The organism is Vibrio sp. M250220 (assembly GCF_036533795.1).
GTDB lineage: Bacteria > Pseudomonadota > Gammaproteobacteria > Enterobacterales > Vibrionaceae > Vibrio.
Map to the genome: position 1 here is coordinate 1 of NZ_JATABI010000042.1, position 57,144 is coordinate 57,144.

The 57,144-nt window shown below is 43.5% G+C and carries 59 protein-coding genes, 1 tRNA gene and 2 pseudogenes (1 of these 62 only partly in view); 18 read left to right on the forward strand and 44 right to left on the reverse strand.

Annotated elements, in window-relative coordinates:
• Window positions 1-145 precede the first annotated feature (145 nt).
• From QTN94_RS14300 to QTN94_RS14370, 15 genes are all read right to left on the reverse strand, one after another.
• Window positions 146-352 carry a hypothetical protein gene (locus QTN94_RS14300; protein ID WP_331428006.1) on the reverse strand — a complete coding sequence of 69 codons (207 nt, stop codon included), beginning with the start codon at window positions 350-352 and terminating at the stop codon, window positions 146-148.
• Window position 353: 1 nt separating this feature from the next.
• On the reverse strand, window positions 354-638 hold the full coding sequence (locus QTN94_RS14305; RefSeq protein ID WP_331428007.1) for a hypothetical protein: 285 nt from the start codon (window positions 636-638) through the stop codon (window positions 354-356).
• A 27-nt stretch (window positions 639-665) separates the two neighbouring features.
• Window positions 666-1,361: a hypothetical protein gene (locus QTN94_RS14310; protein WP_331428008.1), complete on the reverse strand. Its 696-nt coding sequence runs from the start codon at window positions 1,359-1,361 to the stop codon at window positions 666-668.
• 16 nt (window positions 1,362-1,377) lie between these two features.
• Window positions 1,378-1,872 (reverse strand): hypothetical protein, encoded by a 495-nt coding sequence (locus QTN94_RS14315; protein ID WP_331428009.1) that lies wholly within the window; start codon window positions 1,870-1,872, stop codon window positions 1,378-1,380.
• 61 nt (window positions 1,873-1,933) lie between these two features.
• The gene (locus QTN94_RS14320) at window positions 1,934-2,164 is read right to left on the reverse strand and encodes a hypothetical protein (protein WP_331428011.1); all 231 of its coding nucleotides are present in this window, start codon (window positions 2,162-2,164) and stop codon (window positions 1,934-1,936) included.
• A gap of 210 nt (window positions 2,165-2,374) precedes the next feature.
• Window positions 2,375-2,770, reverse strand: a complete 396-nt coding sequence (locus tag QTN94_RS14325; RefSeq protein ID WP_331428012.1) for a hypothetical protein — start codon at window positions 2,768-2,770, stop codon at window positions 2,375-2,377.
• Window positions 2,771-2,793: 23 nt separating this feature from the next.
• Window positions 2,794-2,943, reverse strand: coding sequence for a hypothetical protein (locus tag QTN94_RS14330; RefSeq protein WP_331428013.1), 150 nt, complete (start codon window positions 2,941-2,943; stop codon window positions 2,794-2,796).
• Window positions 2,944-3,064: 121 nt separating this feature from the next.
• Window positions 3,065-3,691, reverse strand: a complete 627-nt coding sequence (locus QTN94_RS14335; protein ID WP_331428014.1) for a hypothetical protein — start codon at window positions 3,689-3,691, stop codon at window positions 3,065-3,067.
• Between the two features lie 336 nt (window positions 3,692-4,027).
• Window positions 4,028-4,106: transfer RNA gene (locus QTN94_RS14340), tRNA-Ile, on the reverse strand.
• Window positions 4,107-4,152: 46 nt separating this feature from the next.
• Entirely contained in the window at window positions 4,153-4,314 is a 162-nt protein-coding gene (locus tag QTN94_RS14345; protein WP_331428015.1) for a hypothetical protein, read from the reverse strand.
• Window positions 4,315-4,646: 332 nt separating this feature from the next.
• Window positions 4,647-5,171, reverse strand: coding sequence for a hypothetical protein (locus tag QTN94_RS14350; protein WP_331428016.1), 525 nt, complete (start codon window positions 5,169-5,171; stop codon window positions 4,647-4,649).
• Window positions 5,172-5,631: 460 nt separating this feature from the next.
• Entirely contained in the window at window positions 5,632-5,784 is a 153-nt protein-coding gene (locus QTN94_RS14355) for a hypothetical protein (protein WP_331428017.1), read from the reverse strand.
• A gap of 45 nt (window positions 5,785-5,829) precedes the next feature.
• Window positions 5,830-6,489, reverse strand: coding sequence for a hypothetical protein (locus QTN94_RS14360; protein WP_331428018.1), 660 nt, complete (start codon window positions 6,487-6,489; stop codon window positions 5,830-5,832).
• Between the two features lie 14 nt (window positions 6,490-6,503).
• Window positions 6,504-7,970 carry a hypothetical protein gene (locus QTN94_RS14365; protein ID WP_331428020.1) on the reverse strand — a complete coding sequence of 489 codons (1,467 nt, stop codon included), beginning with the start codon at window positions 7,968-7,970 and terminating at the stop codon, window positions 6,504-6,506.
• Window positions 7,971-8,114: 144 nt separating this feature from the next.
• Window positions 8,115-8,438: a hypothetical protein gene (locus QTN94_RS14370; RefSeq protein WP_331428021.1), complete on the reverse strand. Its 324-nt coding sequence runs from the start codon at window positions 8,436-8,438 to the stop codon at window positions 8,115-8,117.
• Between the two features lie 2,054 nt (window positions 8,439-10,492).
• On the opposite strand from QTN94_RS14370, the gene QTN94_RS14375 reads away from it, so the two are divergent.
• Both QTN94_RS14375 and QTN94_RS14380 read left to right on the forward strand, forming a co-directional pair.
• A complete protein-coding gene (locus tag QTN94_RS14375) occupies window positions 10,493-10,807 on the forward strand; it encodes a hypothetical protein (RefSeq protein ID WP_331428023.1) in 315 nt (104 codons plus the stop codon).
• Window positions 10,808-10,809: 2 nt separating this feature from the next.
• Window positions 10,810-11,868 carry a hypothetical protein gene (locus QTN94_RS14380; RefSeq protein ID WP_331428024.1) on the forward strand — a complete coding sequence of 353 codons (1,059 nt, stop codon included), beginning with the start codon at window positions 10,810-10,812 and terminating at the stop codon, window positions 11,866-11,868.
• 352 nt (window positions 11,869-12,220) lie between these two features.
• Here the strand turns inward: QTN94_RS14380 and QTN94_RS14385 are convergent, their stop codons facing one another.
• The 7 genes and pseudogenes from QTN94_RS14385 to QTN94_RS14415 all read right to left on the reverse strand — a co-directional run.
• Entirely contained in the window at window positions 12,221-13,936 is a 1,716-nt protein-coding gene (locus QTN94_RS14385) for a recombinase family protein (protein ID WP_331428026.1), read from the reverse strand.
• A gap of 52 nt (window positions 13,937-13,988) precedes the next feature.
• Window positions 13,989-14,690, reverse strand: a complete 702-nt coding sequence (locus QTN94_RS14390) for a hypothetical protein (RefSeq protein WP_331428027.1) — start codon at window positions 14,688-14,690, stop codon at window positions 13,989-13,991.
• A gap of 13 nt (window positions 14,691-14,703) precedes the next feature.
• Window positions 14,704-14,979, reverse strand: a complete 276-nt coding sequence (locus QTN94_RS14395; RefSeq protein WP_331428028.1) for a hypothetical protein — start codon at window positions 14,977-14,979, stop codon at window positions 14,704-14,706.
• Between the two features lie 232 nt (window positions 14,980-15,211).
• Window positions 15,212-16,489 carry a cytosine deaminase gene (locus QTN94_RS14400; protein WP_331417477.1) on the reverse strand — a complete coding sequence of 426 codons (1,278 nt, stop codon included), beginning with the start codon at window positions 16,487-16,489 and terminating at the stop codon, window positions 15,212-15,214.
• A 9-nt stretch (window positions 16,490-16,498) separates the two neighbouring features.
• On the reverse strand, window positions 16,499-17,737 hold the full coding sequence (codB, locus tag QTN94_RS14405; protein ID WP_331417476.1) for a cytosine permease: 1,239 nt from the start codon (window positions 17,735-17,737) through the stop codon (window positions 16,499-16,501).
• A 728-nt stretch (window positions 17,738-18,465) separates the two neighbouring features.
• Complete coding sequence (locus tag QTN94_RS14410; protein ID WP_331428029.1) at window positions 18,466-19,812, reverse strand: magnesium transporter; 1,347 nt, start codon at window positions 19,810-19,812, stop codon at window positions 18,466-18,468.
• Between the two features lie 196 nt (window positions 19,813-20,008).
• Window positions 20,009-20,890 (reverse strand): annotated as a pseudogene (locus QTN94_RS14415) (HlyD family secretion protein); the annotation flags it as partial.
• On the opposite strand from QTN94_RS14415, the pseudogene QTN94_RS14420 reads away from it, so the two are divergent.
• A pseudogene (locus tag QTN94_RS14420) lies at window positions 20,891-21,163 on the forward strand (helix-turn-helix domain-containing protein); the annotation flags it as partial. It abuts the pseudogene before it with no gap.
• Here the strand turns inward: QTN94_RS14420 and QTN94_RS14425 are convergent.
• Entirely contained in the window at window positions 21,160-21,819 is a 660-nt protein-coding gene (locus tag QTN94_RS14425; RefSeq protein ID WP_331417471.1) for a pyridoxamine 5'-phosphate oxidase family protein, read from the reverse strand. The pseudogene QTN94_RS14420 and the gene QTN94_RS14425 sit on opposite strands and share 4 nt — an antisense overlap.
• A gap of 96 nt (window positions 21,820-21,915) precedes the next feature.
• Here QTN94_RS14425 and pdxR point away from each other — a divergent pair, with 96 nt between their 5' ends.
• Both pdxR and QTN94_RS14435 read left to right on the forward strand, forming a co-directional pair.
• Window positions 21,916-23,337, forward strand: a complete 1,422-nt coding sequence (gene pdxR / locus QTN94_RS14430) for a MocR-like pyridoxine biosynthesis transcription factor PdxR (protein WP_331428030.1) — start codon at window positions 21,916-21,918, stop codon at window positions 23,335-23,337.
• A gap of 38 nt (window positions 23,338-23,375) precedes the next feature.
• Complete coding sequence (locus QTN94_RS14435) at window positions 23,376-24,134, forward strand: class II glutamine amidotransferase (protein WP_331428032.1); 759 nt, start codon at window positions 23,376-23,378, stop codon at window positions 24,132-24,134.
• Here QTN94_RS14435 and yjeH read toward each other — a convergent pair.
• A complete protein-coding gene (gene yjeH / locus QTN94_RS14440; protein ID WP_331428034.1) occupies window positions 24,127-25,386 on the reverse strand; it encodes an L-methionine/branched-chain amino acid transporter in 1,260 nt (419 codons plus the stop codon). The genes QTN94_RS14435 and yjeH overlap by 8 nt on opposite strands.
• A 204-nt stretch (window positions 25,387-25,590) precedes the next feature.
• Between yjeH and QTN94_RS14445 the strand changes: the two genes are divergently transcribed.
• From QTN94_RS14445 to yddG, 6 genes are all read left to right on the forward strand, one after another.
• Window positions 25,591-26,043 carry an Lrp/AsnC family transcriptional regulator gene (locus tag QTN94_RS14445; protein ID WP_331428036.1) on the forward strand — a complete coding sequence of 151 codons (453 nt, stop codon included), beginning with the start codon at window positions 25,591-25,593 and terminating at the stop codon, window positions 26,041-26,043.
• Window positions 26,033-26,953: a LysR family transcriptional regulator gene (locus QTN94_RS14450; protein WP_331428037.1), complete on the forward strand. Its 921-nt coding sequence runs from the start codon at window positions 26,033-26,035 to the stop codon at window positions 26,951-26,953. The genes QTN94_RS14445 and QTN94_RS14450 overlap by 11 nt, the downstream gene beginning before the upstream one ends.
• Window positions 26,954-27,063: 110 nt before the next feature.
• Window positions 27,064-27,678: a LysE family translocator gene (locus QTN94_RS14455; protein WP_331417466.1), complete on the forward strand. Its 615-nt coding sequence runs from the start codon at window positions 27,064-27,066 to the stop codon at window positions 27,676-27,678.
• A gap of 35 nt (window positions 27,679-27,713) precedes the next feature.
• Window positions 27,714-28,712 (forward strand): Gfo/Idh/MocA family protein, encoded by a 999-nt coding sequence (locus QTN94_RS14460; RefSeq protein WP_331428038.1) that lies wholly within the window; start codon window positions 27,714-27,716, stop codon window positions 28,710-28,712.
• 11 nt (window positions 28,713-28,723) lie between these two features.
• Window positions 28,724-29,122: an OsmC family protein gene (locus QTN94_RS14465; protein ID WP_138973210.1), complete on the forward strand. Its 399-nt coding sequence runs from the start codon at window positions 28,724-28,726 to the stop codon at window positions 29,120-29,122.
• A gap of 58 nt (window positions 29,123-29,180) precedes the next feature.
• On the forward strand, window positions 29,181-30,068 hold the full coding sequence (gene yddG, locus QTN94_RS14470) for an aromatic amino acid DMT transporter YddG (RefSeq protein WP_331428039.1): 888 nt from the start codon (window positions 29,181-29,183) through the stop codon (window positions 30,066-30,068).
• Window positions 30,069-30,075: 7 nt separating this feature from the next.
• Here yddG and QTN94_RS14475 read toward each other — a convergent pair whose 3' ends face one another.
• From QTN94_RS14475 to QTN94_RS14505, 7 genes are all read right to left on the reverse strand, one after another.
• Window positions 30,076-30,552 (reverse strand): L,D-transpeptidase family protein, encoded by a 477-nt coding sequence (locus tag QTN94_RS14475; protein WP_138973212.1) that lies wholly within the window; start codon window positions 30,550-30,552, stop codon window positions 30,076-30,078.
• Between the two features lie 161 nt (window positions 30,553-30,713).
• Complete coding sequence (locus QTN94_RS14480; RefSeq protein WP_331428041.1) at window positions 30,714-32,348, reverse strand: BatD family protein; 1,635 nt, start codon at window positions 32,346-32,348, stop codon at window positions 30,714-30,716.
• A gap of 112 nt (window positions 32,349-32,460) precedes the next feature.
• On the reverse strand, window positions 32,461-34,065 hold the full coding sequence (locus QTN94_RS14485; RefSeq protein ID WP_331428043.1) for a VWA domain-containing protein: 1,605 nt from the start codon (window positions 34,063-34,065) through the stop codon (window positions 32,461-32,463).
• Window positions 34,058-35,026: a vWA domain-containing protein gene (locus tag QTN94_RS14490; RefSeq protein WP_331417461.1), complete on the reverse strand. Its 969-nt coding sequence runs from the start codon at window positions 35,024-35,026 to the stop codon at window positions 34,058-34,060. The genes QTN94_RS14485 and QTN94_RS14490 overlap by 8 nt, the downstream gene beginning before the upstream one ends.
• The gene (locus QTN94_RS14495; protein WP_331428044.1) at window positions 35,019-35,492 is read right to left on the reverse strand and encodes a DUF4381 domain-containing protein; all 474 of its coding nucleotides are present in this window, start codon (window positions 35,490-35,492) and stop codon (window positions 35,019-35,021) included. Before QTN94_RS14495 ends, QTN94_RS14490 begins: the two co-directional genes overlap by 8 nt.
• Entirely contained in the window at window positions 35,489-36,412 is a 924-nt protein-coding gene (locus QTN94_RS14500; RefSeq protein ID WP_331417459.1) for a DUF58 domain-containing protein, read from the reverse strand. Before QTN94_RS14500 ends, QTN94_RS14495 begins: the two co-directional genes overlap by 4 nt.
• 11 nt (window positions 36,413-36,423) lie before the next feature.
• Entirely contained in the window at window positions 36,424-37,380 is a 957-nt protein-coding gene (locus tag QTN94_RS14505; protein WP_331417458.1) for an AAA family ATPase, read from the reverse strand.
• A 503-nt stretch (window positions 37,381-37,883) separates the two neighbouring features.
• Here QTN94_RS14505 and QTN94_RS14510 point away from each other — a divergent pair.
• A complete protein-coding gene (locus QTN94_RS14510) occupies window positions 37,884-38,084 on the forward strand; it encodes a restriction endonuclease subunit S (RefSeq protein ID WP_138973218.1) in 201 nt (66 codons plus the stop codon).
• 280 nt (window positions 38,085-38,364) lie between these two features.
• Complete coding sequence (locus QTN94_RS14515; RefSeq protein WP_331428046.1) at window positions 38,365-39,600, forward strand: iron-containing alcohol dehydrogenase; 1,236 nt, start codon at window positions 38,365-38,367, stop codon at window positions 39,598-39,600.
• Window positions 39,601-39,659: 59 nt separating this feature from the next.
• Here the strand turns inward: QTN94_RS14515 and pyrC are convergent, their stop codons facing one another.
• Window positions 39,660-40,688: a dihydroorotase gene (gene pyrC, locus QTN94_RS14520; protein WP_331417456.1), complete on the reverse strand. Its 1,029-nt coding sequence runs from the start codon at window positions 40,686-40,688 to the stop codon at window positions 39,660-39,662.
• A 172-nt stretch (window positions 40,689-40,860) separates the two neighbouring features.
• Window positions 40,861-41,019: a YqaE/Pmp3 family membrane protein gene (locus tag QTN94_RS14525; protein WP_331428048.1), complete on the reverse strand. Its 159-nt coding sequence runs from the start codon at window positions 41,017-41,019 to the stop codon at window positions 40,861-40,863.
• A 246-nt stretch (window positions 41,020-41,265) separates the two neighbouring features.
• Between QTN94_RS14525 and QTN94_RS14530 the strand changes: the two genes are divergently transcribed.
• A complete protein-coding gene (locus QTN94_RS14530; RefSeq protein ID WP_331428049.1) occupies window positions 41,266-43,083 on the forward strand; it encodes a hybrid-cluster NAD(P)-dependent oxidoreductase in 1,818 nt (605 codons plus the stop codon).
• Between the two features lie 50 nt (window positions 43,084-43,133).
• Here the strand turns inward: QTN94_RS14530 and QTN94_RS14535 are convergent, their stop codons facing one another.
• On the reverse strand, window positions 43,134-44,045 hold the full coding sequence (locus tag QTN94_RS14535) for a sensor domain-containing diguanylate cyclase (protein ID WP_331428051.1): 912 nt from the start codon (window positions 44,043-44,045) through the stop codon (window positions 43,134-43,136).
• A gap of 145 nt (window positions 44,046-44,190) precedes the next feature.
• On the reverse strand, window positions 44,191-45,081 hold the full coding sequence (locus QTN94_RS14540; protein WP_331428052.1) for a DMT family transporter: 891 nt from the start codon (window positions 45,079-45,081) through the stop codon (window positions 44,191-44,193).
• Window positions 45,082-45,179: 98 nt separating this feature from the next.
• On the opposite strand from QTN94_RS14540, the gene QTN94_RS14545 reads away from it, so the two are divergent.
• Window positions 45,180-45,968, forward strand: coding sequence for an AraC family transcriptional regulator (locus QTN94_RS14545; RefSeq protein ID WP_331418205.1), 789 nt, complete (start codon window positions 45,180-45,182; stop codon window positions 45,966-45,968).
• A gap of 522 nt (window positions 45,969-46,490) precedes the next feature.
• On the opposite strand, the gene QTN94_RS14550 is transcribed toward QTN94_RS14545, so the two are convergent.
• The 7 genes from QTN94_RS14550 to QTN94_RS14580 are packed head-to-tail and all read right to left on the reverse strand — an operon-like array spanning window position 46,491 to window position 51,870.
• Window positions 46,491-48,245 (reverse strand): lysophospholipid acyltransferase family protein, encoded by a 1,755-nt coding sequence (locus QTN94_RS14550; RefSeq protein ID WP_331428053.1) that lies wholly within the window; start codon window positions 48,243-48,245, stop codon window positions 46,491-46,493.
• On the reverse strand, window positions 48,238-48,381 hold the full coding sequence (locus QTN94_RS14555; protein ID WP_331418207.1) for a hypothetical protein: 144 nt from the start codon (window positions 48,379-48,381) through the stop codon (window positions 48,238-48,240). The genes QTN94_RS14550 and QTN94_RS14555 overlap by 8 nt, the downstream gene beginning before the upstream one ends.
• A gap of 11 nt (window positions 48,382-48,392) precedes the next feature.
• Window positions 48,393-48,833: a YHS domain-containing (seleno)protein gene (locus QTN94_RS14560; RefSeq protein WP_331418208.1), complete on the reverse strand. Its 441-nt coding sequence runs from the start codon at window positions 48,831-48,833 to the stop codon at window positions 48,393-48,395.
• Window positions 48,830-49,576: an NRDE family protein gene (locus QTN94_RS14565; protein WP_331428054.1), complete on the reverse strand. Its 747-nt coding sequence runs from the start codon at window positions 49,574-49,576 to the stop codon at window positions 48,830-48,832. Before QTN94_RS14565 ends, QTN94_RS14560 begins: the two co-directional genes overlap by 4 nt.
• 2 nt (window positions 49,577-49,578) lie before the next feature.
• Window positions 49,579-50,127: a hypothetical protein gene (locus QTN94_RS14570; RefSeq protein ID WP_331428056.1), complete on the reverse strand. Its 549-nt coding sequence runs from the start codon at window positions 50,125-50,127 to the stop codon at window positions 49,579-49,581.
• A gap of 26 nt (window positions 50,128-50,153) precedes the next feature.
• Window positions 50,154-51,284 carry a D-alanine--D-alanine ligase gene (locus tag QTN94_RS14575; RefSeq protein ID WP_331428058.1) on the reverse strand — a complete coding sequence of 377 codons (1,131 nt, stop codon included), beginning with the start codon at window positions 51,282-51,284 and terminating at the stop codon, window positions 50,154-50,156.
• Complete coding sequence (locus QTN94_RS14580) at window positions 51,268-51,870, reverse strand: DedA family protein (RefSeq protein WP_331428059.1); 603 nt, start codon at window positions 51,868-51,870, stop codon at window positions 51,268-51,270. Before QTN94_RS14580 ends, QTN94_RS14575 begins: the two co-directional genes overlap by 17 nt.
• A gap of 447 nt (window positions 51,871-52,317) precedes the next feature.
• Between QTN94_RS14580 and QTN94_RS14585 the strand changes: the two genes are divergently transcribed.
• Entirely contained in the window at window positions 52,318-54,105 is a 1,788-nt protein-coding gene (locus QTN94_RS14585; protein WP_331428061.1) for a M28 family metallopeptidase, read from the forward strand.
• Between the two features lie 91 nt (window positions 54,106-54,196).
• On the opposite strand, the gene QTN94_RS14590 is transcribed toward QTN94_RS14585, so the two are convergent.
• Complete coding sequence (locus QTN94_RS14590) at window positions 54,197-55,126, reverse strand: M14 family metallopeptidase (RefSeq protein ID WP_331428062.1); 930 nt, start codon at window positions 55,124-55,126, stop codon at window positions 54,197-54,199.
• Window positions 55,127-55,307: 181 nt separating this feature from the next.
• Here QTN94_RS14590 and QTN94_RS14595 point away from each other — a divergent pair, with 181 nt between their 5' ends.
• The gene (locus tag QTN94_RS14595) at window positions 55,308-56,204 is read left to right on the forward strand and encodes a DUF808 domain-containing protein (protein WP_331428063.1); all 897 of its coding nucleotides are present in this window, start codon (window positions 55,308-55,310) and stop codon (window positions 56,202-56,204) included.
• Between the two features lie 33 nt (window positions 56,205-56,237).
• Here QTN94_RS14595 and QTN94_RS14600 read toward each other — a convergent pair whose 3' ends face one another.
• On the reverse strand, window positions 56,238-56,909 hold the full coding sequence (locus QTN94_RS14600; protein ID WP_331428065.1) for a DsbA family oxidoreductase: 672 nt from the start codon (window positions 56,907-56,909) through the stop codon (window positions 56,238-56,240).
• Window positions 56,910-57,121: 212 nt separating this feature from the next.
• On the opposite strand from QTN94_RS14600, the gene QTN94_RS14605 reads away from it, so the two are divergent.
• A protein-coding gene (locus tag QTN94_RS14605) for an alpha-amylase family protein (RefSeq protein WP_331428066.1) crosses the window boundary here: on the forward strand, window positions 57,122-57,144 show its 5' end (the start). It continues 1,330 nt past the right edge of the window; only the first 23 of its 1,353 coding nucleotides appear in the window; the start codon lies at window positions 57,122-57,124; the stop codon falls past the right edge of the window.

A 57,144-nucleotide genomic window follows, 5' to 3' on the forward strand; every position in this document is an offset into this window, starting at 1 on the left:
TGTAAAAAGCGAAAGATATCGTCACTTGATACGCTTTCACGCATAGTCAATGCTGTTGTTCGTCAGCAGCCGTACCCAAATGTGCTCGATCTTAAACACACGAGTTTTTACCTAAACACTTAGTCAACACGGTGCTGGTGAACGCTTACGAATTTTGAGCTAGCATGTTAAACACTGAAGCCATTACTAAGCTACGATCTTGACTCAATACACCATCGGCTAGACCACCAAGAGAAGGAGTAATACAACGTAATACTTTAAAAGTAAGTTGTTGCTGTTTGATAGGTTTGATTTTAACTGCTTTAACAAAAGTATCTTCGAACTCTTTTTTAATAATCTTATCACTGTACATATTATTTCTCTCCTTGTTGTAGGTGTTCTAACTTTTCATGCAGTTTACTTAGCTGAATTTCTAACTCTTCTTTCTTCTCGATCCAATCCTTGCTAACCTTTTCCATGAAAGCAACCTTGCCACCACCAACGCCATTATCCCACCAGACTTGTTCGCTTGGTGTGTTATCAAACCACTCACTCATATCCCACAGCATACTGTTAATATTAATCGGGTTGGTATAGTGTGCGATATCGTGTTTCAACTCTAGAATTTCTAACTCAGTTTCAAAAATAATATGGTGCATAATTCTCTCTCTTGTTGTGTTGTGTGTTTAGATTGAAGCGTTGTTACCAGTGATCTTTAATTTAGCTAGGAGGGCTTTAAATGCTTCAGGACAATCCTTACTTAGACACTTAGCCAATTCTGCAAATGCTTGTGGTGTGAAGTTCAAACCTTTCAAACCACCTTTCAACTCTTTGAATTCTGGACTATCTGTAATTGCTGATTTTTGGATTAATACTTCTAGGTGTTCGACTTGCTTACTATTAGCCTTGATAATATCCTGACGCATAATTGAGGCTTTACTGGCTACCTTTTGTTTAGCTTTAATCTTACTCTTTACAATCAGGTCAAGGTCACGCTTAGGGGCTGCACTAGGCTTTTTATTACCACTAGGTTTAGCACTTGGTTTCTTATTAGCCTTTACAATCTCATCAAACACACTGTTATCAAACACACGGCTTGCTGCTGCGAATGTAGAGATTTCCTTGACGAAGGTCTTACCGTTATAGCTAACGCTTGTTACAGGTAATTGTAGAGTCTTCTGACCAATAGCTTGTCCGTCTTTCTCAGTGATAACAATACTTGATAATGTAGTGTCTTCATTGTTGAACACCATCTTCAAAGTATTTTTAAAGTCGTTAACTTCTGGGTTACTAAACTCAATAGTATTCGAGCCGATATCAACCATTTCATAAGTTCGAAGTTTACGACCTGTAGACATTTTAATATTTAATGTGTATTTCATTATTTCTATCTTCCTATTATTTCAATTTCATAATTTTAAAGCGTTTTTTGTATAGCTTATCAGTGTTGGCATATTGGTGGGCGTTAGTGGTTGCGTTAGTAAAGTTGAATTCATCCTGCAGAATAGTAACTAAGCCCTTGTGCGAGGTGATACGTTTACCTGTATGTGTATCTACAACCTGATATTTAAAAGCTTGGTCTTGCTTATTTTTAGCCCCTGATACATATTCACAGTTATTTACTTGGTAATCCCCAACATCAGCAAACCTAGCCACATGAAATGACTGGTAATTCTCATCAACTTGACGCATACCTGTTGAGCTTGCCTCTACTACCCAATATAAAAATTCTTCAAGGTTTTTAAACTTGCATTCAACATCTTGATACCAAATCTTAGTACCCTTACAACGTGATTTAATACCTTGGAATTGACGTGTAAGTTTGGCTAAATCTTTCTTACCAAATAAGTGTGTAAAGTGTTGCTTTTGTTCAGGGGTTAACATTGCTCGCATATCTATCTTCTCTTTGTTGTTGTGTTATTTGTTTAAAAAGTAATAAACTCTACGGTTTGATTTACCTTTTAATTTTAATTTTTTCATTTTTCAATCCTTCTAAAAATGATTTGTGTTTATTTGTAAGTTCGTACCAGTAGGATCTGTGTATCTCTAATTCCTTACAAACTTCCGTGATACTTAATTTATTACCACTTTTATAGTGTTCAGCAATTCTGGTTAATAATCTGACCGTTCGTATAGAGTGGCGATACCCTTCCGTAAAAAGGTATTTTTGTATTTCTTTTTCCATTTAATCACCTTATTATCAGGTATCTGTGTTGAGGTAGGTTGTCGTGTAATACTAGACAATGTTGGTAAGATAAATAAGGTCAAACTTAATCAACCTTAAATATCCCAACAAAGAGAGAGAGGAAGCGGAGGAATTTTTACATGAAGTAAAAACGTTCCCCTCTAGTAATAATTATAACACGTTATGCAAACCCCGTGCCAAGAACTATTTTTAATATTTATAGCAATCGGGGAATACAGCGTAGGCCGAATTGACATAATCCACTGATTTCTCTGGGTCACTATGAATTTTCACTGCTAAATCTTGTAATGGTGCACTCGCATTATCAAAAATCTTACCCTCACCTTCATTTAAAATGAAAGAGTCAAAGTAGCCGAAGATGAAAGCGTCTAAGGTGTGATTTAACACATCGTTGTTTTTAACTCTGCGGTGGTAATTCTTGATCAATTTATGTAAGCCACAAACCACAGAGATATAATTAATGTTTTTACCTTTAGGTAGGTATCCATCGACCCCGTGTAGTGCTGTCTTACCTAATGTAAGGGTTTTAGCAATATCGGTTTTACTAAGTCGGTGTTCACGTACAAATTGTAAATCGTATTTCATGGGATTTTATCCTCTTGTTATTGTTAGCTGTAATCATCCACTAAATAAGATGGACGGGTTTTACTAAGTTGGTTGAAGTAAGCCTCTTGGTCATATTCAGATAGTGATCCGAACAGTTCAAATTCTTCACGACTTACAATGAGGTAGTAATTATTTAATTCAATTTGATACATGTTCAGATCCTTATATCGTGGGCGTCCTTGCCCTTATGACGTTGTTATAGACTAAAGTATGTAATTACTAATTCACGGATTTCTGGGTAATTAACTTGCAGATAAATTAAAATGTCAGTCATTACATAGCTCCTAGAATGTTAGCTTCAAATCGCGCTGATAAAGCCTCTTGCTGTACCTTAAGGTTGTAAGCGCGATTCTCTTCAAGTTGTTTTTCAACTAACTCTGTAATGTTATCTAGAGTAAAGAACTCCTCACGGGCTGCTGTAGCCATTTCTTCAGCGATAGCTTGTGATTGTTCAAGTAATTCAGCTTCAGTGTTGAGTAGTTTCTCAGGGGCTTTTAAAACCACTTTCATTGTGCTTGCATCTTTACCCATTAACGCCACAGGTTTATATGCTGAAAACTCATCATCACATAATTCAAATCCTGCTTTACTAAACTCGATAATAGTAGCTAGGTATTGATCATCACCTGAAAAATTGTAACGGTTAAGGTTAAATCGAATAGGGCGTAAAGCTAACTCTTTGTATTCATCCAACGAACGAAGACCATTGTCAAAGTTAATCAGTAATTCGTTTTTAATACTTTCCAGTGCTTGCTGTGTGGCTTGCTCAATGTCAAAGCTATATGATTCCAGAATTTGTTGTTGAATCTCTAAACGGTCTTCGGATTTAAGTTCAGGTTGTGCCACTTTAGCCACTTTTGCTTTAGTTGCTGCTGCTGTTGTATCTTTTTTGATAGACATATAATTTCTCTCTGTTGTATAAGTGTTGTTGTGTTGTATAAAAAGGAAAAGCCCAAACAAAAACGAATGGGCTAATTTGTCTACACGCTGCTCATCATGGCCTACGCTCGACTAATCAACCTAAAAGGAAGATAGATAGATATTTAAAAAGGGGGTGTGTAGTCGTAACTACAAAAGGGGTTGCACGGATAAACAGTCCATGCTAAGACACATTCGACGAGGGAGGATAATTAATATCCACATCTCTATTCATGCATATAGTTTTAAAGTTACCACCTTATCGCGTGGCTACGTTTGTCGAGTGTGTTGTAATAAGTAGGGGATTATGATTTAATATGGTGCGCCTTACTGGACTCGAACCAGTGACCTATCTGTTATGAGCAGATTGCTAACTAACCATCTGAGCTAAAGGCACTTAATAAATAGGGGTTGGTACAAAGATCCGCGCCCTAGTGCTATAACTATTTGTTTTCGTACTTATATAACTCATAAGCACATTGGAAATGCAGTAATTCGATTGCACATACTTTACTTAGGTAATAGCGCCTAGCTCGAATCTGTCTAGCTGATTTTCCATCGAACCAAGGTAAGTATGATTCGACCTTCTTATTATCAATCGTCATATTGATACCTTAGTGTTATGAATTGGGTTGCTTAGGGTGCAACTACTTCCCTAAGACTTTTTCCATCAGGCTCAAGACTTCCTTTAGGAGAGGAGGTATCTAGGTGTCTGAAGCCTATATGATACCGTTGCTAATCGTTAAAGCCTAAACTTGCTAACTAAAAACTCATAATCAATATTTAGTAAAATGAAAAATAAATCAAAGTAAGTTTAGTAAGAAAGGATTCGGTTTATTGTTTCCCTTCTATACTTAGTATTATAACACAGTTTTTATGACGAATGTCACAAATATTGAATTATTTCTTGCAAAAGTGAAATTAATTTAGCAGTTGGCTACTGTTTGCCTTGTCTAGTGTAGAATTCCTCAATAGTCTTTAAAGTTTCCTCACTGGCTGGGCGGTGATATCTCAAGCTTCTTAATTCAGACTTCCAAGCCAAAAACAAACCCTCTTGTATTGACCTCATGATCGGATCATTACTAGTCACCATTTCTTCCCACTTTTTAAGCTCCGCACGATCTAGCTGAACTACTTCCCCTGTTGTTAGTGCCACACGGTATTCCGATAGTAGTAGTTGTTCTTTTTCTGATAACTCTCGTTTCCTCTTCTTCTTCTTACTCTTTTCAGCATTTTTAAAATTCTTGGTTTGTTTTGCTAGGAAAGTAAGCACAGAACACTCTCGAATTTCAGGATAACCACCTTGTCTGTAACTAACTCTGCTTGAGGCTTTTCTGCACCTTTCAACCCCACCTTTTAAGTAATAGAGATCTGGTTCAAAACTTATAATTTCTGCTCCGATTTCTTTTGCATGCTGAGTTACTATTGCTTTAACTTGTTCTTCTGTATATCTGATTGCCATTGTCTATCTTCCTATTATTATATAGCCGAAATACGCACGTAGAATGCCCTACGATGAGCGTTAAGCACGTATCCGACTAAAGGTATTAATTATTGTGTTGTGTTGCTGTGTAGCGTAAGGGGAGGGGCTTTTTAGAATGCTGTTAAGATATCAATTGTCTTCTCAAAGTTTGATTTATTCTTTCCTTTAGCTCTGCGTCTATCCAGACCAACCCACTCCACATGAAATTGCATGTATTCACACGGTACAGCTTTACCATTAATTTTAAGTGTTAGTGAGATTCAGCATTAACATTGGTATCATTCGGGATTGTAGCTACTTTTAACTCAAAGTTAGCTGCCTTGAATGTAGCTTTCTCTTTAACGTGATCCACTGATAATTGACTCTCACCAAATGTAAAACAGTGTGTTGATACTAGTCCATCTTTGTTGCTGCATTGGAATTTGATTAGGTTCATAATTTAAATTTCCTCTTCTGTAAGTTGATTTTCATATGCAAAGACTACGGTTTGGCAACAATTTTCAATGAAAGAATCATGCTCTACTAAGCCCCTGTGTAGATCATCTAAGTGTTGAAGGGCGGCTTCATATGTTGAATATTCAATTTTGGTCATGTGTGGTTCTCCTTATTTAATTCCGGACAATTGTCCGGAATTTCTTTATTGTGATTTCAATGTGGTGATTTGGGCTTGGATTTGGGCAGCTTGTTCTTCTAATGCTTCTATCTCAAGTTGCTTTTGTTGTTCTTTTCGAGCTTTCTTATACTCTTCTCCGAAATTCTTAATATCTGTTAAGGCATCTTTTGTTAAAGGTGTCACCCATCGATTTTTAGTATCCTCAAGTATATTATGAAGCAAATCTTGCACTACCTTACTACCGCCATTCTCAAGAACTAAAACTCTTAATGTCATAAAGTATGTACATTCCTTTTTATAATCTTCATATTGTTCTCTGGTCATTGGTGTAAATATGTGTCCACACAATACATCTTCAACAATGCAATCTTTATCTAAATATTTCCACTCGCCGCCAACATGGATACGGTAAACTTCATCACCCCATTCTGTAGAAAAAGGTTTAATTTTATGAGGTTTGTTTTCGTCACGGACTAGACTATAAACTTCTCCCGATTCCCATTCATACGCATACCGTTGATCTGTACTGATAATAGGTAGAAAGCAAAGCCCTTCATGTTTAAACACCTCCCGTAAGTATTTACCGTGGTAGGTGATGGGTTTAACCTTAAGCTTAATATCTGCATCTTTTAAAAGTTGTTTCGGTAGGTCTTGTAGCGCACATTTATAAGTTTCTGAATACATAATTAATTTCTCCTTTATTTCTTCCAATTTTCTACTTTCTTGTAATAGTCAAGGTTACGTAGATAAGATCCTCTTACCTTTGCTTCATTGCGGTGTTTATAGTCATAACGTAAATTCAAATCAGACCCGAACAACTTCACCCAAGCATTAGTAAGTGCTGTGATCATATCTTGCTCAAACTTTGTAGCCGTTAAATAGCTGTCATGGTAGGTAAGGCAAGGAATATCTTTTTGTGTGAGTTCATCGATCATACTATTAACAATCTCACTGTCTTTATTCATCAAACTCTTCCATAACTCATCCTGTTTGAATACCTTATCTTTCAAGTACCAATTCTTTTCAAGTAATGAGTCGATAACCCTTGTGTAATCTATCTCTACGCCATGCAGGGAAGGAAACCAACGATCTTTGACCTTATGCTTACTATCTTCAAAAACCCCTTGTGTGAGGGATACAGCGCATTGTTCTTTAGAACCTTTAGCATTAAGTATCTTCATCATGCAGAGCTTTAGGAATTGTCTGTAATCTTCAGGCTTTACACCTTCGGGAATATAATCAATTTCGTAAGCATCGAAAGTATCAAATCCATTTTCGTCTACTTCTGAATAATCCCGTAAATCAATACCTAATTCTGTAGCAATAAACCTTGGATGTGTACATTTGATATCAATTTCACAAGTAGGTAGATCATTTAGCTCAATAAGTTCTCGTAGGTCACTATTAATAGTTTGGAAACCGTTTGTTGTATGGAATCGGGAGTAACTGCCAACCTCATCCCGATGAATACGCTTGTAACATACATAAGCAGGATCACCACCAACTGTAATTCTGGTATCTTCTAGTAGTTCATTCCAAGCCTCTAACACTGATAAAGTAATATTAAAGTCTGAAGTTTCATGCAAAAGTATTGTTTGCTTATCGTCACCCTTACCGATCCTTAATTCCACTTGGTACTTACATTCGTTAATAGGTGCAATATCTAAAGGTTGCATCTTTTCAGCGTAAGGATTGTTCATTACCTCGATAGCTGTTTGCATTGCATCATATGTACCTGCACGTTTACTAAAAGTGGTATCTGATTTCTTACTGAATTGGTTTGTGTAACCCTTCCATACAAAAACATTCCCTTTGATCTCTTCATACGCCAGTAACTTATTCATACGTTTATTACAAAGTTTGTAGAGGTTAGGTAATTTCTTACCGTCTTTACTGGTGTTTGCTTTCGTATAATCGTTAGCATCAAAACTCATATTGAAAATGTTTGTGTTAGTCTTCTCAATAGAAAGTAGGGCATTTAAGTAGCACCACACCTCAGCGTTATATGTCTTTTTACCTACGTTGTAATACTCTCCAAGCGCCTCACACAGCTTTTTATGTTCTAGTTGAAGGTCTTCATAAGTTGCACAAACTAAAGGGACTGGAACGCCCATAGCGAGTAGGTGACGGTGTTCATGATCAACCGTGTTTATTTTCTGTGGCATTACTAAGTTTCTCCTTTATGGAAGTAGTTGTTTCTTCATCTTCTAGTAATTTGATTAATTCGCTTACTACGTGGTGTGGTTTAATTTGGTTGTCTTTACAGAATGGCATCAGGATAGATAATTCGTTATAACCTAGTGTCACCTTCATTTAATTACATCTCCGTTTTCATCAAGTTTGAATTCTGACCCGTAAGTTTTAACCTCATCTTTCTGGGCTGCCTTATATGCTTCTATTGCTAGTAATATCTCAGTAGCCTTTCTGAACTTACCTGCTTTAGTAGCTCGTGTACGTCTTTGCTGTAGTGCTGATATTGTCAATTCGTTATGTAATAGTGAGCATGTCATGGTGTAGATGTGGTTAAAGTCCATATTCAGCATGTGCTCTACTTTCTCTTGAGCAAATTCCCAATGTAACGGTTTCAAGTAGTCTTGTTGTGTAAAGGCTGTGTGATAAATTTCTTCTGGCATATAAAGTGCCTCCTTGTTAATGGATATTGTTTGCTTATATAGAGGGAAGGAAGTTTTACAGAACTGAATAAGATATGTGTTGAGTGTCTGAATATCTATCGTTTTGTCCTTACTCTTTATATATTGCCATGATTATTATTAGAGCTTCTACTCTAATTGTGACCAATATCTCATGATTACAGCTAAGTGTATGATTTCACTAAGAAAGAAATTTCAATTATTTTTAAATTAATTCTTGTACTTTTCTTGGTTTTGTAGTAATGACACTTGAGACACGGATCATAGGTTATGTCCAGATATTAGTTTTTAGTAATTCCACCTTAAAACACTTTACTTACATATAATTTCGTGTCTGTCCAAATAGGTTACTGTGGGAAGGTGAATACTCGTGATGCAAGCATCACATAATATAAGAGGGTAAGAGTAGAATTAGTGATAATAAGATCAATGTATGAGAAGGATTCTATATAATAATTAATCAATAACTACATACTCTATCTATTACAGGGAGTTTTTAGAGGTATAGGAAGTAATACAATTAAATCAATAAGATAGGGAAGAATTACCATAATTATAACCAACTAAATCTAAGACTCTATCTATTACAGGGAGTTTTAACCGAAAGTCCATTCAGCATCCACACTCACATAGAGAGCTGTATGTTCCATCCCATAGAGAACGGGAAATCCCTGCCTGTATCCTACGTTAGTAACTACTATCAACCAATCTCATATAACTAGTAACATTACCTGATTTAGGATGTGCTGATATCACTAAGATTCATACAGAATAACTCTCACAACCTCTCTGAGAAGCACACAGACAAGAGTTACAATAGAAGGAGTATGATTGCATCAATAAGGTATAGACACTCACAGAATGGCATACAGAGAGTATTTATATTCCGAATCTACTCGGATAATACAATTGTTACAATATAACATTATGTCGCTGAAATGCTTCATGGGGACGATTTATACTATACAGGTGGATAGCTAAGCAACCTCCTACCTCGTAATAATTCGATAAATGTCGAAATATAAATACAAATAAGAATTATTATCATTTGCAAGTGAGATACATTCTCATTTATGATCACACAAATCACACCATACAGAATTACATACCTAATACATATGTGCATAATTACCCTGTAATCTGCATACTAAATAACCCTACAACTTAGTCAAGTATAGGCGCTCCTACGTGAAATCTGAGTGTGTTTAGTAGGGTAAGCTATTAACTTTTTACGTAGGGACACGGATTATCACACCCTAGTGGATATTAGAAATATTACGTAAAATTAGAGGATTCTAATGTTAGGTGATTATACTGAGAATGTCTTGAATGCCTTTATTTATAAGGGCTACGGGTAGGTTAGAGTAGTAGAATATAAAGAAGTCTGACCGGAACAAACCTTCCAACTGATCATGCAAGAAGGCTATTCAATAACTATGCAATCATCGAATTGTTGAGAAAGTTATCAGATATTTCTCGATTTAAAATTCTGAGAGAACGGGGAGATAGGTGCGTGCTTAAATGGTCAATCTCGATGAATAGAAATTCATAAAATTAAACCTACTCTGTACAGATATTTTCCCCAGAATCACACACAAAAAGGGGTATACCTTTATATTTGGGCTATAAAATTTTATAGAAAATTGGGTAAATTCGAGTCTAACTACTGTATCACTCGGTATAGCTTTCACTGCCACTTTGCTATAGCTTTGGGTATCACTAACTATAGATTTAACTATATCTTTCAAACACTTACAGATATTTTGATACAGTAAACAGGGGTAAATAGGGATGTGTATAATAAATGTATAAATAAATAGAATTAAATAGTGAATAAGGCTAAATATTGACTGTAGTACGTGATAATAAGCGATATTTTTATACACTTTTTACTGTTTCTTACTCCTAATCAGCGATCCTCAAATTTAAGAATTTAAGCTATTTTGCATTATTTCGTATCATGTGATTGTGATCACACTTTACCCCATGCTATAATTAATCTTGTGATACACTTTAAGACTAAAAGAGGAATTAATATGCGAGTGAACCCTTTCACAATCAGGCTTGCCTATCCAGTAGCTAAGATATACTTCGATGAAAAATACCCAGATATGGTAGAACACCTTAAAATTGTACTTTGTTACATGGCTTGTGGGGTGGATGGAGGTACTATTCGACTCTATATGAAGTATGACCACGGATACACATTAGAGCCTAGTTTTAGTGGTTATATGACGATGAATAGAGCTAGGTATAAGAAGGATATTAAACGGGCTGCTGGTAGGATTGAGAAAGCACGTATTAAGAATGAATTAGTGAAGATGTACGGGGATAAAAACAAGGAGGGTTAAGGATGGAATTAAAACTACAACACATGATCGGGAACACTTACCCCACACCACAAGGAGAGTTAACCGTAATTGATAGTAAGGTTGGTTTAGCAGGTAAAGAGTTATTACTTTTAGAGTGTTCAAATTCAGAGTGTGATTCTGTTTATAGGTGTGTACCAGATTTACTGGAGAAAGGATCAATACCTTGTAAGTGTAAAGAAGTTAAAAAGGTTAGACGAAAAGTTAGTAAAGTTAGAAAGCCGTCCTTAATATCAACAACACAACACATCAAAGATTTCATGAATACTGGTGTTTTCATTGAAGGAACTAAATTTACCCGCAGTGATAGAAAAACCTACTGGATTGTTGAATGTCCTAAATGTTCAAATGATGAATATGTAAAAGTTGGCTTATGTAACGGTAAATTTGAATCTGCTAGGAGTAGTTTGAAAAAGGGTAGTATTCCTTGTAGATGTAGTGTTTCTCCTCAGTGGACACAAGAACAGAGAGAATACCAAATTAATAAAGTTTTCAACGTGGAAGGTGGATCGTTTGTTGGTTGGGACGGTGAGTATAAAAATGCTAAGTCTAGATTTGATTGGAGGTGTTCAAAAGGTCACGAATGTAAAACGGTACTTTTTAATTTTTTAGATTCTGGCACACGTTGTCGAACTTGTAATAATGGAGGTTATGATCCATCTAAAGATGGTCGATTGTACTTAGTTGAATGGTTTGGCTTTGGTAAAAGTTACTTGAAGAAAGGTATCACAAATAACGAAACTCTTGCCCGTATTAAACAACAAGCCCGTAAATCAAAACTTGATTATAGAATCATCCGTGAAATTCATTCAGAAGATGGTCAATTGATTGCTGATTTTGAGGCTGTGTTAAAGAAACAATTTAAAGGTAGTGCCTGTCCTAAAGAGTGGATGGAGGACGGATACACAGAAACGGTAGAAGATACCAAGGAAAACAGATCAACACTAACAATCGCTTATGATGCCTTATTGGATGTTGTAGAGGATAACCAGTATCAAGGCACAGTATCAGAAGAAATCACAGATTACACACACTTATTGTAATAAAGAAAGGAGGCGTAAAGCCTCCCTCTCTTCGTATTCAATGTAACCCCAAATTTCTAAAGTTACCCTTCGATATAATAAGTTTTCCCACTAAACCCAATTCTCTGATCCCCTCCTTAATCCTCTGCATACCCCTAATACTGATATGGTTATCCTCTGTGGTATCATCCCCAGAAAATGAAACTGATTGCTTACCATTCCAAATCATAATAGGGCTACCACTGAGCCAACGAGTACCACCAGCCTTAAATATAACCTTGATATCGATGACATAGTAATCACCTTTCTGACCTAGCCAATATTCCCTTTCACTCCCCACACTCTTAGCTTTAACTTGTGCAGTAATAACCCTTTATTTCATCCATTTCTCTACTTGCTCTTGCCAAACTCCTACCAATTCCTCATTAGTACTGTACAGCCCAGAATCAACCACCTTGTTACGTACTCTATCGCACCACTCACTAAACACTTTGCTCTTATGTAATCCCTTTTTCACTAGCATTTTAGGTAATAACCCACATTTTACTAATTCATTCACTACCAGCCCTTGTGTGAAGTAGTGCTTAGGAGAGTGTCCACTAATTTTAATAGCCTCTTTTCCTTGTATATTCATTGGTAATAGGTCTAATTCTGTGTGCTCCCCTGTAATTGTAGTGATACCCACCTTAAAGTAACCAATATTAGCAATATCTAATACAGTTGTGTAATGTTTACTAATATCAATGCGGCTTATCACCTTCTTTAAATCTTCCCTTACCTTGTTACGTACAGGGTGATCTTCTCTCCACACATCTTCATTATTATAATGTTGGTTCAGAGTACCTTTATCGATATCAGAGAACATATTGGAATTTACAATATTCTCCCTCTCCTCTAAAACCTCCTCTAAGGCGTTCTCAGCCTCTTCTAGTAGGTCTAATACACTTGCTCGTTTTCGTTCTTTATACCTTGCTGTAAGCTCCCTCACCTCTTCCTGTAGGGTAGTAATCTTATTATCCAGCTCTATTAAATCTATATCTGTATTAGCTTGATCTAACAAGTCACCTGTAAGGAGTAGGACAACCCTTTCAATCAATCCTGCAGAAACACTGTTTAGGTTACAGCCATTGTTATGCTTCTTGTTACCACAGCAATAGTAGGTAAGTGATCCATTCAACACATTACTTAGGTACGGTTTTCCACAAAGCTTGCAGTATAAGAATCCTTGGTTTGATAGAAGGGGGATCTCTTTAACCTTAGTCTTTTGTATAGATTTAGTCTTATTTAATAATACAATCTCTTCCTTAGTGCAGACAGCTTCATAATATCCTTCTAGAACCGTCTGAGAGCCATCCTTAGCCGTTACAACCTTATCTCCTAGTAAGTAGTGGGAATTACTCTTAATCTTGCTTAGGTTGGATTGTGTGAATGATAGGTTGTATTCATCTTTCAGGCTTGCTTGAATAGTCTTATACCCTTTACCAGTTAATAGAGATTCAATGATATGACGGATCACAGGTAATTGCTCAGAGATAACTTTTCCAGTTTTATTGTCAATCCAGAAAGGAGAGCGTGTAAGAGAAGGTGTAAAAGTTCTATCTGTTAACCATGCCTTGATAGCATTATCTATCGCCTCCGTACTACGTATAGATTTAGTAGTACTTTCTTCATTAGCCCTACTAAATATCAAGTCAGCCAGAATTGAGGATTTAAGATCGCCCCACTCAAACAAATGGTTATCTGTGTATGAATAAACTCTAACGCCACTACGTAGAATAGGATCTAGAATTGAGTGTCTACCCTCAGAGAAATTGAGACGGGATAATCTATCAAGACTATAAACGGCTAAAATACCTTTATTCAAATTTTGTTTACAATCTTCTATAAAAGTTGAAAGGGCACTACCCTCGGAAATATGTTTACCACTATAAGCAGATCCTACAGTTGGTCTAAGTTCAATGACATTAGCAAGGTTATACTCAGTGCAAAGTGAGGTGATCAACTCATCACTAACCTGAAGCTTGAGAGAATTTTTGCCTTCCTTGTCTTGCTTGGAGCTACTGACTCGCTTATATACATAAAGGTTCATACACAATTCCTACACATAAAAAGAGACAGCCCCGAAGGACTGCCGTTAGATATTATAAAGCGTTTTGCTTTTGTTGAGATATTTTCTTAATCTTAGGGAGATATAATTCTTCAAACATAACCTTAGAATCATCATTGATAGGGTATGTGCAATCATAATCTCCAAACTCTTTAGATTCTGTGCAAACTCGCTCATAGTTCAGGATCTTGTTTAGTACGAAGTTGATCCCTTCTATGGTTCTAGGTTCATAAGTTACTGTGTCATTCTCTAAACAGGTTCTCCAACCTTTTACATAATCTCCTTTACTACCCATACGGAAAGTAACTTCTGTTTGCTGTCCCTTAGCGCAGTTATTGGTTTTCTGAATACTTACGGGGACGATATAACCGTCTGAAGGGACTAGTGTTAGACTTTCTACAAAACCCCCTTGGTAATACTCTTTACTTGCATAATCGATAATATCTGCCATACCACCACGCCACATAATAGTAGAAGTGTTACGGTTAGCCTCGGCTAAAGCCTTTTTAGCTTCTGCTTCAGGATCAGGTTGAGAAGGGAATACTTCATCTAAAGCCTGTTGTTTTTGTTGCTCAGAAATATTCACTTGAGGCTTATCACCTACAATATGACCAAAAGCAGCCATACCAAAGAAGATAGTCAGGGCAATAGCTACACTCTTAAAGCCATATTTACGGTTAAGCAATACTAAGCCCCAAATACCGCAAGTTAAGATAAATAGTAATACGTTTTTCATAATAAAATTCTCCTTATTTGTTTGATTTAATTTGTTTCCATTCCTGATCTGTCACATCGGGATAGAAGGTTTTACGAATATCTTTAAGGCTTAGTAAGGTAGATTCTGCAATCTCGGAAATAGAAAACCCTTCACAACTAACCATGATATCAATTGAGTATTTAGCTAACTCTTCTGTTAACCCGTCCCTGTCACCCTTCACCCATTTAGAAATCGTGTTTAGGTGGTACTTACGAAAATTAGAATCGATAAACTCTTGAGTTAGTCCTGATACACTTGTAGTTGACATTATTTAGCCTCTTGTCTGTATTCCATACGTGCAATTCTCATACGCAACCTAACAGCCTGAGATAGTGTTAAATGCTTACTGTGATTAACAAACTTCAATGTCTCACGAGGATCAGCAGTGTGAATAATTGGTTTAAGACTTTGGTTAGTTCCAGTAGATAGCATTGTAACTTCTCCCTTTGTTTACGTTACAAGGGAACTTTAATACTATGGCAAAGCTTAGTGGGGTTTTCTTAGCGTTTGAACGTCACGCTTTCAGTACTATCCAAATGTATTTCCGTTGTTGCAGGTTGAGTTTGTGCAATGATCTTACCTGCGCGTACAGAGTATCGAACAGGAACTTGGCGTCGGACGGCATCAAAACCATTCTCAGCAGGTAGAATCAGCAAGCTGCCAGGTTTATCGACTTCGATGCCATGCTTGTCGGTAATGTTCAGCGTACGTGCTGAGTTGGTGCTTATGAGATCTAAACTGTTGTTGATTTGCTCGTAACCCATCACCTGGCAAACATGCAGCCCCATGTGAAGCACTTGTAGCATATTCGCCGTGCCCAACGGATACCAAGGGTCAAATACATCATCGTGCCCAAAGCAGACATTGATATTGGCTGCCAGCATCTCCTTAACTCGCGTGACACCGCGACGCTTAGGGTAATCATCAAAGCGTCCTTGAAGATGAATATTGACCAAAGGATTCGCAACAAAGTTGATGCCAGACATACGCAGTAAACGGAACAGGCGAGAAGCGTAAGCACCGTTGTATGACCCCATAGCCGTGGTATGACTTGCCGTCACCTTGTGACCCATCTGATATTTATGCGCGAGCGCTGCTAAGGTTTCTACAAAGCGCGACTGTTCGTCATCAATTTCGTCACAGTGAACATCAATCAGGCAATCGTATTTTCGTGCTAACTCGAAGGCATAATGCAGAGATTCAATGCCATATTCGCGAGTGAACTCGAAATGAGGGATTGCGCCAATCACGTCGGCACCTAATTGTACTGCCTGTTCCATCAACTCTTTACCGTTTGGGTAGGAGAGTATTCCTTCTTGCGGAAAAGCGACGATTTGAATATCAACCCATGGTTTCATCTCTTCACGCAACTCAACCATCGCTTTTAGCGCAGTCAGTGTTGGATCTGATACGTCAACGTGGGTACGGACGTGTTGGACACCATTGGCAATTTGCCATTTCAGAGTCTGTTTAGCGCGTGTTTTGACATCGTCAATAGAAAGCAATTCTTTGCGCTCAGCCCAGCGTTCAATCCCCTCAAACAAAGTGCCTGAAATGTTCCAGTTAGGCTCACCTGCGGTTTGGGTGGTATCTAAGTGAATATGTGGTTCACAAAACGGCGCAACAGCTAATCCACCTTCTGCGTCGAGAAGATTTCCTTGGTAAGCCAAATCAGCATCGTTGTCTAAGATCTGCTTAAATTGACCATCTTCAATCAGGATCTGCTTCAAACCCTCTTGGTCTGGTAGTGTTACGTTTTTGATCAATAGCGTTGTCATGATGCTTCCTTACGCTGCTTGTGTTTTCAGCGCGTATTTGTTGAATAGTGGGTTTAGAAGTGCGTAGCAAAGTGCACCGCCAAGTACAGCGTTTAGCGGTACTATTCCCGGAATAAATTTACCTGCCGCAACGCCAACGGCTACAGCAACAATACCAGCCCAGTTAACGGTTTTGAATTGGGCATTTGCAAAGTTTCCATAACGTTTACGGTTGATGATAAAGTCAGCAATGATTACGCCGCCAATTGGTGGGATTGCAGTCGATAAGAAGGTTAACCAGCCGACGAAGTTATTGTATAACCACAAAGCGAATATCGTTCCTACTATGCCGTTGACTATAGACATTATGGTGCTTGAACGGCCTGTAATGTTAGAGAAGCCTAGTCCCGATGCATATAGGGCGTTTTCATTGGTCGTCCAGATATTTAGACCCAGAACAATGATAGCCGGGATCAGTAATCCTTGCGCAATCATCACATCAGAAATGTCCGCTTGACCTGTTGCCGCCGCTCCTGCTGCACCAAAGATAAACATCAGTGAGTTACCAATAAAAAACGCCACCATGGTCACCAGTACCGCGCCAGCTGGCTTTTTACCAAAACGAACGAAATCGGCGGTCAAGGTACCAGCACTGATGAACGAACCTACTACCATTGCCAACGCCACTGAGAAGTCCATCGGGGTTTCAGGCTCAATAAGTTGCAGTTGTGCCAATCCGCCAACACTGTCTACTGCCATAGACACAGAGTAACTACCAAGGATAGCAATTGCGGGTACCGCAACCGCTGAAAGTACCATTAACGCTTTAATTCCGAAGTAAACCGTTACAGTCATTAACAGGCCAGAGATGATAATCAAGGTGTTGGTGTCAATTCCCGTTGCTTTATGAACTGGAATGGCAAACATGGCAACACCGACACCAAACCAGCCCACTTGAGTGCCACCTAATAGAGCGGATGGAAGCCATGAGCCTTTAGTACCAAATGAGAAACGTGCAAGAAGGTGAGTAGAGAGACCAGTAGAAGCGCCGATGTAGCCGAGAAAAGAAGTGTAAATGCCAAGAATGAGGTTACCAATTAGGACTGCGAGGAAGAAATCGTCAAATGAGAGCCCCGTACCAAGTGAACCGCCTGTCCACATACTTGCGGAGAAAAATGTCAGTCCCAACATGACCATGGTCAGTGAAGCAACGCCTTTTCTCGCTGTGTCCGGTACTGGTCCAAGACTGTAGTTATTGTCCGCAGCCATCTATAACCTCCGCAAATAGAATGATGATGAAAATTTGTCAGTATATTTTAGGTAAACGGCGCGTATTATGTTGATATTTAATTTGCTGTCAATTCTCTAGGTGATTTTTTTGAATAAATTCCTTATATGTTTATTTTAAGTGCATTAAAAACAATGCGTTATTGTTTTTGTTTTTTTATGTTTATTTCACATTAAAGATGAATTTAGTTGAACTTAAATCTGATAAATTTCACGCAAATATGAATTTTTTGTATAAGTTGCCATATATGGCATTCTGTAATTAGTGTTTGCTGGTGCTAGCCATTCTCTTCAGATAAGCAAACGTTTTCTTATCATCATTGCGCTTTGTTCTAATATGGGTGGTTAATTTTCGATCTTTGAGTGGTGTTAATGTTGGCTTGTTGGGTGGATTTGGTTTAAAGGTTAAAAAAAGAATGTTTCTGATGTAGAGAGCCGATGGTTTGAGTCAGTTCTTCATATAACAAAAAGGCCAATCTCAAGTTCGGAGATTGGCCGCTATAAATGTGAACAAATCAGGTTCACTAACAACGTCAGTTGGCTAGGTGACCCTCGGCTTAAAAAGGGTCAAGCATACTATTGCAGTATATGTGCCAGTTTTAATAGCGACTAATTGCGCTAAAACGGCGGGTATTTGCAGATATTTACGCTTTCTTTTTGCATATTGAAATTGCAAAATGCAACTCATATCATATTTGCTAATTCTGCCTTTACAGCATGACCAAACTCGCTGTGCCAAGAAAAGCAAAGAAGCCAACGACGTCCGTGACTGTGGTGAGGATTACAGAGCCCGCAAGAGCGGGATCCAACTTAAGTTTATCCAGTGCGATTGGAATCAGCACCCCGAACATAGCAGCGGTAATAATGTTGACTATGATGGCTAAGGCGATCGTTGCCCCGAGGATTGATGATTGAAACCATAAGCCAGCAATCGCGCCGATGATCAATGCCCACAGCAGTCCGTTGATCGAACCAATGCCAATTTCATTTTTAAGTAGCGCCCAACGGTTACCCGTTGTGATCTGGTTAAGAGCCATAGCGCGGATCATCAGGGTAAGGGTTTGGCTACCTGCGATACCGCCCATTGAGGCAACAATCGGCATTAGAACCGCTAATGCCACGACTTGGGCGATGACATCTTCAAACAACCCGATGGTGACAGAGGCTAAAATCGCCGTCATTAGGTTGATACCAAGCCAAACCCCACGTTTCTGTGAGCTCTTTACAACCGGAGCGAACAGGTCATCGCCTTCGTCCATACCGGTACCGGCCATTAATCGCGCTTCGTAGATTTCGCGTTGGCTGCTTAGAGCAAATTGCCAATCTATTTCACCAACCAGCAATTGTGATTCGTCAGTGACGGGCATAACGGGTAGAGGGGAGTGCTCCAAAGCATCGATACTTTCCGCCAAACTCAGCTTAGCACTGAGGGGCACGATATTGTCTAATGCGAGATTTTTCAGTCTCTCAACAGGATCGGCACGGAGTAGATCAATGTAACTTACCATGCCACGAAACTGTTTAGCTTTATTGATTAAGTAGATTTTTTGCGGTGCATCATAGCTGTATCGCTCCATCAACCCTTTCGCTTTTTCGACCGAAATACTAAAAGGTAATGTCACCACTTTACGTTCTGCCCAACGACCTAATTCATCGTCTTGGTACTGGTTTGCTTGGTCGTAGAGCTCAAGTTCGTCCTTCTCGATTAACTGCAAGGCTTCATTAATGATCTCTTCAGGAAGAGAATCGGCCCATTCGATAAGCGATAAGTTGTCGAGTTTTGCTAGAGTTAGCTTCAACTCGGTTTCAGAAAGCTGGTCGATAATAGAATGACGTACTTCAGCACGGGCATCGGTCAATGCATCGATATGAAGTTCAAGAGGGAGACTGCGCCATAAACGCACACGATCCTCTAGGGGAAAGGCTTCAAGAACCAGTGCAATAGAGCCGGAATCTAAACCAAGTTCGATCGCGTTATTAAGAATGCTAATCTGATTGGCTTCATTTGCTTGCGCGATCTGCGCAATAAGGGTGGAGAGATCTTGGAACTGGCTCACTAACTACCTCGTTGTTTATACGGAGATTCTGTTTATTACGGTAGTTGAAATTAGCAGAAAAACAATACACTAGCGAGTCACAGACAATAGTTTGAGCATTGGATTGAGGTTGAGTGGACGTTTTTAAGCCATATTAATCGCTGGTGAACCAAATACCGCCAGACGGGCTGGCGGTATATTTGTGTCCTTGCAGTGATTAAATGGAATAGAAGTAGTAAAGCTGCGATTTCATGCAGATGATAATTCCGCGAATTGCATCCAAAAACGCCATGAATCCAATCGGTTTTTCACCGCTCACCCACGCCAAGCCGACGGAACCAACAGGTATATCGTAGCCTTGACCTTCTTCAATCTTCAGACGCACAAAGTGGTGCTTGTTTTGCAAGTTATTTCCCGTTGTCGTGCGCACGGATTGGTCCATACCTAATAAGTTACCCTGTGCTTCACCAGTGGCTTCAACAATACCTTCTACTTGAGCTGAGAAAATCTTACCAGGGTAGACTGAAGAGGCAAATTCAGCCGGCTGACCCGGTTTGACATTGCGGATAGCCTGATGATTAACCCGCATTAATACGTATTTCTCATTGGTGTACATTTGGAGGCGAGGCATCATAGAGACGCGCTGACCTTCTCGCAGAATAAAGTTCGTCACGAATCCATCCGCCGGAGCATAGACTTTGGTGCTGTCTAAGTCCCATTGAGCTTTCGCCAGTTGTTCGCTTGCGGTTTTCCAATCCGCTTGGCGGCTCTGAACCGTAAGTTCTGACTTGGTAATCGCCAACTTTGCTTTATCTGCCGCGACTTTCTTACTGCTTAACTCAGACTCAATCGTTGCGATGTTATGTCGAGCTTTTTCAACGGTGGTTTGCTGCTTATCGATATCACTGGCAGTAATGGTATTTTTTACCACACGGTTCTGCTCTTGGTACCGTTTAAGCATTTTCTGTTGCAACTCGTAGTCTGCTTTGGCTGAGGCTAAGCGACTTTGAGTCGTCTTAACGTCCTGCAACATCGAGGTGTAGGTTGCTTTTGCAATGGCAATGTCTTCAATCGAAACTTGATGAGCCACTTGTGCTGCTTTGAGCATGTTAGCTCCTTATTAGCTATGTCGCCCCAACAGCTTCAAAGAGCATTGAGAAAACTGGGCATGAACTTTTCAACGGTATGTGGCTATGTGCTGAGCAATATCGCTGTCTCTATGCTGGCTAAAGGGGTGGACACGGATACCGTGGCGAGACGATTAGGTTATCAAAATACCGCGAGCTTTAATCGGATGTTTAAGAAAAATCGCGGGATGACGCCCAGCCAATACATACAGCATTTTGCTTTGGATGGGCAGAGAGTGAATTAAGTCTCCTCGTGCCAACGAGAACCATAGGCCTGACTGTAATCAGGGAGGTGCTGATGCTTGGAATCACTGGCGGCCGTTAGGGGACCAACAACGGTTCGATAGGGTAGGTAGCCTGCAAAAGTGTTTAGTGAGAGATCGCTCTGATCGTCGTTTACCTCACCACAACTGATCTTCACTGACGCTTCTGTCAAAGGAATAGCGAGTAGCATGGTGGCGTTTAACTCTTTAGTGCTACTTAAACGGACATCCTGTGTACGTTGTGGCGCGATTTGCTCAATAAAGTGATTGAGCAATCTGTCTTTGTCACTCAGATCTTCAATCGGAGTAAACTGGCCCAATACAACCGCGCTGCGATAGTGAGCGCTGTGGTGAAATGCACTTCTTGCCAATACCCAACCGTCAAACAGAGTGAAGGTCAAACATGTCTGAGTTCCACTTTTTAAATTGCGCAATAAGCGGCTATTGTGAGCGCCATGGATGTAGACATAGTCGTCAACACGCCAAGCGAGCATTGGGATCACGTAGGGTTGATCCTGAGTGGTAATCGCAATATGTGCGACCAGTGATTCATCGATGATGTCGTACAAAGCTTGCCTGTCGCTGACGGCTTTATGCGCCCCTTTCTTAATTTCAGTTCGGCTGGTGGTCGATAACATGACTCTCTCCTCGATAACGGTTTGATTTATCGTTAATGTAGCTTTAGATTGGATCTTAATTTAGAGCCAGTTTTAGATAATGGATGGATCCACTTTATGGCGTTGATTGATATTGGCGACTTGCAACTTGATGACAAGACGACCATCAAACAAACCGCGTTGTTTGAGGCGATTCGCAACAAGATAGTCGCGCAGTTATGGGGTAAAGGCTTAAAGCTTCCCTCGACGAGAAAACTGGCACAAGAGCTCAATCTGAGTCGAAACACCGTGATACACGCCTATGAACAGCTTCACGCAGAAGGCTATTTAGAAAGTCGCATCGGGTCAGGCTACTTCGTCGCACTTGAACTGCCCGATCAGTTTGTTGCCACCTCTGTGGCGCGGGCCGAACCTCAGTGTGTGACCACCTCTTCGATTAATAATCAAGCGTTTGCTCCCGGAGTTCCTGATTTGGCTCAATTCCCTCAGCAGAAATGGCAAAGGCTACTCATGCGTCACTTAGGTCGAGCCTCGTTATTAGGAGGGCAAGAGGTGCAAGGAGATATGGCGTTGCGTCAGGCGCTATCTAGCTATCTGGCATCAAGTCGCTCCGTGGTTTGTCAGCCCAGCCGGATCATTATTACATCTGGTGCTCAGCAGGCTTTGGCCATTGCCGCGTTGTTAACTAAGCAGCAGGACTCAGGTGTGTTAATGGAACAGCCTGGTTATACACAAATGGCTAAAGTACTCAAACTGTTCAACTTAGCGTTGCTTGAAGCGACAGTGACAGAAAAAAATGGCCTCGATTTAGAGAGGGTTGAGCAAAGCGAAGCACGGGTGATTTATGTGACACCCAGTAATCAATATCCAATGGGGACAACGCTCGATATCAATCAACGACTCAGGTTGATTGAGTGGGCGCAGCAGAGGCAGGGGTGGATCATTGAAGATGATTACGACAGTGAGTTCCAGTTTGCTCATCGTCCTTACCCAAGTTTACAGGGATTGGCGGCAAAAACCGGTTATGACGATCATGTGATTTATGTTGGCTCTTTGAGCAAAGTGATGTTTAACGGCTTGAGGCTCGGCTACCTTGTGGTTCCGGAATCGCAGGTTAAGAAGGCGTTGATGATTAAAGATGCGCTAACAGGGGACTCACCTACTCATGCCCAAGCGGCTCTCGCAGACTTTATCTCAGAAGGCGATCTTATCCGCCATATTCGCAAGATGCGCCGTTTGTACAAGCTAAAGCATCAACGAATGCTTGAAATGATCACGCTCTATTTTGCGGATAAGGTTGAAGTCATCAGCCAAGCGGCAGGTTTACACATTACCCTTAAATGGCGAGGTTATGTTGATGAACAGCAGTGGACGGACTTAGCGAAACAACGTGGAATCGTGATTCGTCCTTTGAGCTATTATGAACATACTAGTCAAACTCAACGAGACTGGTCTGGTGCAGTACTAGGTTTTGGAAACGTTGCGTTAAACGAGATAGAAATGCACATTCAAACGCTTGCCGAGTTGTTTGAATCGTGATGATATGAAGCAAAGTAAACATCATATAAGGGAAGAACATGTGCCGCTGGTTAGCGTATCAGGGAGAGTCGATCTATTTAGATGAGTTGGTTTATCAGCCGGAACACTCATTGGTCCATCAAAGCTTAGAAGCGAGAAAAGCAGTGACTCGTGTCAACGCTGATGGTTTTGGACTGGGTTGGTATACTGAGCGGAAAACGCCGGGCCAGTTCCATGAAGTTTTACCAGCGTGGGGAGATGAGAATCTTCGCTCTTTGGCTCACCATATCCGTTCACATCGCTTTATGGCACATGTACGCTCGTCCACCGGAACGCAAGTTTCGCGCTCTAATTGCCATCCATTCATCTATGAGAACTGGATGTTTCTTCATAATGGTCAGATAGGTGGTTTTGATCAGGTTAAATACCCATTGCAGCTATTGCTCAGTGAGCCACTATTTTTGAAACGTATGGGGACAACTGACAGCGAGTTGATTTTCCTGTTAATGTTGCAAAATGGTTTGGTAGACAACCCGATTGAAGCGATAAGAAAAACGTTGGAAACGATTCGTATCGAGATGGAAAAGAAACAGATTGGCGATCCGCTAAAAGCGTCGATCTGTATTTCTGATGGTCAACACTTCTGGGTAGTGCGTTATAGCTCTAACCAAGATGCGCCGACCGTGTTTATCAAACAAGATGGCGCCAACATCGTATTGGCTTCTGAGCCTTTAGAGCAAAGCAGTGAGTGGAAATCGGTTACACCACAAAGTATTCTCCAAATCCACTCTGACGTTGTCGAAAGTTTTCTTATCTAACGTTGCTCTGTCTTAGCGTTCGCCATCTTTTCCAAGGTAGGTTTAGTATGGCGAACACAGAGACTGCATAAAGCATCGACCAACCAAGGCAGACAAATACTGCGCTACACAGTACTAGTGAGAGACCCGCAAGCTTGCGGCTAAAACCGGTCAGTAGCTTATAGGCTGACAGCATCGCGAGCAGGTAGATAAGTACAAAGATTCCGTTCGCGAGCTTAAGGAAAAACTCCAAGTCTAAGCCAGACATTTCACCGAACAGACATGACACCAAAACCACTGCGCCGACGGCTAGGGTGGCGTTGGCGGGTACACCTCGAATGGATAAACGAGCTATTGCGCTTTGAGGCGTGTACTCTCTTGCTTGTGCCCACAACATACGTGACAGACTCTGAGTGTATAGGTTGACACTGGCAAAACAGGCAGCAAAACCAATCACACTGATGAGTGTTTTGAATTCAACCCCAAACAACTGCTCTGATATCCAAGGAATAGAGGTGCTGTCAAACGAAGGGTTACCGAAAGCGCCCATTTTGAGAATGATGATTGAACAGATCCAATAAGTAGCTCCCGCGACAAAACAGCCAATGATGATAGCGATTGGAAAGTCGCGCTGTGGATTCTTAAACTCTTCTCCCATATGGGCGAAGGCTTCAATGCCAACAAAGCACCAAAACATCACGCCAAGAGCCAATCCAATCGGCAGTAAGCCTTCAGTGGTGAGAGGAGGCAAGGTGAGGTCTTGGACAGTAAAGCCGCCTTTCCACCAAAATGCCGTAATCAAAGAAAAAATAGCAATGGCAATGACGGTCTGTAGGCGGCCTGATGATTTCGCACCTGCCAGATTGACGCCAACCAACAGTGCAACGGTGACTATTTGCGCTGTTAACGAGGACCCGAGGCCGTCAGGTAGCAGTTGTTGCAGGAAACCCGCGGCTAAAGCGATCGCGGCAGGCACCCCAACCGGTATGACGCTTAAAAACAGCCAAGCGACACTTTTTTCAAGTTTGGTATTGAATGCTTTGCGAACAAAATAGGCGGTGCCGCCAGCGTTGGGAAAGTGCTTACCCAATTGAGCAAAGGTTAAAGCGATAGGGCAGATGGCAATAAACAGCACCAGCCATGCCCATAACGACAGTTGACCAGCGATGCCTGCAGCGATGGCTGGCACCATAAATAATCCCGTGCCTAGCAAGGTCGTTGATAGCTGTCCGATCCCTGACAGCAATGTAATCTCTTGTTTTAATTGGCTCATGTACTTCCTTGCATCCCTGCCTATTGTTTCACATAGATTAGCCGAAGCGGCTTATCTATGCATTAGTCATTTCGTCGCAGTTTGCCGTCATATTGTCGGTTTGCTAACTAAGCGCTGTCAATTTGTCTGCTTTCATCTGGCGACTTTTTATGTCACATTGCACTCAACCGACAGGATAAGTTGGAGCACATGGGAAGTAACTCAATGGACAAGTTTGATCAACAGATTCTCAATATCTTAAAACTCAATGCCCGAGCGAGCGTGAGCGATATTGCACGCCAGGTAAATCTTTCGCGCTCAGCAGTGACCGCACGCATTCAAAAACTAGAGTCCGAGAAGGTCATTCTTGGTTATCACGCAGAAGTGGCAAAAAAGGAGAGCACCGAACTCATTAAAGCCTATCTAGCGTTGAAGTTTGATATGTCGAGTTCGACTCAATATTGCGAGACCTACGCAGATCAAATCTATCAAATCGATGGGGTCAAATGGTGCCACGCAATTAGTGGAGAAACCGATATGATGCTTTACGTTGAAGTTGAAACGATGACGCAATTGAATGCGATTCGAGATCAGTTGCAAAAAATCCCAGAGCTTCGTCATTTGATGACCCACACCGTGTTAACCGAATTTTTTAATACCTTACACCATGCTAAGTAACTTAAATCTCAATCTGTTGCGTTCGCTGCATGTTTTACTTGAAGAGTGCCACGTCAGCAGAGCAGCACAGCGACTGCATATTACACAATCTGCTGTGAGCCGACAGCTATCGCAACTGCGTGATGTATGCGGTGATCCGTTACTGGTTCGTGATGGTAACCAGCTTGTGCCGACACCAAGAGCCCTTGAAATGCAGGACAAGCTACGTAGCTTGCTTGGAGAGTTTGATGCTCTTCTGGCCGATAAGCCGTTTGATCCTAAGGTATGGCAGCAAGAGTTTGTGTTGTCATCCAGTGATTATGTTGCCCAGTATATTTTACCGGACGTGGTGTCTTTGACTACCGCTCAGGCGCCTAAGGTCAATATTGCTTACCGCTTATGGCAGCCTGAGTATTTGGCACAGTTTGACCAGACAGGGATTCATTTAGCGTCAACGATGCTGTCACATAAGCCCGAACATTTAAGCAGTATCAAAATTGGTCATGATAAATCGATGTGTGTGATGCGCAAAGAGCATCCGCTTGCTCGTCTTGAAAGCATCACTTGCCAAGAGCTGGTCGCCTATCCTCATCTCAAGGTGACAGGAGGGGGTGACAAGGATAGTCATGCTGACTTGGCTCTGGCTGAGCTAGGTTATCAACGGCGGATTGCTTTGAAAGTGCCATTTTTCTCTGCTGCCGCGAATGCACTGAAAAGCAGCGATTACCTGATGATAGTGCCTGAACACATTGCTTTTCATCTGGCTAGGGAGTCAGATTTGACCTATCGTCCTCTGCCTTTTGCCACCAGTGAGCATCTTTATTGGTTAATGTGGCATCCCAAGTATGATCAGGATAAGGCTCACCAGTGGATGCGCAGCAATCTCCTTGATGCAATGCAGACATCTCCTTACTCAATAGGTATGATTTGAAATCATTATGGCCATGACAACATTTGATTTCAGATCATTATCAGTATGATTTAATTTGGATAGCCAGTTAGCAATGTCGAGATCGCTCGACTCCAACAAGGATAATATCAATGACGTTCACGATTTGGCTTTCACTTTTCACCATTTGTATTCTCGGGGCTATGTCTCCGGGGCCGAGTTTAGCGATGGTTGCCAAACATAGCCTCGCTGGTGGTAGAGTCAACGGTTTAGCGACAGCGTGGGCACATGCCTTTGGTATTGGCATCTATGCCTTTATCACCCTCATTGGCTTAGCCGTCGTGCTACAGCAATCTCCCTTGCTTTTTAAAACAATCAGTTACGCTGGCGCAGCCTACTTAGCTTATTTGGGTTACAACGCACTGCGTTCGAAAGGGGGAGTGGCCGCTCGACTTGAATCAGGAGAACAAACTAGCGTGTGGCAATCGGCAAAAGAAGGTTTTTTGATCTCTCTGCTAAGCCCTAAAATTGCCCTGTTTTTTATTGCATTATTTAGCCAGTTTGTTGCGGTAGGGGATACGTATACCGCCAAAAGTCTGATTGTCATGACGCCGCTGATTGTTGACGGCTTATGGTATACCCTAATTACCTTTTTACTCTCCAGTCCTAAGCTGATTGATAAAATTCGTTCCAAAGCGATGTTGATCGACCGCTTGTCTGGTGCAGTGTTAATTTTACTAGCGTTGCGCGTTGTCATGACCGTTTAGGACAGACAATTGCGTTTCACTAAGGAGGTCTTGTAATGATAAAGCTAGCGGTCATAGGAACAAACTGGATCACGGATCAGTTTATCGAAGCAGCTTTGATGACCAAGAAATATCAGCTGACAGCGGTTTATTCGCGTTCGATGGAGCAGGCAAGCCGTTTTGCACAAAAATATGGCTCTCCAAAACTGTTCGATGATCTAGAGCAGCTTGGTGCTTCTTCGCTAGTCGATGTGGTCTATATCGCCAGCCCCAACTCGTTGCATGGCCCACAGGCTATTCAGATGATGCGAGCAGGAAAACATGTCATTGTTGAAAAGCCAATGGCATCCAATTACGCGCTAGCTAAGAAGATGTTTGAGGTAGCAGAGCAAAATAATGTGCTGCTATTTGAAGCGTTTATGTCGGCTCATTTGCCTAACTTTAAAAAGCTAAAGCAGTTGTTACCGTCGATTGGTCAGATACGCAAAGGAATGATTAGCTACTGTCAGTACTCATCCCGTTATCCCAAGTATCTAGCTGGTGAAAATCCTAACACCTTTGATCCGCAGTTTGCCAATGGCTCAATCATGGACATTGGTTTTTACTGTCTGAGCTCGGCAATTGAGTTATTTGGCGAACCGACGATGGTTAAGGCACAAGCGCAACTGCTTGATTCAGGTGTCGATGGTAGTGGGAGCGTCATTCTTAATTATGAGGGCTTTGAAGTCGTACTCCTGCACTCAAAGACCAGTGACTCTTACTTGCCTAGTGAGATTCAGGGGGAAGAAGGGGTGTTGCAGATGGAAATGATTTCCACTGCTAGCAAGCTGACGAAAATCCTACGCAGTGATAAGTGTCGGGTTGATGAAAGCGTCGATCAGGTCAGTAACCCAATGTATTACGAAGCACTTGAATTTGCAGACCAATTTAAGCAACAATCAGCCAATAAACAATGCACTCAACGTTCACTCGTTGTCGCTAAGTTACTTGAAGAAATTCGTCGTCAAACAGGGGTAGTATTCCCGACAGATGACGCCATTTCTCCTAAACAATAGAGAAGAGATACATGCAAGCTGAAGTAAAGTGGGTAGAAGAGTTTAAATTTCTGGGTCAATCTCAGTCGGGTCACTCAATCGTTATGGACGGTAACGGTGGAGCTACGGCACCAAGCCCAATGGAAATGGTGTTGATGGCAGCGGGCGGTTGTAGTTCCGTTGACGTGGTTGATGGTCTTAAAGAAGCGGGTCAGGCAGTGACAGCATGTACAGCAAAACTGACCACAGAACGCCGTGAAACCGCGCCGCGTATTTTTACTCAGGTCAATATCCACTTTGAGGTGTCAGGTGACAACTTATCGCCTGAAGTCGTGGCGAAAGTGGCAGCGGATTCTCTAGAGAAGTATTGTTCAGTGTGCTTAATGCTTGGAAAAGGTGTCGAGATGACACACAGCTGGGCAATCGTCTAACTCCCTTTCACTTGATAACGCCGAGCGTTCAGCTCGGTTTTTTTTTGAGCAAATTGCGATGAACAATACTAATCATAAATTCACCATCGCAGGAATGATCGCTATTCTTCTGTGGAGCAGTGTTATGGGCTTGGCAAGGGCCGTCACTGAAATGCTCGGGCCGGTTGGCGGAGCGGCATCAATTTATACAGTAGCGTCACTGTTTTTGGTGCTGGTGATGGGGGTACCTAAACTGCGTCAATACTCTTTGCGCTACGTTCTGATTGGTGGTGGCTTGTTCGTTGCGTATGAAATTTGTCTGGCGCTGGCTCTGGCAATGGCAAACTCGCGACAACAAGCGATTGAGATGCTCGTGATCAACTACCTCTGGCCTGCGCTAACGGTGTTGCTTGCGGTGTTGGGCAGTGGCAAGAAAACCAACCTATTGGTTTATCCGAGTATTGCGTTGGCTTTCTTTGGTGTTGCTTGGAGCATCACTGGTGATCAGGGGCTGTCTCTGGCGCAGATAGCCGCGAATGTGGCGACCAATCCCACGACTTATGCCATGGCCTTTATTGGTGCATTTCTTTGGGCGATCTACTGCAATCTGACGAAACGAATCTCCAATGGTCAGAATGCGATAACGCTATTTTTTATCATGACGGCGGTTTCTTTGTGGATTAAGTACGCCTTCAGTGATGAAACTGGCATGACTCTGACTGTTAAATCCGGTGGGCTTCTATTGGTGTCGGGTATCGCAATGGGCAGTGGATACGCGCTTTGGAACTACGCGATTATAGGCGGTAACATGGTGCTGTTAGCGACTATGTCCTACTTTACTCCCGTGCTATCGACGGTGATCTCTTCGTTTATTTTGGGGTTGGTGTTGACTCAAAGTTTTATTCAAGGGGTGGTAATGGTGACTATTGGCTCTTTGATGTGCTGGTGGGTGACTCGCGAAAAATGACCATCAGCTACCAAGTAATGTCTATTGGCGTCCCCACTTCAACTAATTGAAGCAACTGATCCATTTCCTGATTACTGATAGCGATACATCCATCCGTCCAGTCAAAGCTTTGCACAAAGTTGACTGGGCGAGTCTCACCATTTTTGAGGCCGTGGATTTTTATGTTGCCACCTGGGTTTAAGTTACGCTTTTCTGCGTAGGCTAAATCTTGTTGGTTAGGGTAACTGATATGAATAGAGCGATAAAAATCTGAGTCCTCAAGAACAAAATCTAAAAAATAACGTCCTTCAGGTGTGCGTTGGTCACCTTCATAGACTTTATGACCTTTTGGTCTCTTACCAAGCGCAATTCGAAACTCTTTGATCACCTCGTTGTTTTCAATCAAATACATTCGACGCTTTGATTTATCGACTTTAATGAGATCTACGCTCGCCCAAGTAGGCAAGCAAAACACTAAACCAACAACGAACAACCACTTAGCCAAAACCACATTCCCTTGCTAACTATACTTTTATCAGTCTAATCGATCTTTTTACTAATAAGGAGTGATTTCATCACTTGGTATTAAACTGAAAGTTCATCATCAACTGAGTTAAAGTGAACAGGGCAGCTACATATGGGCTGCCCTGGTTTTTATTAAGCGGCTTACAGAGAGGCGAGCTGAGAGGTTTTGTTGCTGCGACTCGTTTTCGATTTGCGAGCCTTTTTAAGCAAACTGAGCAGTTCAGTTGCTTGCCATGACTGTTCGGATTGAGAGTAACTGCTCTGGTTCATCATCGAACGTTGTTGTTCAATTTGTTGGCGAATCTCGGCGTTTATTTGAGGGTGTTCTTCTAGCCAGCAATTGAGCAGGAAGTTAGCCTGTAATCTGTCGTCAACCGCCAAGGCAGCCTTGAGTTTATCTTCTGTCGGACTGGCAACAGATTCGGTGTTGTCAGGTATGTCTGCGTGGCGTGCTCTGTTCCACAATACTAAGGTAGCCAGCCAGAGTAGGGCAAATAGCGCCGTCAAATAGGGCCAGATTCCAGCTTGATAAATGGTGATGGTTTTTGATTGTGGCGACGACACTGTCGGTGCTGAAATGGGCTCGTTGTTGACTTGGTCAGCAGGATTCACGAAAAGCTGTAAACCTTCTAAACTGGCTTTCGCCTGATGATGATTGCTGCTATCCCACCAATTCAATTCAATCTGACTCAGTTCGATTTGACCTTGTTGCTGAGCAATAAGGACTTGTTTTAAAGTCATGCGCGTTTTTCCATCCCCGAGATCGCTAAACTGAGGTTTCTCTTGATAGACTCGTACTGAATCTGGGTAGTTTACTTTGAGGTCGGGAAACTGCTCGCTAGATAAACCTTCTATGTCTAGGTAAATCTCTCGGGTGAGCGACTCTCCGACCGAGGTCGTAAATGGCTGAGAAGGATCGATGTTCTGACCATTGGAATCACGCCATTGTTGGGATAAGGTCAGCGCTGCCGCTGGTAGCCATTGTCCCTGATACTCACTCGGAATGGGCTGTACTATGATTTGAAATTCTTCGGCTGGCGTGTTTGCTGACACCAGTTTGGTCGTGCCAGTCCGATTGTCGCCGAAGACGACACTGCCAGTGAAGCCGATGCCCGACACCGTGAATTGCCCAGATTGTTGTGCTGTTACTCGATAGTTTTGATCGACGACCGTGACTTCAACACCATCAACGACAGCTTGATACTGATTGGGTTCTCCCATCGGCTCTAGAACAATGCCTTGTGATCTTGGCGCAATGATATTGGGATTTTGTAGTCGTCTTGGGTCGGCTTTGACAATTAATCGGGTGGTCAACTGAGTGCTTTCTTTTGGGTAAAGTGTTGTTTTACTTAGGCTACTGTGCAGTTCAACCAAATCACGGACTTGAGGTTGATCATTGTCAACGGATACCTGAATCGTGATCGGCTGAGATGTGGCGCCGTCTACGGTAAAGCTAGGGATGGTCGCGATACCGAGGCGTTGTGCAGCAAGCGATATGTTCCATTCACTGCTGTTGGAACGTTTTCCGTTGATGAAGTTCATGGAACTGCCAAAGCTGGGTCTGCCGACATAAAAGTCTTTTTCAAGTCCAGACAAATCCAACGCATCAGATGAGACTTTTGAGTCAACCACCACTCGTAACTGAAACACTTGGTTTTTCACTACTTTGTTGGTACTTACTGTGGCAGTGATGTTGGTTGCTAGCGCTAGCGGGCTCATTAGTGTGAGCACGGCGACCAATAAGCCGACAATAGGTCGTTTGATGATTCTCTTCATTACCATTTCTTACCTGTATCTTGAGGCGGTTTCTTTTGCTGAGCTTGGAGCAAGATTTGAGCTCGGAGAAGTCGGCTTGGGTCACGCGCACTTTCTACCTGCTGAAGCTTCCTTAGCTCAGGCTCAATCGCCTGTTGATTGTCTTGGGTTGTTGCCTCACCGATTTGCTCTTGGGACAAATCCTCCGGCATCTGCTGATCGTTTGCTTTTTGATTTTGTTGCGCAAGTTGTGTCTGCTCTGAACTCTGTTGAGTCGAATCAGATGGGCTTTGCTGATCGTTTTGCTGACCGGACTGCTCTTGTTCGCTTGACGGCTGGGAAGCACTTTGTTGAGAGTCTGACGATGGTTGATCGTCTTTATTCTCTTGCTGATTTTGTGAAGATGAGGCGGATTGAGAGCCATTTTGTTGTTGACTCTCTTGCTGAGACGACTCACCTTGCTGTTGCTGTTGCTGTTGCTGTTGCTGTTGGCGGCTTGGTCGAGTTGACCATTCTGTGCATAGGCATTGGCGAGGTTGTATCTTTGCTCTAGTTCTTGAGCACCTTGCAAGGAGTTAATGGCAGCCGAAAAATCACCAGCCTGATATTGGGCAATGCCTTTCCATTGACTATCTTCAAATAGTTCGGCAGCCTCCGCATACTCTTGTTTGTTATACATCTCCATCGCTCTTTGATTGTCATTGAGCCAAGGGCTGGCAAGCGCTGGCTTAGGCGACAAAGCTGGCAACAGTATCAGTGTAGCGGCGAAAAACACACCACGTCTAAATACGAGCAGCGCAGGAATAACAAGGAGAGGCAGCAGCCAATAGCCTTGATTGATTTGTTCTGAAATCGTTTGATTGGCTAACGATGTGCTGGTGCCATCGACACGGGAAGTCGCCAGAACAATACTCTCTACGTCACTGTTTGTCACCTGAACGGGTACAAAGTAGCCGTCCAACTGAGAAGCTAGCGCTCGCATATTGTCGAAGTTGGCTTTTGCTACTACAGGTTGTCCGCTGCTACCGGTCATGAGAGAACCATCAGCAAGCTTGATAGGTGCGCCCGAACGAGTGCCGACCCCCAAAATAACGAGTCGCCATGGCGTACCGGCTAACTGTTTGGAGATTTCTCGTTGCTCTACATCATCGATATCATCTGTTATCAGTATGATGTCACCGGAGGCCAAGCCAGTATTGGTCATCATTTCGATCGCGAGCTTTATTCCTGCAGCGGCATCAGCGCCTGGATATGGCATCAGGTCAGGGGAAAGATTTGGCAGTAAATTGGCGATGGTTTTACTGTCACTAGTCATGGGACTGACTTGATAGGCATCGCCAGCGTATGCGACGAGTCCTGTACTGCCTTCTTTCCAACTAGACAGAAGGTCTGTCGCTTTGAAGCGCGCCTGAGTTAAACGGTTTGGTTTGATGTCGGTGGCATACATCGACATCGACATGTCCATCACAAGGACACGGGCACTAGTGTTTGTATAACTAGGACGGGGTTGTTTGGACATGCTAGGCCCAGAAAGAGCAACAATCACCACGATTCCACAAAGGGCTGTGATATAGAGTCTTACGGTTTTTTTAGCCGGGGCAGATACGCCCATTGCTGCGGCAAGGTGAGGAGCAATAAGTGTTTGTGTACGAGTTCTTTTGACTAGCCAAAAGATCACCATCGCCCATGGTATAAGTGCCAACAACACCCATGGATAGAGAACGACAAACTCAGACATGATCTCTCCTTAGTACCAGCAAAAGTGTGAAACTAAGCAGCGCTATCAAGAGTGGTAGCCCAAACCACTCTTTTTGCGGACGCCAAGTTTGCGATGCGTTGCTTATCGGCTCTAGGCTATTGATGGTATCGTAAATGGTTGCCAACTCGCTGGCGTTACGGGCGCGAAAATATTGCCCCCCCGTGATTTGCGCAATTTGCTGCAAAGTCTTTTCATCGAGATCTTGGGCGGTATTGACTTTTCGGGTCATAAAAAATTCTTTCACCATCATTTCGCCCGCACCAACACCAATGGTGTAGATAGTTGCTTGATATTTCTTGGCGATCTGTGCGGCTTCAATAGGGTCGAGTACACCTGATGTGTTACTACCATCACTGAGGAGTACCATCACTCGCTGTGGCGCATCGCTATCAATAAAGGTTTTGGTTGCCAAACCGATCCCTTCGCCAATGGCGGTCTTATCACCAATCAGGCGTAGGACTAGTGAATCCACTTGTTGGGATATTGAAGCTCTGTCTAAAGTTAATGGCGTTTGTAGGTAAGCATGATCAGCAAAGAGCACCAATCCCAGCCGATCGCCTTTGCGTTGTTGAGCAAAATCAGAGACCACTTTTTTAACTGCGGTAAGACGGTCGATATACTCGTCTTGATTCTGCATATCTTTTTGACTCATAGAGTAGGAAAGATCGATCAACAGCATCAAATCTCGGTGCTTAGGCTGGCTGGTGACAGGTTCGCCGTACCAAACCGGTCTGGCTAAGGCGATGATGAACGTAAGCCAAAAAAGAGCAGCCAGCAGCTTTGCCACTCTATTTTTGGGAACCTGACCACTGGATGATTTCGGAAGATAGGGCAGGCGAATCGGGGCCGAAGCTTTAATACTCGGCAGCAAAAAATAGATCAACAACGGCAGTGGTACCAGCAACAAGGCCCACCACCAAACGAAGCTGATATTAGTCACGCTTTCTTCTCCTTTTTTTCGGTGGCAGTGCCTGTTCAACCCAGTCACTGCAATGCTGAATGAGTTCAGGTGCATTGTCGATTGGTTGAGAAGTGTAGAGAGCCTGTTGCCACAAATCGTAGTTATCACCAAAATGAGAACCACCCGCTTGGCTGTCTAAAAATGCATACCACTCCTTGCCCGTTAGTTGGGCTATCTCTTCTCGAGGGTAGTAGCAAAGTGCAGCTTGCCTGACTAACTCGAACGCCTCAGAAGGTTTTTGGCCTCGAGACAAAAGGCGTAGTGCTGTTTTTTTGGGGGCTAAGCGTTTTCTGTTCCAGCGAATGAAGAACAAACTGGCTATGAGCAATAAGGCGACACCAGCTATGCTAGCCCACCATCCCCAGGCTAAAGGCAACCACGCTGGTGGTTCTGGGAGGTGCATAGCGTTAAGAGGTAAAAGTGATTGTTGAGTCTCGTTGCTCATTTTTGAAATCCGTGTAGTTGTTGAGTAAGAGCAGCATCGCTAGAGAGCGTAGAAAAACGGATGCCTAACTTCTGTGTTAGTTGCTTGAGATAGTGCTGCTGTTGTTCGAAGGCCTGCCCTATACCTTGGCGGGTCTTAGTTGATGAAAAGTCTAGCCATAATGTATTGCGTTGATCAGACACTTGCTCGCTACCACGAAAAGCGGTTTCGCCGCGTTCGAGTGGGTCGACAATTTGAACTAAGCGTATGCGGTTGTGTTGAGTTAGGCGACTGAGTTGTGGCTCCAAGGTTGGTGTAAAGCGAGAGAAATCACTCAGTATGATAATCTCGCTACCTTTTGGACAAAGACGTGCAATCGATCGTAAGCCCTGCTCAAAGCCATAGTCAATCTTGCTATTTTGTTTCAGTTGTTGTTGATGGAGTGTTATCAACGACTGAATAAGCGTTAACGCCCCCTTATTTCTCCCTGTAGGTTTGAGTTCGATAAGACGTTCCCCTGTATCGATTACCGCGCCTATACGATCTTGCTCAGTTACGCTCAGCCAAGCGATTAGGCTTGCCATATGCGCGGCCTGAACCGACTTCAGCAATAGTGTCGAACCGAACATCATACTATGTGATAAATCGATGTAGAGGATGATAGGTTTTTCACGTTCCTCTGAGAATAGTTTTGTGTGTGGTTTGCCAGTGCGAGCGGTCACACGCCAATCGATAGTGCGAATATCATCGCCCGATTGGTATTGTCGAACTTCACTAAAATCCATCCCTCGTCCTAGTTGACGGCTTTGATGCTGACCGAGCATCTGTGACCATAAACTTTTGCCAGGTGGTAACCACTTGATGCACTGTTGCTTGTAGTACATCAGTTCATCTAGTGAGAGATTTACGCCATCGCTGTAGGGAGGTAATTTAGTGTCCATACCTTAACGCCTCAAGCACTGCCAACTAAAGACAACAACTTGCTAATGACCTTGTTTGCTTCGATGCCTTCTGCTTGAGCCTGATAGCTTAGCAGTAAACGGTGACGTAGCACTGGGTAGGCCATGGCTTGAACATCTTGCGGGGACACATAGTCTCGGCCATTGAGCCACGCATAAGCACGTGCACAGCGATCAAGTGCAATGGTGGCTCGTGGGCTGACACCCATTTCTAACCATTGCGCCAAGGTATCATTGTATTTGGAAGGCTCTCTTGTAGCCATAACCAAACGAATGATGTACTGCTCAATGGTTTCTGCCATATGGATATCCAGTACAGCCTGACGCGCAGCAAAAACATCCGCTTGAGATAAAGAGGGGGGCGTAACCCTGTTATTCCCTTTAGCTTCACCACGATTCAGGCGCAAGATAGCCAGTTCGCTTTCTGCGTCAGGATAACTAACGTCTAGGTGAATCAAGAAACGGTCAAGCTGCGCCTCCGGTAGAGGATAAGTGCCTTCTTGCTCGATCGGGTTCTGTGTTGCCATCACGAGAAACAATTCTGGCAATGGGTAGGTTTTACGACCTGCCGTTATCTGTTTTTCTGCCATCGCTTCGAGCATCGCAGCTTGCACTTTGGCAGGAGCGCGGTTGATTTCATCAGCGAGGATCAATGAGTTGAAAATAGGTCCGGCTTGGAAGCAGAATTCGCCAGTTTCCGGCCTAAAAATATCAGTACCCGTGAGATCTGCGGGTAATAGATCCGGAGTAAACTGGATACGATGAAAATCGCCTTCAATGCAGTCGGCAAGGGACTTTACCGCTCGAGTTTTGGCAAGCCCAGGAGGCCCTTCGACAAGAATATGGCCATCTGCGAGCAAGGCGACAAGTAGTTGATTCACGAGTTCGCTCTGGCCAATAATTTGGCTATTCAAATAATCGCGCAGGTGTTGTAGAGCGTGTGCGTTCATGATTTCGCTTCTCCTTATTTTTTCACTTAGTAGCTCGCTAACTGAAAAAGTTCCGTGTGAAATCCATCTCCTCGGTCAAGAGGTGGATATATCAGCAGGCTGTGATAGTAGCATCTCGACAAATGTATGTATTTCAGTTGGTTAAAATATGGGGGTTAAAATCTCAGTTGCAAGTTTTCATTTGTGCAAAGTTAGGTTGAATGGCGAATCTCTCAGCAGGGAAAATTGCATTTCATTCTTATTGATTGATTTATAAAGAAAATTTACTATCGGTCGATATGCTAATCTCATGGGAAGGGTCTAAATTAGGCATGGCACTTTGGTGATAACACCGAAGTTTGCAGACCAAGATATCAACGAATGCAGAATGGCTTTCTGCGTCAGTTAAATCAGCAGCAAGATGGCTGGTTCTTTGGCTTTAAACTACTCTGATGTAGACTGGCATAACAGGGGCTAAGTGGGTAAACTTAGCCCCTGTTGTATTTTAAAAGGTAAGTGAGATCATGAGTGATTTCGAAAAAGAGCTAGAACAGATGGCTCAGGAAATGGGTGATGAACCAGAAGTGGCATTACCGTCGATTGATGAGCAGAAAGCGATTGCACAAGAGTTAAAGAAGCTTGAAGCCGAAGGTAAATTGACCCCAGAAGTCCTAGAGCAGTACTTTGGTAAGTTCTACGCTAAGAATGATAAGCCAGTGCATTAATTTGTATTGATGACTGATTTAGAAGCCGCCGAGTGCGGCTTTTTAACGTTTGGAAACAAAGATGTTTATTGTATATCGTTTAATTAAGCTGGCGTTGATCTCCGCGCTGTTTTTCATTATTTATGATTTGATCGCGTTCGGTGAAATCACCTGGGTTGGACGTCTGTTATCGCATATTTAGCCTGAGTCATAAAATTCAAAAAAATAGACGTGACTACTAGAGAGAACTCTTTGTAAAGTCTAGGCTAAAAGTATCAATTCAATCACTTAGAGATATCTGATGGAACAGAAACTCTACTATTGGCTACAGAAACTTAACTATTGGCTACATAGGCTCTATATGTTGGGGCTTAGAATCGCCGCTAAAGTGTTGCCCATTACGAAACCAACACTATTTATTGGTAAGGATGCCTTGAAGCAGCTTTGTCACACTGTTTCCATCATGGGCATTAGTAAGGTTCTAATCGTGACGGATGCTGGGATCGTCAAACTAGGCTTTGCCAAACGACTCGCTTTTGAATTCGAGCGAGTTGGCGTCAAGTGCGTCATCTTCAGTGACGTCCTCCCTGACCCTACCTATGATCAAGTTGATGCTGGATTAGTGATCTATCGTGAGCAGCAGTGCCAAGGCGTGGTCGCGATTGGTGGAGGCTCACCAATAGATTGTGCAAAGGTTGTTGCTGCGTGTGCGACCAATAACAAACCAGTGCGACGTCTGGTTGGATTATTGCGAGTTTGGAAATCGCCAGCTCCAACCTTCGTGATTCCCACCACGTCAGGGACAGGTTCTGAGGTCACCGTTGCGGCGGTTGTGTCTGATCCAGTCACCCATAAGAAAACCCCAGTTGTGGATCCTAAGTTGGTGCCGATTGCGGCAGCGCTTGACCCTTCTTTGATGCTGGCGCTACCTGCCTCTATTACAGCCCAAACAGGCATGGATGCGCTGACTCACGCCATTGAAGCATACATTTCCTGCAGCGCTACCGCTGAAACAGATCGCTATGCGCTTGCCGCTATCACTCTTATAGACGAGAATTTAGAAAAAGCGGTGAGATTTGGTCAGAATGCGACCGCACGCCAAAACATGGCATTGGCATCCTACTACGCTGGGCTTGCGTTTACCAAAGCCAGTTTAGGTTATGTTCATGCCATTGCTCATACCCTCGGCGCTAAGTACGGCACGCCACACGGGCTGGCCAACGCGGTGGTTTTACCCCATGTTTTAGAGTTTTCCAAAAACGAAGCAGAATCGAGTCTTGCCGAACTTGCGTCGGCGTTGAACCTTACTAATCCATACACCCCTGATCGAGACAAAGCGCAGGCTTTAATTGAGTATGTAAAGTTGCTACAGCATAAATTGGATCTGCCGACTCATTTTGACAATATTCTTCATGAGCACGTCAATGAACTGGCAAAACAGTCGTTACATGAGGCGAGATGGAACTATCCGGTCCCTAGGTACATGCAGCAAGAAGAGTGTGAGAAAATGCTGCTAGCGATATCAACGGTGAAATAAAAACAGCCCTCAAGTTAAGCTATGAGGGCTGTTGTGACTATAGTGAGACTAACCTGCTATTACTTCACAGTCCACGCGATGGTTTCACCCGCACGGATTGGCACGACAACATCTTTGCCAAAAGGCATAGACTCTGCCACTGTCCACTCTTGTTTGGTTAGAGTGACGGTATCCGTATTACGTGGTACAGCGTAGAAATCTGGGCCGTTATGACTAGCAAACGCTTCTAAATTCTCTAGTTTGTCTTCTTGTTCGAATACTTCTGCATAAAGCTCTAGCGCTGCGTGCGCTGTGTATGAACCCGCACAACCGCAAGCCGCTTCCTTCATGCCTTTTGCATGTGGTGCAGAGTCGGTACCAAGGAAGAACTTCTTGCTGCCGCTTGTCGCTGCTTCAATTAGAGCTTGCTGGTGAGTGTTGCGTTTAAGAATCGGCAGGCAGTAGAAGTGAGGCTTGATGCCTCCTACCAACATATGGTTGCGGTTGTAAAGTAGGTGGTGAGCAGTAATCGTCGCCGCGACGTTTTCATTCGCATTTTTCACAAAGTTCGCAGCGTCGGCGGTAGTGATATGCTCAAGAACAATCTTTAGATCAGGGAAGTCATTGACGATAGGTGCCAGTACAGTGTCTAAAAACGCTTTCTCGCGATCAAAGATATCAACATGGTGGTGAGTGACTTCGCCGTGTACCAGCAGTAACATTCCCACTTCTTGCATCGCTTCTAAAACAGGGTAGATGTTCTTTGCATTCGTCACACCAGAATCGGAGTTAGTTGTGGCACCAGCAGGGTAAAGCTTCGCTGCAACTACCGCACCAGAAGCTTTAGCTTTACGAATCTCATCAGGTGTTGTGTTATCTGTTAGGTAAAGTGCCATTAAAGGCTCGAACTGTTCACTTGGCTTCTCTGCCATGATGCGTTCACGGTAAGCCAGAGCCATATCGGTATCGGTAACAGGTGGGATTGTATTTGGCATGATTAGCGCGCGTCCATTGTAGCGGCTAATGTCTCGCACGGTATCCTTTAGAACTTCTCCGTCACGTAAATGAACATGCCAGTCGTCAGGACGTGTGATCGTAAGTGTTGTCATTTTTGCTCCCACCATTGTAAAAGTTGTCTGATTGGAGCCTAACCGATGCGAAAACCTTGAAGGCAAACGCTTACGCTTAGGCGACAGGATGATAGAGCAAAGCGCTTTCTATTTCATCTTCTTTTTTGGTGGAAGCTATTGGTTGGGTAATTACTCGCCTCAACGGTTGTGGTTAGCGGACCGTTAACCATAGTGCGTGAATCGAACCTGGAATGAAAAAGAAAAACGTCAGAATCAGGTTGATGAAGAAGTCTTTATTCAAACCTTTATCGAGAAAGACGGCCAAAGGTGGTAGAAAAATACACAGTAGGATCATCACTAGTTTGTTCATAAGTCTGCTTAACTCCAATAAATTGAATACATCGGTTGTACCTGTTCGGCATTATCTCGTTCCGCGACAGGATGTCTATTCTATTAGCCTAGCAGACGATAATATTCAGAGTATTCTTACGTGTTTTAGGCGCGGATTTCATTTTTGAGACGCTCAGTGCTTGTTGGTTATTTGTAAAATAAACTCAATTAAATCAAACGGAATTAGGTATAATACCGCAACAATAATTACTGCTTAGGATAAGCAATGTCAGCACCTATTCTTTCACAAATCAATGTCTATCCGGTCAAATCCGTTGGCGGTTTGTCACTCTCAACTTCTTGGGTTGAAAAACAAGGTTTGATGTTCGATCGTCGCTTTATGCTTGCCTTGGCGGATGGTTCGATGGTCACTGCACGCAAGTACCCACAGATGGTTAGAGTCCAAGCGAATCTCTCGCCAGATGGCGTTATCTTTACTGCGAAGGGTTATTCAAACCTACGAATTCGCTATTCAGAATTTAAAATGCAACAAGCGCCAGCACAGGTGTGGAGTGATAACTTCGTCGCTTACACCACCACAGATGCTGCCGATGATTGGTTTAGTGATGTTCTTGGTCAGCGTGTGGAACTGCTTTATTGCGGTGAACAGTCGAATCGTGTGCGTGAAAAATTCGGCCATAACGTGAGTTTTGCAGATGGATACCCTTTGTTGGTGATCAGCGAAGCATCGCTATCCGAGCTCAACCGACGTAGTCCTGAAACTCACTCTATGGATCAGTTTCGTACTAACTTAGTGGTTTCAGGTACCGAGCCTTTTGCTGAAGATGGATGGAAACGTATACGTATTGGTGAAGTCGAGTTTGAAGCAGTGAAGCCGTGTGAGCGTTGTATCCTGACCACGGTTGATGTTGACAAAGGTGAGTTTAGAGTAAGTAAAGAACCACTGAATACCTTGTCACAGTTTCGTGCAAATGAGCGTGGCGGGGTATTTTTCGGCCAGAACCTCGTCGCTCTTAATGAAGGTGTGATTCATCAGGGCGAGAAAGTTGAAGTGCTTGAATACAAAGATAAAGAGTTCTATCCCGACAACAGTCCGAAAACTTTAGTGATGACATGCGTTGAACGAGAAGAGATCGCTAGAGATTTTATCACTTTCTGGTTGGAACCACAGCATGGAGAGTTCCCCGTTTATCAGCCAGGACAACATCTGCCGATTACATTGAGAATTGGTGCGGAGACCATCGCGCGTCGCTACACCTTATCATCTAGCCCTTCAAGACCTGGGCGTCTGGCAATCTCTGTTAAGCGTATTGATGGTGGGCGTGTCTCTAACTGGCTGGTTGACAACTTGGCGCTTGGTGACTCGCTAACTTGCGAAAGACCAGATGGCAGTTTCCATTTGGGTGATAAGTCCAACCAGCCGTTATTGCTGCTATCAGCGGGAAGTGGTGTCACACCTATGTTATCTATGTTGCGCTATTTGGCAGATCATAATCAGTTGGATGATGTGGTGTTTTATCACCAATGCCGCAGTGTAGAGGACATTCCATGTAAGTCGGAGTTGGATGATTTACGTCGTCAACATCCTGGTTTAACGGTGCTCATCTCCCTTTCTCAGGCACCTATCGATTGGTTCGGCTTAAAGGGACGTTTAACCCTAACTCACCTCAAACAGATCAAGGATGCAAAGTCCCGCCAAGTATTTGTTTGTGGCCCTGATGGCTTTATGCAAAAAGCAAGAAACTTGCTGATTAAAAAAGGGCTACCGGAAGAAAACTATCACCAAGAAGCGTTCGGGGTGAGCCAGATTTCTCAGCAGCCAGTTAAAGAACTGATGCTAAGTGTTAATGGGCACGTTTTCAAAGGGGATAATCAGAAAACACTGCTTGAACAAGCGGAAGATGCGGGAGCGTCAATCGCGAATAGTTGTCGTGCTGGTCTGTGTGGTGCATGTAAGGTCACGGTGGAATCAGGAGTTGTTCATCAACCCGACGTGCCCGCGTTGCAAGAGCATGAGCGAAATATGGGGGTAGTGCTTGCATGTTGTAGCGTACCGCAAACAGATGTTGAAGTGGTAAGCTAAGCGTTCGTTCAGTCAGAGATAAAAAGCAGCCGAGAATAGGGCTGCTTTTTTCATTCTAGGACACTTTGATTACGGCCTTGATGCTTGGCTTTATACAGTGCATTGTCCGCTCGGCGATAGAGATCGAGAAACTCACTATCCATATCTTCAAGCTGTGTCACCCCACAACTGAGTGAAAAGGGCTTGTTTTTGTTGTTGAGTGAGGACTGAAGAAACTGGATGCGAAGTCGCTCTGCTATCTGATAGGCTTCTTCGGCCGCAGTATGATTGAGAACAATGAGAAACTCTTCGCCACCAATTCGGCCACAACAGTCTGATTTTCTAAGGTTATGACGGATTATATCTGCCAAATCTACGATCACGTTGTCTCCGAAATCATGTCCATATTCATCGTTTACTTGTTTAAAATGGTCGATATCGATAATGATGCAACTCAGTGGGAATTGATGCAGCTTGGCTGCTTGATAGGAGTCGGCTAAAAACTCCCACAGCTTGCGTCGATTACTCAGTTTAGTGAGCTCGTCAGTGTTGGCTTGTTCGATCAACTGTTCGCGCATGTTAACCAGATCCGTGATATCTGTTGAGACACCGATAAGACCAATGACTTCTTGCGTTTTGCTACTAAAAATAGGCTTTTTGATGGCGCGATAGATTTTGACTTTACCATCGGGAATGGATTGAGCGCGTTCTTCATTGATCACGGTTTGAGCATGTTCAAACACCATGTTGTCGCTGCGCAATATATCGGTTAACAAATCGGGGTGGAAGAAATCCGCATCGGTTTTGTTTTTTAGATTCTCAAGTGAGGTGTCAAAAAGATCTAGGGTTAGTTGATTGGCATACAGATACTCTCCCTTGCGATTCTTGATAAAAACGTAAGACCCAATTTCATTGAGCACCATTTCATGAAGGGCGAATTTGGCTGGGTTATCGATATCGTCTATGTGCTTTAGCTTGATCATTTGACCTCCTAACTGCCGTGAGGCTGAGTCAATCGTCAATAACTCAAAGAGCTAAAGGCAAAGGGCAAGTTGCCCCCTATACCTTGGGCTTAACAGAACCTCTTTAATAACCTTATACCTATTTTTGTATCAGTACCTAGATTTGCTAAATGTTTTGGACAATTTTTGAAACGCGACTTCGCAGTTTCAACTGAGATAGCAGTACCCCAGACACGGTTAGGAGACCACCAATTACATGGTAATCACGAACCGTTTCGCCTAACAATGAAGCCGCTAACGTAATGGAAACCACGGGCATCAGATTCATAAACATTGCACTGGAATCTGCACCAATTAAGTCAATTGCTTTGACCCACATCCAAGGCGCGGCGACAGAAGCCGCGAGGCCCGCATAGGCGATTAAAGGAATAGCTTGCTGAGAAGGGAGTAATTGTTCACTGGAAAGCCAGAGTGGTGTAAGCATGAGTAACGCGAGAGTGCCCTGCATGTAAACCATAGTCCAGTTTGACAGAGGCATTTTCCAACGTTTGAGCAGGACGCAGTATGCGGCATAACATATTGACGCCAAAACCATAATTCCATCACCCGGCGTGATGTCTTGATGGAGGAAAAAACTAATATCGCCTTTACCGAGCATAAACATTAGCCCGGCCAAAGCCAACACGCCTCCTACGATACTGAGTGGCGAGATGGGCTTTGCTAAGAGCGGAACACTAAGAAATATGGCTAGCAGAGGCACAAGAGAGGTAATCAATGCCATATTAGACGCAGTTGTTGTTAGACCCGCATAGTAGGATAGAGACTGATTGAGCACCATACCAAGCATCGCCAGAAAAGCCAGTTTCGCTAAATAAGGACGAATAGTTTGCCAGTGCTTGATGACGTTAGGCAGACAGAAAGGAGTGAGAAGAACGATCGCCACTAGCCAGCGATAAAAACTCATTGCACTCGGTTCTATGGTACTTGCGGCCATCTTATTTACGATCGCATTTCCGCCCCAAATAAAAACCGTAAAAAGAGGGAGTAGGTAAACCATGCCAGCACCAAGAAATGAATTAGACCGTGAACAGTTTGACAGGTCGATATAAATATATATATCTTTAAAAAGACATTGTGAGTCATAGGAAGACAGGTTTGAGAAAATCAGCAAAACACCTTCACCCCTCGTTATCAATTGATAAGGCACCATCAGATGTGTTTATGAATTTCGAGGCATTTCTGTCTAATACGGAAACGCGAATGCACAGCCATCCATGGGGACAAGTGCAGTTAATCAGTGGTGGAATCTTGGAAATGGAGGCGGAAGGTACCCGTTTCCTTGCTCCGCCACATTTGGCAATCTGGGTTCCAGCGGGCGTAAGGCACACCAGCTATAACCGTAAACCTCTCTCATACTGCTCGCTCAATATTGCTCAGGCGTTTACTAAGAACTTCCCCGAATGCACCAGCTTGATAAAAGTGACGCCTATCGTCTCTGCCATCGTGGAAGACTTTCGGCAGCGGGATATAAATGTCGCGAAAACTGACTCTGACAAACGTTTGGTGCAGGTGTTGCTCGACCAGTTGGCGACTCGCGATACTCAACACCACTTCTTACCTTCAACCGATAATAAATATCTCGCTAAAATACTGGCCGCGGTGGAAGAGAACCCCGTTGACAACACCAGTCTCTCCCTCTGGGCGGAGCGAGTGCACACCACGGAACGGACGCTCGCTAGGCATTGTCAGGCAGAGCTTGGAATGAGCTTTACCGAGTGGAGACTAAGAGTGCGCTACTTATACTCAATGGAGTTGCTACGCAAAGGACACTCAGTTAAAGAGGTCGCTTTAACGCTCGGTTACAACCAAGCCAGCCCATTTATTGCTATGTTCAAGAAATACGCCGGCCTAACACCAGAACAGTACAAAAGCCGCTTACTTTAGCCTTCTTTAAAGGGGAGGAAAAACTGCGCTATATTTCAATATTGGTGGTGGCTTGTAACTAATTTATTTTGCAAAATAAATCCTATTGAAAGTACATCGAGTGAATTCATTGTCGATGATATTTTGCCAGATGAACAAAATATGGATGGGGCAGAAACACATCTAGGCTTAATTGCATTTAAGGCGACAACACTTATTCTAGCGATGTATGTCCTTGTGGGAACAGCAAGCTCGCAAACTTTACTGATCGCAATTACTTTGGGCAGCATGATTAAAATACCGGTATCACGAGATCAGCGTGTTTTGCGATCAGACGTGAGTGCCGACTCAGCATCTATCAACTCTTGTTTACTAACTTTATTGTGTTGCTAAACCAGCTACTCACTTACCAAGGCGAGCAACCTATCAGTGCTGAAGTGATACGACTTATCTCTATTTCGGTGGCGATCCTCCTCGCAACCGTCATTTTGAACCTCACCCAAGTCAAACCAAAACCTTATTCAGCTCCTCAGTAGAGGAGCTTCATTTTCTTGATAAATGTTTGTTCAAGTATTGGATTGCTTGCTCTTTACCCATGTACTTGCCTAGAGTTTTTATCGGGACAGACGCTAGATCAACCACGATGAGTCCATCAAGGGCGTAGTTAAAGGCTGGGTCAACGTTAAAACAGACCAACTTACCATCCATTCCCAAATATTGTCTTAGCAATACAGGGAGCCCCATCCCTTGCTCTAGTCGAGTGAGAACTTTTGACAGAATAGGGAGCTTAGACAGCGAACTTAGCATGTCAGGACGCCAGAATTCTTGCCCACTTTTTTCTAGAGGGCTTGTTGGAGCGACCAATTTAGCTTTGTCATTGTCGTAGTAGTGAACGGTCATCACGGATGCAATAAGCTGCCTCGCGACGGGACTGTAGTCATTGCTGATGCTGACCGGACCAAATAGATGCGTGTACTGAGGGTGACGGTAAACAAACGCCGCAATCCCTTTCCACAGTAGTAGCAAGGAGTGCATATTACGCTGATATTGTTTAGCGACGACTGAACGGCCCAGTTCAATTGATTGCCCGAGGCTGCTTATAAATGCTTGATCGTATTTAAATAAGCTAGAAGAGTAGAGGGCGTCAATTCCTCCTTGTTGAATCAACTCATCGACTAATCCTAAACGATAGGCGCCAACAAGATCTCGCTTGACTCTGTTCCAAACGAACAATTGATAGTATTGGGTGTCAAAATGGTCTAGATCGCAACTTTTACCGCTCCCTTCTCCCACATCTCGAAAGCTTTCTTCTCGTACTCGTCCAATCTCTTGCATCATTCTCGGAATGGTTGGGGTTGGAGCACAATAGACATCGAAGTCTCCTTGTTCCAGTAGCTTGTACTGTTCGAGGTCTAACAGCTCGTGGTGTAATTGTTCTACCGGCACAGGCGCGATAATTGGCTCGAGAGTGGCATCTAAGGGAGTAAGAGGTCGCTTGTTGGTCACGCTACCCATTAGATAGGTATTTAAACGAAAGTACTGGGCAATCTCTTCATCGTTAGCGAAGTCTTTGATCTCTGTGTACGGGATAGGATTGCCGACCGAAACTGAAACCGTTTTACCGGATTTATTCAGGAGTTCTCTTCCCAGCATGGCAGTTCTTAATAGTGGGTGAATTCGCCCTGCCTGATAAAACAACTTGCTATTCATACCTTGGATGAACAATGGAACGGTTGTCGCTTGTGCATGTTTGACAAATTTGGCGACTGACTTGCTCCAAGTTTTGTCGGTAATCTTATTCTCATTCGCTTGCCATGAAGAGACTTCTCCGGCAGGAAAGAGTATCAACACGCCTCCTTGTGAAAGGTGTTGATTTGCTTCTTGGATTGCTCGTCGGTTAGTTCGTTTGGCTTGTTCACCACCAAATACATCGACGCCAATGAACAAATCATTAAGCTCAGGAATCCGTTTAAGTAACTCATTAGCAAGGACTTTGACATCTTTGCGCACTCTTGAAACCAAAGATGCGAGGATGATGCCTTCAATACCACCAAATGGATGGTTGGCGACAATCAATACCGGGCCTTGACTGGGAATATTTTCAAGGCGGCCGTGATCCACCTGATATTGAGTCCCTATACGAGTTAAGGCTTCGTTCATAAATTCAAAACTGTCCTCTGGCAGCGCTTCTTGCCGATAGAGTGAATCAAGTTTAGAAAGGCCTGTTGCCCATTCGATGACTGATTCGCCAATGCCAAATGGTGTTTTACGTGGTAATCGGAATGGACTATCAATCATACTTAGCTCCTCGGGTAACAAGGCGGTGAGTAACGCTACCTTGGTCTTGTAGATCGCGTAGCAGGAGCAAGGAGGTAATCAGTTCAGCCAAAGCGATAAAGTTTGCTGGCATATGTCTCAAAGGGGGGAACGTCATAGTAATCCGCCTTACTGTTTAATGAGGGTTGGCCAGTTTTGGTCAGCCGTTGAGATGTGACCAGCGCGATCGGCATCCCATAAGGCTTTTACTTCGGCGTTGTAGTTAAGGTAGAGCTTACCATTGATGATTGACCACTGATTTGGGTCAGAGGGTGCGAAGTCATTTTTTGCTGATACCGCCCAAGCGCAGTACCCGCCATATTGAGGAGCGTAAGCTTCTGGATCGGCAATAAAAGTGTCTAGGTTGGCCTGTGAAGAGAAGTACCAATCTGCACCTTTATATTGGGTTTGCCATTTGCTGTCCCCTTTAATGGGCTTACCTTGAGTAAAATAAGCCACGGTGTCGTAGCCACTGACAGCCTTGTTGCTAAAGATGCCTGTAGATACCTCCTCTGCGGCGAATGAAGCAAAACTCAGTAAAAGAATAACTAGACCAAATAACTTTTTCATTTAAAAACTCCTTGTTCGACAGTGTCATGCTTGAGCCAAGTAAGACGGGTGTTAAAGTCCATGTTGCGAAGGTTGTTGATAGATTGGTAATGCATTTCTTGCTTGGTAGAAGACACGACAACGGAAGTAAAACTTACCGTTCTGGCATCATTTCTTACCATTAATGGTGAAAGATGAGGGCTGGTGGTGTCGTGGGTTAGATGAAATTCTTGACCCACTTGCTCAATAGGTAACCGGGTAACTAAACGCTCAAACAATCTTCGGCGGTAGTCACGTGCTTGGGTAAAGTTCACTGCCGCGGAAACGATCGGAGCAACCGCGTGCGAACGGGTTAATCTTTCTCCATCCCATGTCCAAAGTACCGTTTCATTCGCAGTACGATGAGTGTCAAAAGAGACCAAAGTAAACGGGGCAAAGGAGCCTAGTCTCATGGATAGAAGACGGTGATCAACTGACTGACTAGAACAGCAACTTGCAAGTTGCTTGATGACCAAGCCGCGGCTGGTCAAATTGCCGTTTGGCATCTTTCCTTGGTAAAAATTGAGCAGGCAGACGGTTAAACCATGCTCATTGGTTGAGATCCAGCTGCCACCACCGACAGGGTCAATGGGCATTAAGCAGCGAACGTCATCAATCAATACACTTTGTGGTTCGATTGCTGGTAGGCGAGTTCGTTGTTCATCGCGGTTGAAACAAACCTCATAGTGCGTATTGCCGTGGTAAACCCAAGATAGTGTACACATAGTTATTGTGCCCTCTGATAGGTGGCAGTGGTTGGTGCGACACCAAAATGATCATCGGATTGCACACCGCGCAGTGAGGCGACGACTTTCGCCATGGCAAAGTGATGGGTTGCATGCAAAGCTGCAAAGGTAAGCTCGCGCACCAGCGTAGACGAAACCTCCTCAACGCTTGTTCGTGAAAGCATAACCTCTGTTTCAACGTTAACTGCCTGATTGAGCTCACTAGATGGCAATCCAAACAGCCATTCAATTAACTCACTAATCTCCTGCTTAGCCATCTCTATGCTGCGCTCAACCGTATGGCCTCGTCGACGAACATTGTAGTCAATGGATGTCGGTTCAAGTTTGATCGCCTGGAATAAATCGAGCCAATGGCGAAAGTGTTCACCGATAGAACTGTTTACATGCGGATGAGCAATAAAAAGATAGTCATCGTCGCTGAGGGTTTCGAGAAATTCATAGCCTTGATTTAACGTTTCGATGCATCCCATTACCGCGAGGGAAGGGTGTATCTGTGCGTCACTCTCTGAGCTTGTCGTTAGATTTTTCATCGTTTGCTCCTAAACTAGCAATTCAGTTAATCCGTCATTGGGTAGCGCTGTGTTAGCCGCTTTTCTTCTCGCCAAGCTTGAAGTAATGCGCCCAAGCTTGGTGTTTTGTGTCCCTGCTTCTTTTGCTTAGCGCCAATTTGATAGAGCAGACGATATTGAGTTAATAGCGTCGAAAAAATATCTTTTAGGCGGGTATCGCTATCCCAAATATGCGCAGCTTCGCTACTGGCACCATTGATCTCTAAGATGTCGAAACATTCCCCATTCATTAATGAGTGAATATCTCTGAACTTGATATCGAGACGGCCGTAATTGAAACCCTCAAACTCAATGAGAATCGTATCTAGCTGTTGCTCTAGTGCCGGCGTGATGAACTGATTACCATCACGAAAAATAGCGCCACGAGAATGGCTACCCGCAAACGCCAATTGGAATTGGTTGTTAGCTGGAATGACGAGGTCGAGGTGCTCACTGTGGCGTGGTAGGTAGAGATGCTGTAACTTGCCCGCTCTCGGACACTTATCAATCAATTGTTGTAGGGTCGATTGACCATCTCCAACCACATACGGTGAATATTTCAACGTAATCGAGATGATCCTGCCTTTGGTTTCACCGGGCTGTCTGACGTAGAAAACGCCAGCTTCTGCGCTGTACGGTGACTTCTTCTGAAGCAGAAAGCGTCCGGAGAGAGGAAAGCTTTCGATATAGTCTCTCAGTTGTTGATTGGAATGAATCAGCTTGACACCGACACCACGGCAACCCAGATCAGGTTTAGCCACCAGTGGATAGCTCAGGTTCGCCGCGTCGAGTTGCTGTAACGACTCATTTAGTAGGTCATCAGTGTGGTTTGAGGATTTGATCAAGGTAATAAAGGGCAAAATCCATTGATTCGCTGTCTCGCCTGCCGAGGTGAATATATCGTGTTTGGATTCTCCCACCATGCCACTCAACTTAATCGCAGGGTTAGCAATAAGCGGCAGTGCCCAATCACGATGTGCCATACTTAACATGACACTTTGGAGTACAACGGGAGTGTAGAAAAACCATGCGGGTAGGAATTCAAAAGGCGAGATAACTCGCTTTGGTTGCTCTAAAACGGGCATTCCCGCATTGACCATTCCCTGCGGAATGACGTTAAGGTTAGCGAGCTCTATCATAGGTATCCCTTAATAGCGTTTTGGTTAGAAGTTTGTTTACAAGCACCATCAGGAAGCCCCCCAGTGGAATGAGCACCCAACCTGACTGGTGTTGTTGAAACCACTGCGCGTTACCAAGTTGGAAGAAAGCACCGAAAATAAGCACCGTCCATAAAGCGGTTGCTGTGAGTACGGCGAACAAGAATGTGGTTTTGGCTACACCAAGAAATCCACTTAATGTGAATCCGATGGTTCGTAATCCCGGAATGAATCGCACCAAAAATAGAGTCATGAACGCTCGTCGATGCAATATGTGTCGCAGACTTCTCGTCCGCTGATAACGGAACAAACGATAGCGAAGAAAACGAACTCTTTGTGCCATTTTGCCGATCATATACAGCCCAAGATCACCTGAACTAATGCCGGCAAAGACAGCGAGTAGAGCAATCGACGTTGGCAGTGCTTGCTCGACTGCCAAGCTTGCCGCCGTAACGATCGCAAGATCTTCTAGTAGATACGAAAGTAGAACGATACCGAGGAATAGCGCCAAGAGAGATAGATTGCCTTGAAGCAACCAGACTTCAACGGCCTTTGATATATCTGTCATAACTGATCCCCATCAATCTTTAGCGCAAAACAGTACCAACTAGAAATAACTTAGATAAGTCATTTCTAGGTAAAGTGGTCATAACATTCACAGAATTTCTAAATGCCACTCAGCTAAAGAAAGGGAGGAGTTAAAAAAAATTTCATCAATAGATGATAATTACTAAACGCTCTTGGAGACTAATCGGACTAAAGTGAGCTCTTTTATCCTAAAGATTTATCTAGGATGCTCAGTAAATCCTGATTAATTTAGCGCCTTATTCCTACGTAGTGGGTGATATTGATTCTCAATGTGTGATTGTAATTCATTACATATGTAACTAATAAATCTAATAAAAACCTTATATATGAAGCTGCTTCATATTTTGATAATTAGTTGCTTGTTAACATTTTTGTAACCTTTGTTATTCGGTAACTATGTGATGCGGTTTACTATAAGGAGTCACAAATGCAAGTAAGCATCACAACAACAAAAACAATGATCGCGACGGTTATCAGCACCACCCTTCTATCAGGGTGTTATTGGGATGATCCTGAGAAAGCAGCGAAATACGTCAGCAGTAAAATCGACCGAGACGATGTGGTAGAACACTTAGTCGAGTTGGAAGGTCGTGCATCGAAAACCAGTGATGGAAGTTCTGTTACACGAGCGGCTGGAACACAGGGCTATGCAGAATCACTAGACTATATTGTCGATACGATGAAGGAGCACAACTACCAAGTTTCTATCCAAGAGTTTGATTTTAGAGCTTGGGAGGAATTGGCTGGAACACAGCTAAGTGTTAACGGTACTCGCTTGATTGGTGTCAGAGAGGCAGGAGAAGGCGTTGATGCTGATTTTGCTGTTATGTCCTATTCGGGTAAGTCAAACGGTACTTTAGCCGCACAAGCAGCCTTTGTGACGCCTGATTTTCGATTTGATGCACCAGACTATGATGATACTGATGGCTGTGAATCAGCGGACTTTATAGGCAAAGACGTCGCAGACAAAATTGCCATTATCCAACGGGGTGGGTGTAGTTTTAGTACTAAGGTAGTCAATGCACAAAATGCGGGTGCAAAAGGCGTGATTGTCTTTAACCAAGGCAATGGAGAAGGCCGCACCAGTGTGGTGAATGGCACCTTGGGTAACGACAGTACAGCGACGATACCTGCTTTTGGCGCGCGCTACGAATTAGGCAAACAGTGGTACGACTTAAGCAAGACGACTGACGTGCCTGTTAGCCTTCAGCTCAGCGTACAAGATGACGTTGTTCTGACGCAGAATATCATCGCCGAAACAAAAGGTGGTGATGAGAATCAGGTGGTTATGTTAGGCGCTCACCTTGATTCTGTTCCTGAAGGTCCCGGCATCAACGATAATGGTTCCGGTACAGCTGGGTTATTGGAATATGCTGTCACACTGGCAAATCTGAATGCCCCAGTGAAAAACAAAGTTCGCTTTGCTTGGTGGGCCGCAGAAGAAGCCGGTTTAGTGGGTTCGGAATACTACACCAATGATCTTTTCGCCCCTCTTCGTGATCAAGCTGAACGAGAAATTCGTGCTGAGCTAGGTCTTGATGATGCTAGTCCACTGACCCCAGAGCAAGTCGATCTGGTGGATGCGCGTTACTATGAGTTGAACAAGGTTAAGCTCTACTTGAACTTTGATATGATCGGTTCTCCAAACTATATCTTTGGCGTTATGGACGGAGACCTATCGGATACCAAAGATAGCCCAGACAATGCCTACACGGGCGATTTTAAACCGCCGTATGGTACCTCTGATATAGAGTCTACGTTCAATCGTTTCTTCAGCAGCAAATCACACGCTACTGTTCCACAAGCACTTTCTAAGCGTTCAGATTACGCAGGGTTTGCAGATTGGGGAGTGGCATTTGGTGGCCTGTTTACAGGTGCGGAAAATGTGAAATCAGCAGAAGAAGTCGATCAATTTGGTGGTCAGATTGATGTGGCTTACGACAAATGCTACCACCAAGCCTGTGATGATTTGAATAACATCAGTCAGACAGCGTTGTACGTGAACACTCAGTCGTTGGCGTACGTGACGACCTTCTATGCATTCAGCCAGCCGGTATTCCCACAGCAACAGCCTGAAGTTGTTCCAGCGCTGCGTACCATGGACGCAGTGTTCATTCCTCAGAACAAGCTGCGTGTGGGGGAGAAGTTAAAAGCGGCGGATAGTGTTTCAGATCATGACCACTTCCACGGTGACTTTGACCAAGACCGTCAATAAGCGAGTAGAAAATAAAAGCCGCACGCGAGTCTAAGGTGCGGCTTAATTATTCCTAGTAGAAAGCATGGTTCTGCTAGGATTCACTCATGGATTAGACGCTAGTACCTTGACTAAGAACGTAATTCAATCCGCCGAGAATCGCGGCCACTTGTGCATCGTTACACTCTTCATTGGTGACTTTCGGGCTGTCTGGATAGACTTCTGTTGTCGTGCCATAAACACAGTTTGTCACGCCGCCACATAGCCCCAGCTTAACCATAGGGTAGTTGATCACCCCGTGCTGAACGACAGCAGAACCAATGATTTCTCCTTTTTCATCAGCGGGCGCGATATGCGTGACCTTCGCAACGGATTCGATAACCGCCGCTTGAAACTCTGATTGAGGGTTTTCTGTGTCGCCGACCGTGTAGAAACCGTCGGGAATCATACCTTCAATGTATTCAATACCATCGCGAGCTGCTAGAGCAGGGCGAAACTCGTCTTCATCGCTGTCTGTGGTTTCATGCAGGTCGATATGAACTAGGATCTTGCCTTGGATAGAGGCGACTAGCGCCATCAGATTGGCGGATTCTTCCGCTGGGCTATCGGCATAGAATGAACGGTTAGGGTCGATAGCCAATGGATTCCAACGATTGATGGTTTCGTAACCCCACGGGCTGACACAAGGGGCGACGATAATATTGAAGTGCTGACTGTAAGTGGCCATTTCATCTGCGGCGAATTGGAGTGCACCGTGCACGCCACTGGTCTCGTAGCCATGTACACCACCAGTCACCAAAACGACGGGTTTCGATATGTCCCAATTCTTAGTTTTGATGCAAAAAAGCGGGTAGCGTTTAGGGTCATAAGAGAGCGCACCATATTGCTCGACATCAAATTGGTTTTTAAGAGCGAGAATCTTAGGGACGACTTGTTGCTGATATTCGCGTTTAATAGTGGTTTGTTGACGCCATGCGATTTTTTCCGCTTCGCCCCATTTTTGCCCTGGGGTTCCGATTGGATAAGTGTAAGTACTGCGCATTACCTTGCCTTTATTGTTATTGGAAAATTGCACCTAGGATAGAGTGCTGTAACCGTACAGGCAAATGTTCTATCGCTGAAATAAAAAGATTGACTGTGTGCTGACGTCAATTGAGTTTGAGCTTTAGCGTTGCGGTGTTACATTTAGTTACATTGAACCTAATTTAATATGAGAAGAAACAATGGCAGGTGCAAGTTTATTAACGTTACTTGATGACATTGCGACGGTTTTAGATGACGTTGCTTTGATGTCTAAAGTGGCTGCCAAAAAAACGGCTGGTGTGCTTGGAGACGACCTCGCGCTCAATGCCCAGCAAGTGTCAGGGGTAGCGGCTGAGCGAGAAATTCCAGTAGTCTGGAGTGTGGCGAAAGGCTCGTTTCGCAACAAGCTGATACTGGTTCCAGCCGCGCTATTAATCAGCGCTTTCATCCCTTGGCTTATTATGCCTTTACTGCTAATTGGTGGTTTGTTTTTGTGCTACGAGGGCGCAGAAAAGATCATTGAGAAGTTCACCCATCAACCGAATGAAAGTGAAGATAAAACCATTGAAACGACGCTTTCTATCGAAGAGTATGAACGTAACAAGATCGCTGGAGCAATCCGTACCGACTTTATTTTATCAGCCGAGATTATTGTCATTGCACTGGGTACGGTTCAGGGACAGTCAACGACAACTCAAATATTGGTTGTGAGCGTAATCGCTGTGCTTATGACGATAGGTGTCTACGGGCTAGTGGCTGGAATTGTAAAGCTCGATGATCTGGGTTTTTACCTAGAACGTTGCTCGCAAGGGCGAGGGCTTCGTTCCGCATTGGGGCGCGGATTGATCACTTTTGCACCAAAGCTAATGAAAGCATTGGCGGTGATAGGAACTGCGGCAATGTTTTTGGTTGGCGGTGGCATCGTTGTCCATAACGTCCCAGCCATTCACCACTGGATTGAACCCATTAGCATGGACATCCCAAATCTGTCATTAGCAAAAGCGCTGTTTCCTTCATTGCTTAACGGCTTGATTGGTGTGGTTTGTGGTCTTGTTGTTGTGGCGATATGGCACGTGATATCGAAGCTAAAACGTTAGTCATCGATTTCTTCAGGGCTCGACAATCGAGCCCTATTCTCCGATTTCGTCACCCTCTTTGCTTTCACCCTTGGTGATTTTCTCTAGTGCCGAAGTGAGCAGTTCGCTGGTTTGTGCTCCTGAAATGAGATGCTTTCTATCAATGATAATTGCTGGAACCGCGTTAATCCCTGCTTCAAGCCACTGCTGCTCTGTTGACGCAACGGCTTGCGCCCAACTGTCATCATTGAGGATGTTACCCGCCAGCTCGATATCTAGTCCTACAGACTGAGCACATTCAATCAACACTTGTGAATCGCTGACATCTTTTGCACCTGAGAAATAGGCTTCAAACAATGCCATTTCAAGTTCAAACTGTTTATTTTCACTCTGTGACCACATCAATAACTGATGTGCTTTACGGGTGTTGTAGATTTTCATCCCATCATAAAAGTTAAACTTAAAACCCACTTCTCGGCCAAGCTGAGTAAGGGTCTCTCGTGCCGCAATACTGGCTTCTTCAGATATGCCATATTTTTCGTGTAAGTGCTCACGCAGGTTTTGGCCATCGGTGCCCATTGCGGGATTCAATTCGAACGGATGCCAGTGGATCTCAGCTTCAATACTCTCACTGAGACTGGCAAGAGCATGCTCGAGTCGTTTGTAACCGATAATACACCATGGGCAAACGACATCTGAAACGATGTCTATTCGAATTTTGTTCATCTCAACGTCCTTCTACTACTGCTATCAATAATTATAGAGAGCTTAATGATAAGATTTGAGCATTACTTCGCAATTTGAGCAGCTCTACGCCCAGTTACTACTACGTTAAAAAATGGCTTGAGGCTGAAGTCGTGGCCTGTCCTGTTTTGATAGGATAGCGAAATCAATGATGACGCCTAGCTTGCACTAGGTATATTGTTAAGGAAATCGTGATGTTAACTGCTCACGCGACAGA

Excerpts from the sequence above, each read along its gene's own strand:
- QTN94_RS14570 (WP_331428056.1), bottom strand. The coding sequence starts at position 50,127 with ATGAAAAATCTAACGACAAGCTCAGAGAGTGACGCACAGATACACCCT.
- QTN94_RS14300 (WP_331428006.1), bottom strand. The coding sequence starts at position 352 with ATGTACAGTGATAAGATTATTAAAAAAGAGTTCGAAGATACTTTTGTT.
- QTN94_RS14390 (WP_331428027.1), bottom strand. The coding sequence starts at position 14,690 with ATGAAAAACGTATTACTATTTATCTTAACTTGCGGTATTTGGGGCTTA.
- pdxR (WP_331428030.1), top strand. The coding sequence starts at position 21,916 with ATGGCGTTGATTGATATTGGCGACTTGCAACTTGATGACAAGACGACC.
- QTN94_RS14540 (WP_331428052.1), bottom strand. The coding sequence starts at position 45,081 with ATGGTTTACCTACTCCCTCTTTTTACGGTTTTTATTTGGGGCGGAAAT.
- QTN94_RS14370 (WP_331428021.1), bottom strand. The coding sequence starts at position 8,438 with ATGCCAGAAGAAATTTATCACACAGCCTTTACACAACAAGACTACTTG.
- QTN94_RS14330 (WP_331428013.1), bottom strand. The coding sequence starts at position 2,943 with ATGTATCAAATTGAATTAAATAATTACTACCTCATTGTAAGTCGTGAA.
- QTN94_RS14585 (WP_331428061.1), top strand. The coding sequence starts at position 52,318 with ATGCAAGTAAGCATCACAACAACAAAAACAATGATCGCGACGGTTATC.
- QTN94_RS14435 (WP_331428032.1), top strand. The coding sequence starts at position 23,376 with ATGTGCCGCTGGTTAGCGTATCAGGGAGAGTCGATCTATTTAGATGAG.
- QTN94_RS14385 (WP_331428026.1), bottom strand. The coding sequence starts at position 13,936 with ATGAACCTTTATGTATATAAGCGAGTCAGTAGCTCCAAGCAAGACAAG.
- QTN94_RS14345 (WP_331428015.1), bottom strand. The coding sequence starts at position 4,314 with ATGACGATTGATAATAAGAAGGTCGAATCATACTTACCTTGGTTCGAT.
- QTN94_RS14575 (WP_331428058.1), bottom strand. The coding sequence starts at position 51,284 with ATGATAGAGCTCGCTAACCTTAACGTCATTCCGCAGGGAATGGTCAAT.
- QTN94_RS14335 (WP_331428014.1), bottom strand. The coding sequence starts at position 3,691 with ATGTCTATCAAAAAAGATACAACAGCAGCAGCAACTAAAGCAAAAGTG.
- QTN94_RS14500 (WP_331417459.1), bottom strand. The coding sequence starts at position 36,412 with ATGGACACTAAATTACCTCCCTACAGCGATGGCGTAAATCTCTCACTA.
- QTN94_RS14355 (WP_331428017.1), bottom strand. The coding sequence starts at position 5,784 with ATGACCAAAATTGAATATTCAACATATGAAGCCGCCCTTCAACACTTA.
- QTN94_RS14455 (WP_331417466.1), top strand. The coding sequence starts at position 27,064 with ATGACGTTCACGATTTGGCTTTCACTTTTCACCATTTGTATTCTCGGG.
- QTN94_RS14565 (WP_331428054.1), bottom strand. The coding sequence starts at position 49,576 with ATGTGTACACTATCTTGGGTTTACCACGGCAATACGCACTATGAGGTT.
- QTN94_RS14555 (WP_331418207.1), bottom strand. The coding sequence starts at position 48,381 with ATGACGTTCCCCCCTTTGAGACATATGCCAGCAAACTTTATCGCTTTG.
- QTN94_RS14375 (WP_331428023.1), top strand. The coding sequence starts at position 10,493 with ATGCGAGTGAACCCTTTCACAATCAGGCTTGCCTATCCAGTAGCTAAG.
- QTN94_RS14525 (WP_331428048.1), bottom strand. The coding sequence starts at position 41,019 with ATGAACAAACTAGTGATGATCCTACTGTGTATTTTTCTACCACCTTTG.
- QTN94_RS14460 (WP_331428038.1), top strand. The coding sequence starts at position 27,714 with ATGATAAAGCTAGCGGTCATAGGAACAAACTGGATCACGGATCAGTTT.
- QTN94_RS14515 (WP_331428046.1), top strand. The coding sequence starts at position 38,365 with ATGGAACAGAAACTCTACTATTGGCTACAGAAACTTAACTATTGGCTA.
- yddG (WP_331428039.1), top strand. The coding sequence starts at position 29,181 with ATGAACAATACTAATCATAAATTCACCATCGCAGGAATGATCGCTATT.
- QTN94_RS14510 (WP_138973218.1), top strand. The coding sequence starts at position 37,884 with ATGAGTGATTTCGAAAAAGAGCTAGAACAGATGGCTCAGGAAATGGGT.
- QTN94_RS14560 (WP_331418208.1), bottom strand. The coding sequence starts at position 48,833 with ATGAAAAAGTTATTTGGTCTAGTTATTCTTTTACTGAGTTTTGCTTCA.
- codB (WP_331417476.1), bottom strand. The coding sequence starts at position 17,737 with ATGGCTGCGGACAATAACTACAGTCTTGGACCAGTACCGGACACAGCG.
- QTN94_RS14580 (WP_331428059.1), bottom strand. The coding sequence starts at position 51,870 with ATGACAGATATATCAAAGGCCGTTGAAGTCTGGTTGCTTCAAGGCAAT.
- QTN94_RS14590 (WP_331428062.1), bottom strand. The coding sequence starts at position 55,126 with ATGCGCAGTACTTACACTTATCCAATCGGAACCCCAGGGCAAAAATGG.
- QTN94_RS14595 (WP_331428063.1), top strand. The coding sequence starts at position 55,308 with ATGGCAGGTGCAAGTTTATTAACGTTACTTGATGACATTGCGACGGTT.
- QTN94_RS14530 (WP_331428049.1), top strand. The coding sequence starts at position 41,266 with ATGTCAGCACCTATTCTTTCACAAATCAATGTCTATCCGGTCAAATCC.
- QTN94_RS14400 (WP_331417477.1), bottom strand. The coding sequence starts at position 16,489 with ATGACAACGCTATTGATCAAAAACGTAACACTACCAGACCAAGAGGGT.
- QTN94_RS14380 (WP_331428024.1), top strand. The coding sequence starts at position 10,810 with ATGGAATTAAAACTACAACACATGATCGGGAACACTTACCCCACACCA.
- pyrC (WP_331417456.1), bottom strand. The coding sequence starts at position 40,688 with ATGACAACACTTACGATCACACGTCCTGACGACTGGCATGTTCATTTA.
- QTN94_RS14485 (WP_331428043.1), bottom strand. The coding sequence starts at position 34,065 with ATGTCTGAGTTTGTCGTTCTCTATCCATGGGTGTTGTTGGCACTTATA.
- QTN94_RS14365 (WP_331428020.1), bottom strand. The coding sequence starts at position 7,970 with ATGCCACAGAAAATAAACACGGTTGATCATGAACACCGTCACCTACTC.
- QTN94_RS14360 (WP_331428018.1), bottom strand. The coding sequence starts at position 6,489 with ATGTATTCAGAAACTTATAAATGTGCGCTACAAGACCTACCGAAACAA.
- QTN94_RS14550 (WP_331428053.1), bottom strand. The coding sequence starts at position 48,245 with ATGATTGATAGTCCATTCCGATTACCACGTAAAACACCATTTGGCATT.
- QTN94_RS14535 (WP_331428051.1), bottom strand. The coding sequence starts at position 44,045 with ATGATCAAGCTAAAGCACATAGACGATATCGATAACCCAGCCAAATTC.
- QTN94_RS14315 (WP_331428009.1), bottom strand. The coding sequence starts at position 1,872 with ATGCGAGCAATGTTAACCCCTGAACAAAAGCAACACTTTACACACTTA.
- QTN94_RS14450 (WP_331428037.1), top strand. The coding sequence starts at position 26,033 with ATGCTAAGTAACTTAAATCTCAATCTGTTGCGTTCGCTGCATGTTTTA.
- QTN94_RS14325 (WP_331428012.1), bottom strand. The coding sequence starts at position 2,770 with ATGAAATACGATTTACAATTTGTACGTGAACACCGACTTAGTAAAACC.
- yjeH (WP_331428034.1), bottom strand. The coding sequence starts at position 25,386 with ATGAGCCAATTAAAACAAGAGATTACATTGCTGTCAGGGATCGGACAG.
- QTN94_RS14465 (WP_138973210.1), top strand. The coding sequence starts at position 28,724 with ATGCAAGCTGAAGTAAAGTGGGTAGAAGAGTTTAAATTTCTGGGTCAA.
- QTN94_RS14445 (WP_331428036.1), top strand. The coding sequence starts at position 25,591 with ATGGACAAGTTTGATCAACAGATTCTCAATATCTTAAAACTCAATGCC.
- QTN94_RS14495 (WP_331428044.1), bottom strand. The coding sequence starts at position 35,492 with ATGAGCAACGAGACTCAACAATCACTTTTACCTCTTAACGCTATGCAC.
- QTN94_RS14305 (WP_331428007.1), bottom strand. The coding sequence starts at position 638 with ATGCACCATATTATTTTTGAAACTGAGTTAGAAATTCTAGAGTTGAAA.
- QTN94_RS14320 (WP_331428011.1), bottom strand. The coding sequence starts at position 2,164 with ATGGAAAAAGAAATACAAAAATACCTTTTTACGGAAGGGTATCGCCAC.
- QTN94_RS14600 (WP_331428065.1), bottom strand. The coding sequence starts at position 56,909 with ATGAACAAAATTCGAATAGACATCGTTTCAGATGTCGTTTGCCCATGG.
- QTN94_RS14395 (WP_331428028.1), bottom strand. The coding sequence starts at position 14,979 with ATGTCAACTACAAGTGTATCAGGACTAACTCAAGAGTTTATCGATTCT.
- QTN94_RS14350 (WP_331428016.1), bottom strand. The coding sequence starts at position 5,171 with ATGGCAATCAGATATACAGAAGAACAAGTTAAAGCAATAGTAACTCAG.
- QTN94_RS14310 (WP_331428008.1), bottom strand. The coding sequence starts at position 1,361 with ATGAAATACACATTAAATATTAAAATGTCTACAGGTCGTAAACTTCGA.
- QTN94_RS14425 (WP_331417471.1), bottom strand. The coding sequence starts at position 21,819 with ATGTTATCGACCACCAGCCGAACTGAAATTAAGAAAGGGGCGCATAAA.
- QTN94_RS14505 (WP_331417458.1), bottom strand. The coding sequence starts at position 37,380 with ATGAACGCACACGCTCTACAACACCTGCGCGATTATTTGAATAGCCAA.
- QTN94_RS14480 (WP_331428041.1), bottom strand. The coding sequence starts at position 32,348 with ATGAAGAGAATCATCAAACGACCTATTGTCGGCTTATTGGTCGCCGTG.